General features: G+C 75.4%; 57 protein-coding genes (2 of these 57 running past the window's edge). 26 read left to right on the top strand and 31 right to left on the bottom strand.

Going from position 1 to position 54,073, the window contains the following annotated elements; genetic code table 11:
* Both ACIA8Q_RS12065 and ACIA8Q_RS12060 read left to right on the top strand, forming a co-directional pair.
* Positions 1-670: the end of a DUF58 domain-containing protein gene (locus ACIA8Q_RS12065; protein ID WP_396317095.1), read on the top strand. Its footprint begins 710 nt before the window's first position; only the last 670 of its 1,380 coding nucleotides appear in the window; its start codon lies beyond the left edge, outside the window; it ends in the stop codon at positions 668-670.
* Entirely contained in the window at positions 667-1,395 is a 729-nt protein-coding gene (locus tag ACIA8Q_RS12060; protein ID WP_396317094.1) for a hypothetical protein, read from the top strand. The genes ACIA8Q_RS12065 and ACIA8Q_RS12060 overlap by 4 nt, the downstream gene beginning before the upstream one ends.
* Positions 1,396-1,450: 55 nt before the next feature.
* On the opposite strand, the gene ACIA8Q_RS12055 is transcribed toward ACIA8Q_RS12060, so the two are convergent.
* Positions 1,451-1,858, bottom strand: a complete 408-nt coding sequence (locus ACIA8Q_RS12055; RefSeq protein ID WP_360210518.1) for a helix-turn-helix domain-containing protein — start codon at positions 1,856-1,858, stop codon at positions 1,451-1,453.
* Positions 1,859-1,951: 93 nt separating this feature from the next.
* On the opposite strand from ACIA8Q_RS12055, the gene ACIA8Q_RS12050 reads away from it, so the two are divergent.
* On the top strand, positions 1,952-2,701 hold the full coding sequence (locus ACIA8Q_RS12050; RefSeq protein WP_360210520.1) for an SDR family oxidoreductase: 750 nt from the start codon (positions 1,952-1,954) through the stop codon (positions 2,699-2,701).
* A 31-nt stretch (positions 2,702-2,732) separates the two neighbouring features.
* Here ACIA8Q_RS12050 and ACIA8Q_RS12045 read toward each other — a convergent pair whose 3' ends face one another.
* The 7 genes from ACIA8Q_RS12045 to ACIA8Q_RS12015 all read right to left on the bottom strand — a co-directional run bounded on the left by ACIA8Q_RS12045 (position 2,733) and on the right by ACIA8Q_RS12015 (position 8,569).
* The gene (locus ACIA8Q_RS12045; protein ID WP_360210522.1) at positions 2,733-2,912 is read right to left on the bottom strand and encodes a hypothetical protein; all 180 of its coding nucleotides are present in this window, start codon (positions 2,910-2,912) and stop codon (positions 2,733-2,735) included.
* 107 nt (positions 2,913-3,019) lie between these two features.
* Positions 3,020-4,066, bottom strand: a complete 1,047-nt coding sequence (locus ACIA8Q_RS12040; RefSeq protein ID WP_360210524.1) for a hypothetical protein — start codon at positions 4,064-4,066, stop codon at positions 3,020-3,022.
* Positions 4,063-4,863 (bottom strand): hypothetical protein, encoded by an 801-nt coding sequence (locus ACIA8Q_RS12035; protein ID WP_360210526.1) that lies wholly within the window; start codon positions 4,861-4,863, stop codon positions 4,063-4,065. The genes ACIA8Q_RS12040 and ACIA8Q_RS12035 overlap by 4 nt, the downstream gene beginning before the upstream one ends.
* The gene (locus tag ACIA8Q_RS12030) at positions 4,860-5,771 is read right to left on the bottom strand and encodes a hypothetical protein (RefSeq protein WP_396317093.1); all 912 of its coding nucleotides are present in this window, start codon (positions 5,769-5,771) and stop codon (positions 4,860-4,862) included. Before ACIA8Q_RS12030 ends, ACIA8Q_RS12035 begins: the two co-directional genes overlap by 4 nt.
* Positions 5,772-5,835: 64 nt before the next feature.
* Positions 5,836-6,753, bottom strand: coding sequence for a hypothetical protein (locus ACIA8Q_RS12025; protein ID WP_360210530.1), 918 nt, complete (start codon positions 6,751-6,753; stop codon positions 5,836-5,838).
* A 245-nt stretch (positions 6,754-6,998) separates the two neighbouring features.
* Positions 6,999-7,478 (bottom strand): SRPBCC family protein, encoded by a 480-nt coding sequence (locus ACIA8Q_RS12020; protein WP_396317092.1) that lies wholly within the window; start codon positions 7,476-7,478, stop codon positions 6,999-7,001.
* A 158-nt stretch (positions 7,479-7,636) separates the two neighbouring features.
* Positions 7,637-8,569 (bottom strand): NAD-dependent protein deacetylase, encoded by a 933-nt coding sequence (locus tag ACIA8Q_RS12015; protein ID WP_396317091.1) that lies wholly within the window; start codon positions 8,567-8,569, stop codon positions 7,637-7,639.
* Between the two features lie 123 nt (positions 8,570-8,692).
* Between ACIA8Q_RS12015 and ACIA8Q_RS12010 the strand changes: the two genes are divergently transcribed.
* The 3 genes from ACIA8Q_RS12010 to ACIA8Q_RS12000 all read left to right on the top strand — a co-directional run bounded on the left by ACIA8Q_RS12010 (position 8,693) and on the right by ACIA8Q_RS12000 (position 11,339).
* Entirely contained in the window at positions 8,693-9,676 is a 984-nt protein-coding gene (locus tag ACIA8Q_RS12010; protein WP_387902577.1) for an aldo/keto reductase, read from the top strand.
* A gap of 197 nt (positions 9,677-9,873) precedes the next feature.
* Positions 9,874-10,536: a hypothetical protein gene (locus tag ACIA8Q_RS12005; RefSeq protein WP_396317090.1), complete on the top strand. Its 663-nt coding sequence runs from the start codon at positions 9,874-9,876 to the stop codon at positions 10,534-10,536.
* A gap of 74 nt (positions 10,537-10,610) precedes the next feature.
* Positions 10,611-11,339, top strand: coding sequence for a helix-turn-helix domain-containing protein (locus ACIA8Q_RS12000; protein ID WP_396317089.1), 729 nt, complete (start codon positions 10,611-10,613; stop codon positions 11,337-11,339).
* Here the strand turns inward: ACIA8Q_RS12000 and ACIA8Q_RS11995 are convergent.
* Positions 11,318-11,980, bottom strand: coding sequence for a class I SAM-dependent methyltransferase (locus ACIA8Q_RS11995; RefSeq protein WP_396317088.1), 663 nt, complete (start codon positions 11,978-11,980; stop codon positions 11,318-11,320). The genes ACIA8Q_RS12000 and ACIA8Q_RS11995 overlap by 22 nt on opposite strands.
* Positions 11,981-12,211: 231 nt before the next feature.
* Between ACIA8Q_RS11995 and ACIA8Q_RS11990 the strand changes: the two genes are divergently transcribed.
* Positions 12,212-14,953 (top strand): M4 family metallopeptidase, encoded by a 2,742-nt coding sequence (locus tag ACIA8Q_RS11990; protein WP_396317087.1) that lies wholly within the window; start codon positions 12,212-12,214, stop codon positions 14,951-14,953.
* Positions 14,954-15,053: 100 nt separating this feature from the next.
* Here the strand turns inward: ACIA8Q_RS11990 and ACIA8Q_RS11985 are convergent, their stop codons facing one another.
* Positions 15,054-16,097, bottom strand: a complete 1,044-nt coding sequence (locus tag ACIA8Q_RS11985) for a LuxR C-terminal-related transcriptional regulator (protein WP_360210548.1) — start codon at positions 16,095-16,097, stop codon at positions 15,054-15,056.
* A 230-nt stretch (positions 16,098-16,327) separates the two neighbouring features.
* Here ACIA8Q_RS11985 and ACIA8Q_RS11980 point away from each other — a divergent pair, with 230 nt between their 5' ends.
* The 5 genes from ACIA8Q_RS11980 to ACIA8Q_RS11960 all read left to right on the top strand — a co-directional run bounded on the left by ACIA8Q_RS11980 (position 16,328) and on the right by ACIA8Q_RS11960 (position 21,137).
* The gene (locus ACIA8Q_RS11980; protein WP_360210550.1) at positions 16,328-17,485 is read left to right on the top strand and encodes an alpha/beta hydrolase family protein; all 1,158 of its coding nucleotides are present in this window, start codon (positions 16,328-16,330) and stop codon (positions 17,483-17,485) included.
* A 144-nt stretch (positions 17,486-17,629) separates the two neighbouring features.
* A complete protein-coding gene (locus ACIA8Q_RS11975; protein WP_360210552.1) occupies positions 17,630-18,724 on the top strand; it encodes an RICIN domain-containing protein in 1,095 nt (364 codons plus the stop codon).
* A 149-nt stretch (positions 18,725-18,873) separates the two neighbouring features.
* The gene (locus tag ACIA8Q_RS11970) at positions 18,874-19,287 is read left to right on the top strand and encodes a hypothetical protein (RefSeq protein ID WP_360210554.1); all 414 of its coding nucleotides are present in this window, start codon (positions 18,874-18,876) and stop codon (positions 19,285-19,287) included.
* Between the two features lie 21 nt (positions 19,288-19,308).
* On the top strand, positions 19,309-20,532 hold the full coding sequence (locus ACIA8Q_RS11965) for a histidine kinase (RefSeq protein WP_360210556.1): 1,224 nt from the start codon (positions 19,309-19,311) through the stop codon (positions 20,530-20,532).
* Positions 20,529-21,137 carry a response regulator transcription factor gene (locus ACIA8Q_RS11960; RefSeq protein ID WP_396317086.1) on the top strand — a complete coding sequence of 203 codons (609 nt, stop codon included), beginning with the start codon at positions 20,529-20,531 and terminating at the stop codon, positions 21,135-21,137. The genes ACIA8Q_RS11965 and ACIA8Q_RS11960 overlap by 4 nt, the downstream gene beginning before the upstream one ends.
* Before the next feature lie 46 nt (positions 21,138-21,183).
* Here the strand turns inward: ACIA8Q_RS11960 and ACIA8Q_RS11955 are convergent, their stop codons facing one another.
* Positions 21,184-21,705 (bottom strand): peptidylprolyl isomerase, encoded by a 522-nt coding sequence (locus tag ACIA8Q_RS11955; protein ID WP_360210560.1) that lies wholly within the window; start codon positions 21,703-21,705, stop codon positions 21,184-21,186.
* 131 nt (positions 21,706-21,836) lie between these two features.
* Positions 21,837-22,877: an ALF repeat-containing protein gene (locus tag ACIA8Q_RS11950; RefSeq protein ID WP_396317085.1), complete on the bottom strand. Its 1,041-nt coding sequence runs from the start codon at positions 22,875-22,877 to the stop codon at positions 21,837-21,839.
* Between the two features lie 177 nt (positions 22,878-23,054).
* Between ACIA8Q_RS11950 and ACIA8Q_RS11945 the strand changes: the two genes are divergently transcribed.
* A complete protein-coding gene (locus ACIA8Q_RS11945) occupies positions 23,055-23,453 on the top strand; it encodes a hypothetical protein (RefSeq protein WP_360210564.1) in 399 nt (132 codons plus the stop codon).
* 61 nt (positions 23,454-23,514) lie between these two features.
* Here the strand turns inward: ACIA8Q_RS11945 and ACIA8Q_RS11940 are convergent, their stop codons facing one another.
* Positions 23,515-24,438 carry an alpha/beta fold hydrolase gene (locus tag ACIA8Q_RS11940; RefSeq protein WP_396317084.1) on the bottom strand — a complete coding sequence of 308 codons (924 nt, stop codon included), beginning with the start codon at positions 24,436-24,438 and terminating at the stop codon, positions 23,515-23,517.
* 77 nt (positions 24,439-24,515) lie between these two features.
* Between ACIA8Q_RS11940 and ACIA8Q_RS11935 the strand changes: the two genes are divergently transcribed.
* Complete coding sequence (locus ACIA8Q_RS11935) at positions 24,516-25,529, top strand: DUF5937 family protein (RefSeq protein ID WP_396317083.1); 1,014 nt, start codon at positions 24,516-24,518, stop codon at positions 25,527-25,529.
* A 33-nt stretch (positions 25,530-25,562) separates the two neighbouring features.
* On the opposite strand, the gene ACIA8Q_RS11930 is transcribed toward ACIA8Q_RS11935, so the two are convergent.
* Positions 25,563-26,480 (bottom strand): NAD(P)-binding domain-containing protein, encoded by a 918-nt coding sequence (locus ACIA8Q_RS11930; protein WP_360210628.1) that lies wholly within the window; start codon positions 26,478-26,480, stop codon positions 25,563-25,565.
* A gap of 120 nt (positions 26,481-26,600) precedes the next feature.
* On the opposite strand from ACIA8Q_RS11930, the gene ACIA8Q_RS11925 reads away from it, so the two are divergent.
* Entirely contained in the window at positions 26,601-26,951 is a 351-nt protein-coding gene (locus ACIA8Q_RS11925; RefSeq protein ID WP_360210630.1) for a helix-turn-helix domain-containing protein, read from the top strand.
* Between the two features lie 89 nt (positions 26,952-27,040).
* On the opposite strand, the gene ACIA8Q_RS11920 is transcribed toward ACIA8Q_RS11925, so the two are convergent.
* Complete coding sequence (locus tag ACIA8Q_RS11920) at positions 27,041-28,318, bottom strand: NAD(P)/FAD-dependent oxidoreductase (protein WP_360210570.1); 1,278 nt, start codon at positions 28,316-28,318, stop codon at positions 27,041-27,043.
* 145 nt (positions 28,319-28,463) lie between these two features.
* Here ACIA8Q_RS11920 and ACIA8Q_RS11915 point away from each other — a divergent pair, with 145 nt between their 5' ends.
* Both ACIA8Q_RS11915 and ACIA8Q_RS11910 read left to right on the top strand, forming a co-directional pair.
* Positions 28,464-29,039, top strand: coding sequence for a helix-turn-helix domain-containing protein (locus ACIA8Q_RS11915; protein ID WP_360210632.1), 576 nt, complete (start codon positions 28,464-28,466; stop codon positions 29,037-29,039).
* A gap of 78 nt (positions 29,040-29,117) precedes the next feature.
* Complete coding sequence (locus ACIA8Q_RS11910) at positions 29,118-30,065, top strand: NAD-dependent epimerase/dehydratase family protein (RefSeq protein WP_360210572.1); 948 nt, start codon at positions 29,118-29,120, stop codon at positions 30,063-30,065.
* A 52-nt stretch (positions 30,066-30,117) separates the two neighbouring features.
* Here the strand turns inward: ACIA8Q_RS11910 and ACIA8Q_RS11905 are convergent, their stop codons facing one another.
* From ACIA8Q_RS11905 to ACIA8Q_RS11895, 3 genes are all read right to left on the bottom strand, one after another.
* Positions 30,118-30,441: a DUF1330 domain-containing protein gene (locus ACIA8Q_RS11905; RefSeq protein WP_360210574.1), complete on the bottom strand. Its 324-nt coding sequence runs from the start codon at positions 30,439-30,441 to the stop codon at positions 30,118-30,120.
* A gap of 198 nt (positions 30,442-30,639) precedes the next feature.
* A complete protein-coding gene (locus ACIA8Q_RS11900) occupies positions 30,640-31,884 on the bottom strand; it encodes a S53 family peptidase (RefSeq protein WP_360210576.1) in 1,245 nt (414 codons plus the stop codon).
* A gap of 31 nt (positions 31,885-31,915) precedes the next feature.
* Positions 31,916-32,692: a G1 family glutamic endopeptidase gene (locus ACIA8Q_RS11895; protein WP_360210578.1), complete on the bottom strand. Its 777-nt coding sequence runs from the start codon at positions 32,690-32,692 to the stop codon at positions 31,916-31,918.
* A gap of 550 nt (positions 32,693-33,242) precedes the next feature.
* On the opposite strand from ACIA8Q_RS11895, the gene ACIA8Q_RS11890 reads away from it, so the two are divergent.
* From ACIA8Q_RS11890 to ACIA8Q_RS11880, 3 genes are read left to right on the top strand one after another with little or no spacing between them, the layout of a single operon-like run.
* Positions 33,243-34,160 (top strand): alkaline phosphatase family protein, encoded by a 918-nt coding sequence (locus tag ACIA8Q_RS11890; protein WP_360210580.1) that lies wholly within the window; start codon positions 33,243-33,245, stop codon positions 34,158-34,160.
* 2 nt (positions 34,161-34,162) lie between these two features.
* Entirely contained in the window at positions 34,163-35,545 is a 1,383-nt protein-coding gene (locus tag ACIA8Q_RS11885) for an MFS transporter (protein ID WP_360210582.1), read from the top strand.
* Positions 35,542-36,561, top strand: coding sequence for a TolB-like translocation protein (locus ACIA8Q_RS11880; RefSeq protein ID WP_360210584.1), 1,020 nt, complete (start codon positions 35,542-35,544; stop codon positions 36,559-36,561). The genes ACIA8Q_RS11885 and ACIA8Q_RS11880 overlap by 4 nt, the downstream gene beginning before the upstream one ends.
* Positions 36,562-36,568: 7 nt before the next feature.
* On the opposite strand, the gene ACIA8Q_RS11875 is transcribed toward ACIA8Q_RS11880, so the two are convergent.
* The 4 genes from ACIA8Q_RS11875 to ACIA8Q_RS11860 form a co-directional block, all read right to left on the bottom strand.
* A complete protein-coding gene (locus ACIA8Q_RS11875) occupies positions 36,569-37,546 on the bottom strand; it encodes a hypothetical protein (protein ID WP_360210586.1) in 978 nt (325 codons plus the stop codon).
* 212 nt (positions 37,547-37,758) lie between these two features.
* Positions 37,759-39,105, bottom strand: coding sequence for a HAMP domain-containing sensor histidine kinase (locus ACIA8Q_RS11870; RefSeq protein ID WP_360210588.1), 1,347 nt, complete (start codon positions 39,103-39,105; stop codon positions 37,759-37,761).
* Positions 39,105-39,809 (bottom strand): response regulator transcription factor, encoded by a 705-nt coding sequence (locus tag ACIA8Q_RS11865; RefSeq protein WP_360210590.1) that lies wholly within the window; start codon positions 39,807-39,809, stop codon positions 39,105-39,107. The genes ACIA8Q_RS11870 and ACIA8Q_RS11865 overlap by 1 nt, the downstream gene beginning before the upstream one ends.
* A gap of 84 nt (positions 39,810-39,893) precedes the next feature.
* Positions 39,894-41,453, bottom strand: a complete 1,560-nt coding sequence (locus ACIA8Q_RS11860; protein WP_360210592.1) for an alpha/beta hydrolase — start codon at positions 41,451-41,453, stop codon at positions 39,894-39,896.
* 220 nt (positions 41,454-41,673) lie between these two features.
* Between ACIA8Q_RS11860 and ACIA8Q_RS11855 the strand changes: the two genes are divergently transcribed.
* The gene (locus ACIA8Q_RS11855; RefSeq protein ID WP_360210594.1) at positions 41,674-42,324 is read left to right on the top strand and encodes a hypothetical protein; all 651 of its coding nucleotides are present in this window, start codon (positions 41,674-41,676) and stop codon (positions 42,322-42,324) included.
* A gap of 39 nt (positions 42,325-42,363) precedes the next feature.
* Here ACIA8Q_RS11855 and ACIA8Q_RS11850 read toward each other — a convergent pair whose 3' ends face one another.
* From ACIA8Q_RS11850 to ACIA8Q_RS11840, 3 genes are all read right to left on the bottom strand, one after another.
* A complete protein-coding gene (locus ACIA8Q_RS11850) occupies positions 42,364-43,083 on the bottom strand; it encodes a hypothetical protein (protein WP_360210596.1) in 720 nt (239 codons plus the stop codon).
* A 223-nt stretch (positions 43,084-43,306) separates the two neighbouring features.
* Positions 43,307-43,573, bottom strand: a complete 267-nt coding sequence (locus ACIA8Q_RS11845; protein WP_360210598.1) for a hypothetical protein — start codon at positions 43,571-43,573, stop codon at positions 43,307-43,309.
* A complete protein-coding gene (locus tag ACIA8Q_RS11840; RefSeq protein WP_387902634.1) occupies positions 43,570-43,920 on the bottom strand; it encodes a hypothetical protein in 351 nt (116 codons plus the stop codon). The genes ACIA8Q_RS11845 and ACIA8Q_RS11840 overlap by 4 nt, the downstream gene beginning before the upstream one ends.
* Positions 43,921-44,600: 680 nt before the next feature.
* On the opposite strand from ACIA8Q_RS11840, the gene ACIA8Q_RS11835 reads away from it, so the two are divergent.
* Together ACIA8Q_RS11835 and ACIA8Q_RS11830 are read left to right on the top strand one after the other, a co-directional pair.
* On the top strand, positions 44,601-44,960 hold the full coding sequence (locus ACIA8Q_RS11835; RefSeq protein WP_360210602.1) for a hypothetical protein: 360 nt from the start codon (positions 44,601-44,603) through the stop codon (positions 44,958-44,960).
* A 100-nt stretch (positions 44,961-45,060) separates the two neighbouring features.
* A complete protein-coding gene (locus tag ACIA8Q_RS11830) occupies positions 45,061-45,993 on the top strand; it encodes a hypothetical protein (RefSeq protein WP_396317082.1) in 933 nt (310 codons plus the stop codon).
* A gap of 235 nt (positions 45,994-46,228) precedes the next feature.
* Here ACIA8Q_RS11830 and ACIA8Q_RS11825 read toward each other — a convergent pair whose 3' ends face one another.
* From ACIA8Q_RS11825 to ACIA8Q_RS11815, 3 genes are all read right to left on the bottom strand, one after another.
* On the bottom strand, positions 46,229-46,864 hold the full coding sequence (locus ACIA8Q_RS11825; RefSeq protein ID WP_396317081.1) for a DUF6000 family protein: 636 nt from the start codon (positions 46,862-46,864) through the stop codon (positions 46,229-46,231).
* Between the two features lie 97 nt (positions 46,865-46,961).
* Entirely contained in the window at positions 46,962-47,699 is a 738-nt protein-coding gene (locus ACIA8Q_RS11820; RefSeq protein ID WP_396317080.1) for an NUDIX domain-containing protein, read from the bottom strand.
* Positions 47,696-48,112: a DUF4406 domain-containing protein gene (locus ACIA8Q_RS11815; protein WP_396317171.1), complete on the bottom strand. Its 417-nt coding sequence runs from the start codon at positions 48,110-48,112 to the stop codon at positions 47,696-47,698. The genes ACIA8Q_RS11820 and ACIA8Q_RS11815 overlap by 4 nt, the downstream gene beginning before the upstream one ends.
* Positions 48,113-48,176: 64 nt before the next feature.
* Here ACIA8Q_RS11815 and ACIA8Q_RS11810 point away from each other — a divergent pair, with 64 nt between their 5' ends.
* The gene (locus tag ACIA8Q_RS11810; RefSeq protein WP_360210610.1) at positions 48,177-48,935 is read left to right on the top strand and encodes a DeoR/GlpR family DNA-binding transcription regulator; all 759 of its coding nucleotides are present in this window, start codon (positions 48,177-48,179) and stop codon (positions 48,933-48,935) included.
* A gap of 93 nt (positions 48,936-49,028) precedes the next feature.
* Here the strand turns inward: ACIA8Q_RS11810 and ACIA8Q_RS11805 are convergent, their stop codons facing one another.
* Positions 49,029-49,670 carry a TetR/AcrR family transcriptional regulator gene (locus ACIA8Q_RS11805; RefSeq protein ID WP_396317079.1) on the bottom strand — a complete coding sequence of 214 codons (642 nt, stop codon included), beginning with the start codon at positions 49,668-49,670 and terminating at the stop codon, positions 49,029-49,031.
* Positions 49,671-49,785: 115 nt separating this feature from the next.
* Between ACIA8Q_RS11805 and ACIA8Q_RS11800 the strand changes: the two genes are divergently transcribed.
* Positions 49,786-50,841: an alpha/beta hydrolase gene (locus tag ACIA8Q_RS11800; RefSeq protein WP_396317078.1), complete on the top strand. Its 1,056-nt coding sequence runs from the start codon at positions 49,786-49,788 to the stop codon at positions 50,839-50,841.
* Positions 50,842-51,019: 178 nt separating this feature from the next.
* Positions 51,020-51,970: a hypothetical protein gene (locus ACIA8Q_RS11795; protein WP_396317077.1), complete on the top strand. Its 951-nt coding sequence runs from the start codon at positions 51,020-51,022 to the stop codon at positions 51,968-51,970.
* A gap of 79 nt (positions 51,971-52,049) precedes the next feature.
* On the opposite strand, the gene ACIA8Q_RS11790 is transcribed toward ACIA8Q_RS11795, so the two are convergent.
* Together ACIA8Q_RS11790 and ACIA8Q_RS11785 are read right to left on the bottom strand one after the other, a co-directional pair.
* Complete coding sequence (locus tag ACIA8Q_RS11790) at positions 52,050-52,604, bottom strand: hypothetical protein (RefSeq protein WP_360210618.1); 555 nt, start codon at positions 52,602-52,604, stop codon at positions 52,050-52,052.
* 27 nt (positions 52,605-52,631) lie between these two features.
* Positions 52,632-54,073, bottom strand: partial view of a LamG-like jellyroll fold domain-containing protein gene (locus ACIA8Q_RS11785; protein WP_396317076.1) — the final stretch only. Its footprint extends 9,058 nt past the window's final position; only the last 1,442 of its 10,500 coding nucleotides appear in the window; its start codon lies beyond the right edge, outside the window; the stop codon is at positions 52,632-52,634.

Raw genomic sequence — 54,073 nt, 5'->3', positions numbered from 1 at the left:
CGGCGAGCGGCAGCGGCGCATCCACTGGCCGTCCACCACCCGCCGCGACGCCGTCCAGATCAACCAGTTCGCCGCCGAACGCGCCGCCGACGCCGTCGTCCTGCTGGACACCCTCGCCGACTTCCACGACGCCACCACCGGGCTGCGCAGCCTCGACGAGACCCTGCGCGCCGCCACCGGCCTGACCCGCGCCTACCTGCGCCGCCACGACCGCATCGGCCTGGTCGCCGTCGGCGGACAGCTGCGCCGGCTCACCGCCGCAGGCGGGGACCGGCAGTTCTACCGGATGGTCGAGAGCGTGCTGGAGGTCCGTCAGGACCGCCCCCGGCACGGCACCCTCCCGCCCCTGCCGCTCGCGGCCCTGCCCGCCCACGCCCTCGTCTACGCCTTCACCCCGCTCGCCGACCAGCGCATCCTCGACGTCCTCGGCCAGGTCCGCGAACGCGGCAACCCGCTCGTCGTGGTGGAGATCCCGGTCGGCGAACCGGCGACGCACCCCGACGACGAGACCGACGCCCTCGCGCTGCGCCTGTGGCACGCCGAACGCGAGGCGATGCGCGCCACCCTGCGCGGCCGCGGCATCCCGGTGGTGCGCCACACCCCGGGCCGGACGCTGGACCTCGCCCTCGCGCCGCTGCTGCGCCGCCGGATCACGGGAGCGGCCCGGTGAACGAGCCCACCAGCAGGCCCACCGGCAGGCCCACCGGCCGGCCCGTCGGCAGGCCGACGCACGGCCCGGCGGGCGGGCGGGCGCCGAAGCCGCCGGTGCGGCGCACGGTGGCCGCACCGGCCCCCCGCCCCCGCACCGGCCCGTCCACCGGGTGGAGCGGGTGGACCGACCGGGCCGCCTGGGCCCCGCGGCTCGAGTCCGCCGCGCTGCGCGGCACCGGCACCGCCCTCGCCCTCGCCGCCGCCGGCACCGGGGAGGGCACGCTGACCGCCCGGTTCGGGCCGATCGGCGTCGCGGCCGTCGCCGTCGGCGCGCTCTGGGCGGCCGTGCCGGCCCCGGAGGGAGCGGCCGCCCACCCGGTGACCTGGCCGGCGCGCCTGACCGCCACCCGCACCACTCTCCTGCCCACCGCGGCCGTCCTGTTCGCCGCCCTCGGCGAGCCGCCGCTGTGGCGGGCGCTCGCGGTGACCGTCCTGCTCATCGGCTACCTGCTGCTGCTCGACGCGCTCGGCCCCCGGCGCCGCACCGTCCGCCCCTTCGCCGCGGTGGCCGCCGCCGGCGCCGCCCTGCTGGTCCTGCCGGTGGCCTTCGCCCCCACCGCGGCGGGCGAGTGGTCCCGGCCCCTCGCCCTGCTGGGCCTGGCCGCGGCGGCCTGCGGCGTGGCCGCGGCCCTGCGCCCCGACCGCACACCGGACCAGGACCCGGACACCGCGACGGGACCATGACGCACCGGCGGACCGGGCCACGGCGGCCCGGCGGCCGGACGGCGGTGGCGCACCGTCACGCGGTCGGCGACGCCTGCTGCCGGTCGTAGTGCTCCTGGGCGGCGAGGAGCTCGTCCCCGTGCCGGCCGAACCACTGGATGAGTTCGGTCAGCGGCCCGGCCAGGCCGACGCCGAGTTCCGTCAGGGCGTAGGTGACCTGGGGCGGGACGGTGGGCGCGACCTCGCGGTCGACGAGCCCGGCCCGGACCAGGGCCTTGAGGTTCTGCGACAGCATCTTCTGGCTGATGCCGCCGACCCGTTGGTGCAGCTGCGCGAAGCGGTGCGGGCCGGCGACGAGGGCCGAGATGATCAGTGTCGCCCAGCGGCTCGTCGTCTGGTCCATGATCGGCCTGAGCGCGCACTTGTTGTCGAAGGTGTCGTGGGCCAGGAGTCGGGCGGCCGTCGCGACGTGCTGAGTTTCCATCACCTCATGAGCTTACAAAAAAGTAGGTACTTCCCTGCAGTAACCAGCTTTCCTACGGTGACTTCCGCAGGCACCAACGTTCGAGGAGTCACTGTGAGCAGCAACAACGCCCGTACGGCGATCGTCACGGGAGCGTCGAAGGGTCTCGGCGCGGGGATCGCCAAGACGCTGGCCCGGACCGGCGCCGCCGTCGTGGTGAACTACCGGGAGGACGCGGCGGGCGCCGAGCGGGTCGTCGCGGACATCACCGCCGGGGGCGGCCGGGCGATCGCGGTCCGGGCTGACGTGGCCCGCGGCGACGACGTGCGCGGCCTGTTCGACCGTGCGCGCGAGGAGTACGGGCCGGTCGACGTGCTCGTGAACAACGCGGCCGTGGCCGCCTTCGCCCCGCTGTCGGCCATCACCGAGGAGGAGTTCCAGCGCGAGCTGACCACGAACCTGCTGGGCACCATCCTCACCACGCAGGCCCTGGCCGCGCAGGACGACGTCGACGCCGCGTCGATCATCAACGTCTCGACGGCCGGCACCCTCACCCACCCGCCGTACGCCTCGCTCTACGTCGCGTCCAAGAGCGCCGTCAACGCGTTCACCGTCGTGGCGGCCAAGGAGCTGGGCCCGCGCGGCATCCGGGTCAACGCGATCATGCCCGGGCCGTCGGACACCGAGGGCACCAGGGCCATGGGGTTCCCCGGCTCCGCCCAGGAGGCGCAGGCGATCGCCGACACCCCGCTGGGCCGCACGGGCACCCCGGACGACTACGGCCCGCTGGTGGCCTTCCTGGCGTCCGACGACGCGCGCTGGATCACCGGGGACGTCATCCTCGCCTCCGGCGGCATGCGCTGACGCCCCGCCCGTCCGGCCACCGGCGCCGGTGCTACAGGCGGTCGAGGGCGGCGACGGCCCCGCTGGCGAGGGGGTGGTCCTCCGGGTCGTCGTCGGGGTCGTCGAGGACGGTGGCGTCGAAGGCGAGGTCGGCCGTGCGGACGGCGTCGGCGTAGGCCTCGGCGTCGTCGACCGGGTGCAGGGGGCGCGAGCGGCCCGGGCATCGTGGCACCCCGCACCGACAACGGGCCGGCCACCCGTCGTCCGGCCACCGCGGGGTGGTCGGCTCGGCGGGTGGCCGGCCCGGGGTGTCCGGCCCGGAGGTGGGCGGACGGCGGCTCAGGCGAGCAGGTCGGACTGCAGGGTGACGACCTGGCGGAAGGCCGCCGCGGGCACGCCGTCCGGGTTGGTCATGGTGATGACGGCCAGGACGTCGGAGGCGGAGAGGTAGGCGAGGCGGGCGGTCGGGGTGCCCTTGGCGCCGTTCACCGAGGTCTCCTTCGTCGACAGGTCGATGCCCGGGACGGCGTCCCAGCCCTCGCGGGCGGCGACCCGCACGCCGGGCAGGGCCTTGGGCAGGCTGTCCGAACGCAGCGAGGAGAAGACGTCCCAGGACTCGGCGGAGGAGCCGAAGCGCAGCAGCCGGATCTGGGTGCGGGTGCCGTCCGAGGCCGTCCACTCGCGGACGGTGGCCGCGCGGCAGGCGTCCTGCACGAGCAGGGCGCGCAGCGCGGCGGGGTTCTGCTGCTCGGCGAGGACGGCGTCGCAGGGCACCCAGTCGGCGGGCGCCGGGCCCGTCGCGGAGGGGGTGGGGGACGCCGTCGCGCTCGCCGCGGGGCTCGCCGGGGCGGAGGCACTGGCGGAGGCGCTCGCGGACGGGCCGGCGGAGGGCGGCGCGCTCGGGGCGGGGAAGGTCGGGGCGGTCAGCGGGCCGCCGGCCTCCTTGGGGGTGGGCAGCAGCAGGTGGCGCAGGTCCGCCTGGTGCAGGCCCTTGCCCTTCGGGTCCGGTGCGCTCTTGCCGGCGGGCAGGGGCGGCAGCGCCAGCGGCGGGAAGGTGTAGCGGCCGTCGCTCGCGGTGGCCAGGCCGGGGATGTCGGTGCGCTCCGGTGCGGTGACGGCCAGGGCGGCGCCGGTGCCGGCGAGGGCGAACACGAGGGTGGCGGTGCTCCAGCGCAGCGCGGCCCGGCGGCGGCGGGTGCGCCGGGCGAGGCGGGCCTCGCGCTCCTCGGGCGTCTCGGGGGCCGCGGGGGCCTGCGGGGCGGTGCCGATGACCTCGGAGGTGCCGAGGGGAGCGAGGGCCGGGGCCGCGGGCGGGGCCGGCGGGGGCGGCGGCAGCTCGGACGGCGGCTGGGGCGACGGCTGCGGCGGGGTGGCGTGGTCGGTCATGCGGACGCTCCCGGGCTGGCGAGACGGTCGAGCTGCATCGTGAAGAGGGCGACGATCTTGTCCTTGGGCAGCGGTGCCACGCCCTCGGCGTTCATCACCACCAGGAGGTCGCCCTCGGCGGCCGAGCACTCCAGGTAGTCGATCGGCGCGGACGGCGGGGCCGGCATCAGGTAGCAGTGCGCCTCGGGGTGTCCCGGGACCTCCGGGCCGATCCGGAACAGGCCGGTGTCGCCGGTGAAGACCGCGGTGTACTCGTTGAGCTTCTGCACCTCCTGCTGGTTGAACTGGCGCAGCTTCAGGCCGATGACCAGGTCGTCGCCGCTGGTGCGGTAGGTGCGCACGCCGGTGGCCTTGACGTGCAGGCCGTCCCAGTAGGAGCGGAGCTTGTCGCGCTTGTCCTTGGGGATCTGCTGGAGTTCGGCGTCCAGCTCGTCGGAGAGCTGCTCGGCGCCGAGCTCGGTGTCGTTGCCGTAGCCGCCCTGGTCGGGGCCCAGCTCGTAGCCGGCCGGGACGGGCAGCAGCAGGTCGCGCAGCGAACCGAAGTGGTTGCCGTTGGACTTGGCGCCGAACGGGGTCGCGGTGGGGCTGGGGGCGGCGGGCGCGGCGGACGGCCCGGCGGCGACGGCCGGGGCCGGGTCGTCGTACTGGGTCTTGATGATGCCGATGCCGATGGCCACGCCGGCCAGGGCCGCCGCGGCGGTCGCGGCGCCCGCGCGCAGCAGGCGGCGGGAGGCGGGGCGGGCGGCGGCCGGGGCCTGCTCGGGGTGCTCGGCCCCGGTCACGGTGTTCTCGGTCATGCCAGTCGCTCCCACTGCTGCTTGGCGAGGTCCTTCACGACGTCGGGGTTCACCGGCTTGGTGCCGAAGACCTCGACCGACATCAGCACCGTGCCGCGCTGGGCGACGGCGACGCCGTAGTAGTACTGGTCGGTGGTCTCGGCCCAGCGGCTGGGCTGGTCCTCCACCTTGTAACCGCCGTTGGCGCCGTCGGCGAACGACAGGAGGTGGGAGAGGGAGGCGCGGAGCTTCGCCTCGCTCGCGTTCTCCGGCGCGTACTGGATCAGCGAGACCCGGTACTTGACGTCGTCCTTCTTCCAGTCGACCTCGGCCGCGCGCCGGAAGCCGCGCGAGTTGAGGTCCTTGAACTCGCGCACGGAGTTGCCGGCGCGCTCGGCGAGCTCGCCGACCGACACCCAGGACGGCTTGTCCGGGTAGTCGCCCCAGGGGCCGCTGCCCTGCGGGGCGCTCATCAGCAGCTTCAGCAGGTCACCGTCGATGGCCAGCGGCCGGGGCTGCTCGGCGGCGAAGGCGGTCGGGTCGACCACGACGGCCGGGTAGGACGGGCGGGCGACCTGCAGCGGCGGCAGCGGCGTGGGCGGGCGCTGCGCCTGCACGGCGTAGCCGACGCCGCCGCCGGCCAGGGTGCCCAGCACCAGGCCGCACACCGTCAGCAGGACGGGGCGGGGGCGGCGCGGGGCGCGGGGCGCCTGCTCGGGGGCGGGCGCTGCGAAGTCGGGGGCGAGCGGCGGCCCGGCCCAGGGCGATGCGGGCGGCGCGGGGGGCCCGGCCGGCGGTGCGGCGGCGGGCGTCTCGGCGGACGGGGCGGCCCAGGGCGACGCTGCGGGCGCGGGCGGCGCGGCCGGTGCGGCGGGCGCGGCCGGTGCGGGCGCGGCGTCGGGCGACGGCTCCGCGGGTTCGGTGGTCACGAGGTGGCTCCAGAGGAGGGAAAGAAGGGGGTGGCGTCAGGGGTGGACGGGCGGCGGCGCGGGCTCAGCCGCCAGCGAGCCACTCGCGCTGGCGCTTCATCAGGGTGTTCAGCAGCCCCTTGTCGGGCGTTCCCTTGACCTCGACGTCGATCGTGTACTGGACGTCGCCCTGGCTGGAGATGCCGGTCATCGAGCCGGTGAACGCCTGCTGCCTGGGCTTCTTGACGTAGCCGTGGGCGTTCGGGTCGCCGTCGATGTCGATCGGGTCCTGCGACTTGACGGTGTATCCCTTGACGAACTCGGTGGCCATCGCGGTGGAGCTGAAGCGCAGCAGGGTGACCGTCACCTCGGCCTTGCCGTCGGCCGTGCGGTACATCCGGGAGGCGCCCTCCTTGTACCCGTACGAGCCGAGGATGTCCATGATGCCGTCCTGCTTGCCGAACAGGTCCGCGACGTCGTCGTTGGTCATGGTCATCCCGTCCGCGGGCCCGTAGGACTCGCCGCCGTCGGGGATGGGGAGCAGGAAGTAGCGCAGGTCGCCCTCGTGCTTGCCGCCGCTGACGGTGCCCTTGACGGTGCTGGCCGGCTTGGGCGTGGTCGGGACGGCGGTCGGCACCGGGACCGGCACCGCGGAGGGCGTCGGGCTCGCGCTCGCGGTCGGCGAGGCGCTCGCCGTGGCGGCGGCCGTGGCGGGCGGCGCGGCGGCGGCCGGGCGGGCGTCCGGCTTGCCGACGGCGACGGTCACCGCGGCGCTGGTCGCCGTGACGGCGAGCAGGCCGGCGGTGGCCAGCGCGACGCCGACGGCGCGCGGCAGGCGGCGGGCGGGCGCGGGCGCCGGCTCGACCGCGGGCAGCGGCTCGGCTGCGGCCGGCGGCTCGACGGGAACGACCGGTGCGGCCGACGGGGCCGGCTGAGCCGGTGCGGCCGACGGGGCCGGAACCGACGGCTCGGCGGCGGCGCTTTCGTTTTCGGGCGCGGACAAGGAACTCCCCCGGGGAAAAGTGGAATGGCGCGTGCGGGCCCTCGCGAGAACCACTCCCCCTGCCGAGGCTCTCCGGACCGCCCGTCACGCGGCTCAGCAGGAATTATGAGAGTTCGTTGACAACACTGCCAACAAAATGAATCGGCGCACTCCCCCCCAATGACCGATGAATCGGACACGCCGTGATCCAACCGCAATGGGCGCCCGCCGGGGCGGCTCCCCCGGCGGTTCCCAGCAGCGGTTCCTCAGCGGGGCGGGCGGGTCCGGCTGGTCTCCAGCTCCGCGGCCGCGGCGTCGAGGATGCCGCGGAAGACGTGGCCGATGACGGGCCCGGCGACCCGCCGCGCGAGCACCGGGCCGAGGACGGGGACGGGCAGCGCGAAGCCCGTCGTCCAGATCACCAGGGTGCCGCCGGGGACCCCCTGGAAGGTCATCCGGCCGGAGTCGTGCCGGGCCGGCGGGAAGCTGCGGTCGACGGTGTAGTCGAAGGCGTGCGGTGCGCGGTAGGCGGTGATCCGCTCCTCGAACCAGCCGATCAGCCAGGTGTGCCGCCGCACCGCGCCCACCCCGTAGGGCGCGCCCGCGCCGGGCCGGGCCAGCCGGGCCCGCAGCACGTACGGGGAGCGGGTGTAGTGGGTGGTGGTGGCGCACCAGTCGAACACCTCGGTGATCGGTGCCTCGATGACCCGTCGCACGGTCACGGTCTCCACGGTCACGGTCTCCACGGTGGCTTTCCCTTCCTCCGGTCCGTCGGCGCGGCAGGCGGCCGCGCCCCTCGTCACCGTGAGGACCGGACGGGGGGCGGGAACGTGACATCGGGGCCGGGCGGGCGGGTCGGCCGGTGACCGGTGCCGGGTCGGCGGGGCTGCGGGGCGGGTGCCCGTCAGGGTGCGGTGGCGTCCAGGAGGCGGGCGGCCGCGGTCAGGGTGGGGCCGAGCGGCCGGTCGAGGCGCACGGCGGCGAGCTCGTCGGCGCGGGTGGCGCCCTGGTTGACGATGGCGACGGGGATCCGCTCCCGGACGGCGTGGCGCACGAAGCGCAGCCCCGACAGGACGCTGAGCGAGGAGCCGAGGACGATCAACGAGCTTGCGGCGCCGACCAGTTCGTAGCACTGCTCGACCCGGGGCGCCGGGACGCTCTCGCCGAAGAAGACCACGTCGGGTTTGAGGACTCCCCCGCACACCCGGCACGGCGCCACCCGGAAGGCGTCCACCGCCTCCTGCGGCAGGTGGGCGTCGCCGTCCGGGCGCAGCACGGCCCCGGCGGTGCGGAAGCCCGCGTTCAGCTCCTCCAGGCGCTGGTCGAGCTCCGCCCTGGCGGTGGTGTGCCGGCAGTCGAGGCAGACGACCCGGTCGAGCCGGCCGTGCAGTTCGACGGCCGCGCCGGTGCCGGCGGCGCGGTGCAGGCCGTCGACGTTCTGGGTGATGACCGCCGTGACGCGGCCGGTGCGGCGCAGGTGCTCCACGGCGTGGTGGCCGGCGTTGGGCCGGGCCCGGGCGATGGCCGGCCAGCCGGTGTGGCTGCGGGCCCAGTAGCGGCGGCGGGCGGCCTCGCCTGCGGTGAACTCCTGGTACGTCATCGGGGTGGCGGTGCGGCGGCGGCCGGTGGCGCCCCGGTAGTCGGGGATGCCCGACTCGGTGGACAGGCCGGCCCCGCTCAGGACCACCGCGCCGCGGTCGGCCAGCAGCCGCACCAGGGCCTCCAGGCCGGGCCCGTCGGGCCCGTCGGCGCGGTCTTCCTGCTCTGCCCGGCCGGCGTGGCCGGCGTGGCCGGTCCGGTCGGCGTGGTCGGTGTCGGGGGTTCCGGGCGTGCCCATGCTGTCGAGCGTAGTGCGCCGCCACGGCGTTCGGGGGCCTGCTCGGGGGCCTGCTCGGAGCCCCGGCCGGGGTGCCGGTCCGCGCGGGGGCGGCGGGTCGCGGGGCGTGAGAGGCTCGGGCGCATGGAGCAGCGCGTACTGGGCCGGACGGGCCGGAGTGTGTCGGTGGTGGGTCTGGGCACCTGGCAGCTGGGGGCCGACTGGGGCGAGGTGCGGGAGGAGGACGCCCTCGCCGTGCTGGACGCCTCGGTGGCGGCCGGGGTCACCCTCTTCGACACCGCCGACGTCTACGGCGACGGGCGCAGCGAGCGGCTGATCGGCCGCTACCTGCGGGAGCGGCCGGACGCGGGGGTGTTCGTCGCCACCAAGTTCGGGCGCCGGGTGGAGCAGCGGCCGGAGCACTACCGGCTGGCGAACTTCCGGGACTGGGCGGACCGTTCGCGGGTCAATCTGGGGGTCGAGCGGCTGGACCTGGTGCAGCTGCACTGCCCGCCGACGCCGGTCTACTCCTCGGACGAGGTGTTCGACGCCCTGGACACGCTGGTCGCCGAGGAGCGGATCGCCGCGTACGGGGTCAGCGTGGAGACCTGTGCGGAGGCGCTGACCGCGATCGCCCGTCCGGGGGTGGCGAGCGTGCAGATCATCCTGAACGCGTTCCGGCTCAAGCCGCTGGAGGAGGTGCTGCCGGCGGCCGCGGCGGCGGGGGTGGGGATCCTGGCGCGGGTGCCGCTGGCGTCGGGGCTGCTGTCGGGCCGCTACACCGAGCGGACGGTGTTCGCCCCGGACGACCACCGCACCTACAACCGTCACGGCGAGTCCTTCGACCAGGGCGAGACCTTCTCCGGGGTGGACTTCGCGACGGGTGTGGCGGCGGCGGCCGACTTCGCGGCGCTGGCGCCCGAGGGGGCGAGCCCGGCGCAGACGGCGCTGCGCTGGGTCGTTCAGCAGCCGGGCGTCACGTCGGTGATCCCCGGGGCCCGCAACGTGGCGCAGGCGGGGGCGAACGCGGCGGCGGCCGAGCTGGCGCCGCTGCCGCAGGACGTGCTGGAGGCCGTGCGGGGGCTGTACGACCGGCGGATCCGGGCGCAGGTGCACGACCGCTGGTGATCGGGCCGCCCCGCGCCCGCCGGGCCGCCCGGCGGGCGCGGGGTGGACGCGGGGCGGGTGGGTCGTCGGGTGGTCCGTGGGTGTGACGATGTCGCGGATCGGTCACCGGTCGGGAGCGGAAGCCGGTCGCGGGGTGGGTCGGCGCCGGTGGGCGGGAAGAGGACGGGAGAGGGGTCCGTAGGGGGGAGGGGTCGGGGGTGGGGCGGGAGGCTTCCGGCCGCTGGAGCGCGTTCCAGCGGCTGTGCGCGGCGGGGGTGGTGGCGGCCGTGGCGGTGCTGGGGGTGGCGGCCGCGCCGGTGGTGTGGGCGGAGTCGCAGGACGCGCCGGGCGACCGGCGGGGGTGGCTGGTGGTCTGCGGCGTGGCCCTGCTGGCAGGCGTCGCCGCCTCGGTGCCGCTGGGCCGCCGGGTCACGGCGGCCGACTACGCGGCCTCCGTCGTGGGGGTGGTGCTGCTGCTGGCGGTGGCCCTGGGCACCGTGTTCGCGGCCGCCCAGGCCACCCACGCGGTCGGGCTGCGGCTGCACGAGCCGCGCGCGGTGGCGGCCACCGTGACCGACTGCCGCACCACCGGCCGGGAGCTGGACGACCAGGGGCAGGGCCACGACGTGTACGGCTGCACGTACCACTGGAGCGTCGACGACCGGGAGTCCAGCGAACGGCGGCCGACCCACGAGCTCCTCCCGGACGGCCACCGCACCCGGGTCTGGGTCGACGGCGACCGGATGATCACCGAGAAGCCGGGCCTGCTGGCGATCCCGTTCTGGGTCGTCCTGACCCTGGCCGGCCTCCTCGGCACCCTCGCCTTCGCCGCCAACCTGGCCGCCCGCGTCCGCGACCTGGGCCTGCTGTCGCCGCCGTAGGGGTGGGGTCTGGCAGCATCCTGGGGGTGGAGATCGGGGTGGGGCCGGAGTTGGTGGTGGGGGACGGGTACGCGGTGTACCGGGGGCCGTTGGCGGACAGTGTGTTCCACCGGCATGCCGCGTTCCAGGTGGCCGTGGCGGTGGGCGGGGGCCCGGTGAGCGTGACGGACGGGGCCGGGGTGCGGCACCGGGGGGACGCGGTGGTGGTGGCGCCGATGGTGCGGCACCGGATGGCGCCGTCCCGGTCGGTGCTGGTGTTCTTCGTGGATCCGCACTGTGCGTTCGCGGACCGGCTGCGAGCGGGGTGCGGGGCGGGTGTGACGGTGGCGCCGCGGTGGCGGGGGCTGACGGAGGCGGATCTGCGGGCGGCCGGGGCGCTGCCGTCGGCCGAGGTGGATCCGCGGCTGTGGGCGGCGATGCAGGCGCTGGCGGACGACCGGGTGCCGCTGTCGGGGCTGGCCGCCCTGGTCGGGTTGTCGCCGCAGCGTCTGCGGGCCCTGGCGCAGCGGCAGTTGGGGCTGCCGCTGGCGCGGTGGCGGATCTGGCGGCGGCTGGCGCGGGCGGTCGGGGTGCTGGGTGGGGGCGGGACGCTGGCGGAGGCGGCGCTGGCGGGCGGTTTCGCGGATCAGGCGCATTTCGGGCGCCGGATGCGGGAGATGACGGGGTTGACGCCGTCGGAGGTGCTGCCGGCGCTGCGCGGGCCGGGTGCGGGCGCCGGAACGGGGGCGCGGGGCGCGGCCGTTCCGGCGCCGCGTCGGGTGCGGCGGGCGCGCCCGGCAGGTCAGGCGCGGCGGGCGACGTAGACGGAGAGCGAGCCGGTGACGGTCGGGACGGTCTCGGCCTCGCGCACGCCCCGGAAGCCCGCGTCGGCGATCAGGCGGGGCAGGATGCCGTCGGCGTTGGGCTGGGTGTCCTCCTTGCCGTCGGCGAGTTGGACGATGCGGAAGGCCAGGCGCATGGCCGTGGTGCGCTGGCGGCCGTAGTCGGCGATGACCAGCTTGCCGCCGGGGCGCAGCACGGTGTGCATGGCGGCGAGGACGGCCCGTTTCATCGGGACGGGGCACTGGTGGAGGACGAGGCTGGAGACGGCGGTGTCGGCCGTTGCGGGGCCGACGATGTCGGCGAGGTCGTCGCCCATGCCGGTGTGCCAGGTCGGTGCGGCGCCTACGGCGGCGGCCTTGCGGCGGGCGAGGTCGAGGGCTGCGGGGTCGGGGTCGACGCCGATGACGCGGGCCTGCGGTTCGACGCGGGCGAGGAGGGCGGCCAGGGAGCCGGTGCCGCAGCCGACGTCGACGATGACGTCGTCGGGGCGCGGGGCGATGTGCATGGCGAGGAGGCTGCGCCAGAGCCGTTCGCGGGTGAGGGAGACGATCGGGTCGTAGAGGCGCAGGGGGGCGAGGCGGCCGGCGGCGGGGGTGTAGGCGGGCTGGGCGGGCTGGGTCATGCGGGCAGTGTCGGGTGGGCGCGGGGGTGGCGTCTTGTACGAATCGCTCGTGCTGCGGGGCGGGTTGGGGGATTCCGGGGTTGCGTCGTCCGCCGTCCGCCGTCCGCCACCCCCCCCAACCATAAGCAGTCAATCGACATATGACGGAGAGTGTCTTATCGTGGGCGTCGGTGGGGCCGCCGCAGCGGTGTGCCGCCGCCTTCCGCTTCCGACCCCGCGAGAGGACCGCCCGTGCTCCGTCGTACCCGCACGCCGCACGCGTTCGGCGTCGCCACCGCCGCCGCCGTGGTGCTGGCGCTGGCCGCGCCGCCCGCCCTGGCGCTGCCCGCCGACGCCGCCCCCGATCCGGTGCCCGCCCTGGTGGCCGGCCAGGACACCGCCGCCCCGCAGCTGGTCACCGGCCTGTCCGAGCCGGCCGCCGGCGCCCCGGCCGACGCCGCCCGCGCCCACCTGGCGGCCCACCCCGACCGCTACCGGGTCGACCCCGGGGAGCTGGTGGAGGCCGGCTCCGAGCGCGACGCGGACGGCCGGCGCACCGTCAGGTTCGAGCAGCGCCACGGCGGGATACCGGTGTTCGGCGCGCAGTACCTGGTGCACCTGACCGGCGAGGGCGCCGCGCAGCGGGTCGAGTCGGTCGGCGGGAAGTACTTCACCGGCCTGAGCGCCCCGACCACCGCCACCGTCCCGGACGCCGCCCTGCGGGAGCTGGCGCTCGGCGCGGTGCAGGACGCGCGGGCCCGGGCGGGCGCCACCGCCGAGGACCGGGGGGCGGTCGTGCTGCCCGGCGGCGCCGGCCGGCTGGCCCGGCACTTCACCGTGCGCACCACCGACCCGGCCGGCGGCGACCGGGCGGCCCGTGAGGTGTACGTGGACGCCGTCGCCGGGGTGGTCGCCCTCGCCTACGACGCCCGCACCCCCTCCCCCGCCGGGGACGCCGCCCCCTCCCCCGGCGGCGACCCGCAGCCCGCCACCGGGACCGCCCCGGACGTCCACGGCAACTCCGTCAAGGTGAACGCGGTCCGCCTGCCGGACGGCGGCTACCGGCTCACCGACCTCACCCGGCACTCCGTCATCACCACCTACGACGCGGCCGGGCGGGACGCGGACGACTTCGTGGGCGCCCTGCCCGCCGACGCCGTCCCGGCGGCCTCCCCCGGGCCGGACTTCCCCGCCGCCACCGGCACCAGCGGCGCCACCGACGCCCACCTGGGCGCCGGCGCCGTGTACGACTTCTACCGCGACCGGCTGGGCCGCGACGGCCTGGACGGCAAGGGCGGCCCGATCGTCTCCGTGGTCAACGTGACCAGCGGCGGCAAGCCGTACGCCAACGCCTACTGGGACGGGACCAAGATGGTCTACGGCTCGGGCGGCGGGGCGTACTTCCCGTTCTCGGCGGCGCTCGACATCACCGGGCACGAGATGACCCACGGCGTCGTCGCGCACACCGCCAACCTGACCTACCTCGGCCAGTCCGGCGCGATGGACGAGGCCCTCGCCGACTACTTCGGCAACGCCATCCAGGTGACCGCCCGCGGCCTGTCCATGAACGACCCGAAGGCGGCGCTGCTCGGCGAGGACAAGTGCCGCACCGGCACCCCGCAGGCCTGCGCGGACCGCCACCTGGACGACCACCGCACCACCGTCGCCGACTACCTCGGCGCCACGGGCGCGCTCGACAACGGCGGGGTGCACCTCAACTCCCCCGTCTTCGCCGGCGCCCTGTGGGACATCCGGCGCACCCTCGACCCGCTCACCGCCGACCGGGTCGTCTACCGGGCGCTCGCCGACTACCTCACCCCGCTCGACGACTTCGTCGACGGACGTGACGCGGTGCTCGCCGCCGGCCGCTCGCTCGGCCTCAGCCGCGCCCAACTGCGCACGGTGGCCGCCGCGTTCGACGCGCACGGGATCAAGGCCGGCTGGCAGCACCGGATCGGCACGGACAGCCGCACGCTGCTGCCCGACGTCTCCGGCTCGATGAGCCTGCCCGCCGCCGCCGACGGACACTGGGTGGCGATGGGCCCCATCTCCGGCCGGACCGACCGGAACGCCCTGTACACCGGCCCGACCACCGGCCGCACCGCCCCCGTCCGGCTCAGCCCGGACGACGGCCGCTACCACAGCTACGCCGCCACCGACGGCGCCGGCGCCGTCTGGATCGCGGTCGGCACCGACGCCCGGGGCTGGGGCCAGGAGGTGCTGACCGCACCGCTGACCGGCGCCGGCCCGGTGCGCAGCCTGTTCCACTCGGCCACCCAGCAGCCCAGCGGGGTGCAGGTCTCCGGCCGCGACGTCGCCTTCCTGGTGCGCGACGCCGGGCGCACCGGCGTCCGGCTGTCCCACGACGGGGCCCCGGCCGTCGAACTCCCGCTGCCCGAGGGCCACGGCGCGTCGGACCTGACCCTGCGGGACGGCCTCCTCGGCTGGACGGAGTCCTGGCACGAGGGTGAGCAGCAGGTCACCGCGCCGACCGTCTACTCGATCGCCGCCGGCCGGGTCACCGCGCAGTACACCGCGCACGCCGGCGCCGGCGCCCGGCCGAGCGAGGCCTACGGCACCCGGCTGGCCGGCGGGCGGCTGCTGTGGGTGGACATCCCGCGCGAGGACGCCGGTGCGCACGGCTCGATCCGCTCCGGCGCCCTGGACGGCTCGGGCACCAGCGAGGTGCTGTCCGGCGACGCGCCGAACGCCCCCACGCGCGGCTCCCTCATCACCGCCTCCGACCAGGCCGTCACCTACCGGGCCGTCCCGCACTCGCTGCTGGGCCCCGCCCCGGCCGGCGGCTGGACCAACGCCGCGCTGCCCAAGCTGTGGCAGGTCCCGCTCGCCGGCGGCGCCCCGCAGCGCGTCTCCTGCGACCGCGGCGACCAGGACCAGCCCGCGGCCGACCAGGGCACCCGGGTGGTCTGGCTGGACGCCACCGGCGGCGGCCCCGACCTGGTGGTCCGCGACCGCCCGGCGGTCACCTGCTGACCACCTGCTGACCACCGCTCATCTGCTGACCACCTGAAACCCTGCCCCGCCCCGCCCCCGTCCCCCCGGGGCGGGGCAGGACGGCCCGGTGCGGACCGGCTCACAGCCAGCCGCGCCGGGCCGCCTGCACGCCCGCCTGGAAGCGGGTGGTGGCGCCCAGCTGGGCCAGCAGCGCGGAGACCCGGCGCACCACCGTGCGCCGGCCCAGGCCCAGCCGGCGGGCGATGGCGTCGTCGGTGGCGCCGCTGGCCATCAGGGTGAGGATGCGGCGGTCCCGGTCGTCGATCTGCAGGCCGACGCCGTCCACCGTGGCCGGGACGGCCAGGCGCCACAGCGTCTCGAACACCGCGGCCAGCGCCCGCAGCAGGGCGGAGGGGCGGATCAGCAGGGACACCACGCCCGGGCGCCCGTCGGCGGGCAGCGTGACGATCGCGAGGTCGTCGTCGCCCAGGGCCAGTTTGAGCGGCGGATCGTCCAGCGTGCGGGCCTGCTCCCCCGCCTCGATCATGCGCGCCATGTTGGGGCCGGCGACCGGGTCGTCGAAGGCGCAGCCGTGGTAGATCGAGCGGTAGGCCACGCCTGCGGCCATCCGCTGGCGCTGCAGCACCTCCTGGTCGAGGTAGAAGGCCGTACTGCCGGAGTACGGCGGCACGTCGATCACCCGTATCTGGTGGCGGGCGGCCAGTTGCAGCCGCCGGCTGGCCGCCAGCACCTGGGCGCGGTCCTCGACCACCTCCAGGGCGCCGTAGGTGCCGGCGTCGCGCCGGGCGAAGCGGTAGAGGCGTTCCAGTTCGGCGCCGGCCCGGCGGGCGGTGGCCTGGCGCAGGGCGTCGCTCTGCAGCACCGCCTCGACGATCCGGCCGGGCGGCAGCGCCTCCCAGCCGTGGTCGTGGTCCCTGCCGACGTCACGCCCCCGGCCGGAGTCGTGGCCATCGGCGGTGGCGGAGTGGCCACCGGCGGCGGAGTGGTCGGCGGCGGAGCGGTCGAAGGCCACCACGACGCCCTCCTCGGCGAGCCCCCTGAGCACGGCCAGGACGGCGCCCTCCTCCAGGCCCGCCCTGGCCGCCAGTTCCGCGGCCCGCGCCTGCGGATGGCCGACCAGGCAGCGGTAGACCCGGCCGCGTTCGGATTCGGGATCGAGCACGTCGTGCACGAGACCCCCCGTGTTTCGTCGTGTGCGGAGCGTACGGACCGCCGGAGGCTACCCGCGCCGGTGGCGCACATGCGCCAGTGGCCCAACTGGGCCGCCGGGCGCTCTGGCGTCCGGCGAGACGATCTCGCCAGAGTTGTCGGTGTCCAGACATGTGCGGGAGCGGCAGCGGCGACGGCAGCGGCGGCACTCGCGGCGCAGCACCCCCCAGCCAAGGACGGCCCATGACCCCTGCCCGGCCCCCGTTCCCCCTGCCCGGACGCACCCGGCCGAAGTCCACCGCCTCCAGCACCTCGGCCGGAGGCGGCCCGCACCGGCGCGCCCGTGCGGCGCTCACCGCCCTGGCCGCCTGCCTGCTCCTGCTGCTGCCGGCCGCACCCGCCGCCCTCGCCGCGCCCGACGCCCCGCCGCCGCTGCACGACGGCTTCGGGCTCACCCAGGTCGGCACCGCCACCGGCAGCGCCACCAACTTCGTGATCACCGTGACCACCCCCCAGGTCGCCGGGCAGCACACCGTCCGGATCCTGCTGCCCGCCGGCTACGCGGCCGAGCCGACCAGGCGCTACCCCGTCCTGTACTTCCTGCACGGCGCCTCGGACAACCCGAGCGACCCGGCCCTGGCCTACCCGGCCCTCACCGCGGCCAGGTCGATGATCACCGTCATCCCGGACGGCGGGCTGCGCGGCTGGTACACCGACTGGCTCGACCAGAACACCGCCGCCGGGGCGCAGAACTGGGAGACCTTCCACCTGAACCAGGTCGTCCCGTTCGTCGACGCCAACCTGCGCACCCTCACCGGGCGCGGCAGCCGGGCCGTCGGCGGCCTGTCGATGGGCGGCTTCGGCGCCCTGCACTACGCCCAGGACCGCCCCGACCTGTTCGGCCAGGTCCTCACCATGTCCGGCGCCAACGACCTGTCCGTCGACGAGATGATCATCCGCGGCGCCGTGGTCGCCACCCTCACCAACGCCGGCACCGTGCTGTGCGGCCCCAGCGACGGCCGGCCCTGCGGCCTCGACTTCGGCCCCACCGTGTCCAGCGACGCCGTCTTCGGCTCCCCCTACCCGGTGTTCAACGCCGACTGGCGCTGGAACGCCGCCGACCCGGTCTCCCGGCTGGGCCTGCTCGCCGACACCGGCATCGCCGTCTACACCGGCAACGGCAACGGCAACGCCGGCGACATGGAGTTCTGGGCCGAGGGCACCGCCAAGCGCCTCAAGGACCGCCTGGACGCCCTGCGGCTGCCCCACCACTACGTCGACTACGGCAACGGCGCCGCCTGGGGCCCCGCCTGCAACGGCGGCCACAGCCCCGGCTGCTGGGCGCAGGACCTCGTGGACTACGTCCCGCGCCTGGAGGCGGCCTTCGCCGCAGCCGCCTGACCTGCAGGCCTCCCGGCCCGCAGGCCCGACCTGCCGCCCCTCTCCCCGGCCTCCGGCGACACCCCGGTCACACCCCGGGCCGCACCCCGTGCGGATCCCGCAGGCCCCCGACACGACCCACCCCGACGAAAGGACCCCGCCCCCGTGCCCTCCACCGCGACCCCGAGCCGCCCGGCCGCCCGGCTGCGCCTGCTCGCCGCCCTCCTGGTGGCCTGCTGCGCCGCCCTGGGCCTGACGGCCGCCCCGTTCGCGACCGCCCGGGCCGCCGCCGCCCCGGCCGCGGCCTGCAGCTCACCCCAGCAGTGCCTGACCATCAAGTCCCTGAGCAACGGGCGCCAGCTCGACGTCCAGAACGGCAACACCGGCGACGGCGCCTACGTCGTCACCAACTCCGCGCCCGGCTACCACCAGTCCTGGCGGCTGAGCGTCGACCCGTCCGACTACTCCTTCACCATCGTCAACAACGACACCGGCAAGTGCATCGACCTGGCCTTCTTCACCCCCGCCCTGCGCCAGCAGACCTGCGCCGGACAGGCCAGCCAGCGCTGGTTCCTGCAGCCCGTCGCCGGCTCCGCCGACGCGTTCATGATCCGCCACCAGGGCGACAACACCTGCCTGGACCTGCTGCTCGGCGCCCAGTACGACGACGCCTGGACCGACCAGTACACCTGCAACGGCACCGTCAACCAGCAGTGGTCCACCGGCTTCCCCGCGGCCGCCCGCAGCCTCGCCCTGGACCACGCCGCCAAGCAGTGCCAGAAGGACCCGGGCTCCTGCTCCTGGGCCCTGAAGAGCGAGGCCCCCGCCGCGCCGCTGCCCAGGATCTGCGTCTCCTCCGTCTGGTTCAACAACACCAGCAGCGCCGCCCAGCAGAACTTCGCCGTCACCAGCATGAGCGGCTGGTCCAGCAGCATCGGCGGCCAGATCGGGTCGGAGATCGGCGGCACGGCCGGGGAGGTGTTCAAGGCGGCGGTCACCACCAGCGTCAACTACACCAACGTGTGGCAGGGCTCGACCACCGTCAACAACAGCGTCACCGTCAACGTCCCGCCGCAGCAGTACGGTTGGGTCACCCTGGCCGAACTCGCCCGCAAGGTCACCGGCACCTGGACCTTCGACGCCCGCGGCATCCCGTGGACCGCCGAGGACACCATCACCATCCCGCTCACCTCCGACCCCAGCGGCGGCGCCACCCTCTACATCGCCAACACCAGCCCCACCTTCACCACCTGCGCCTGACGCCCCCCGCTCCACCCGCTCCACCCTGTTCCGCCCCGCCCCACCCCAGCCGCCGCCCGGCCCCGCCGGGCGGCGGCTGACAATTGTCACCGTCCGGCGGTGCACCTGCACACTGCCGGGCGGAGCCCGGGCCCGGCCACGATGGGGGCATGACCTCCACCGACCCGAGCCACCCCGACACCGTCCGGGCCCTGCGCGACGTCAGGCGACTCGTACTCGCCTACCTGGGCCTCAGCGTGGCCACCCTGGTGGCCGCCCTCGCCCTCCGTGACCACCACGACGCGGTGAACTCCGCGGTGTGGATCCGCGGCACCGCGGCCGCCGCCAGCGCCGCGTTCGCCCTCGCGCTCACCGGGCGGGCCGCCCGCGGATCGCACCGTGCCTACCGCCGGCTGCGGATCGTCTCGGCCGTCCTGGTCGCCGCGGTCGTCGCCATCATCGCCGCACCCGGGACCTTCCCCGTCTGGATGAAGGTCGAGCAGGGGCTCTGCGGACTGGCGCTGCTGGGTGTCGCCGTCCTCGTCAACGGGCGCCGGCTGCGTACCCTGTTCCGCACGGTCTGACGCGACGTGAGGCGGGTTCGGGTGGACGGGTCCGGACGGACGACCCGGCGGGGGCGGCAGGACGGGCAGCAGCCGCCGCCGTCCCCGCAGCGCTGGGCGCAGGGCTGGCGGCGCACACTGCTGGGCACCGGGATGCTGGTCTACCCCGCCCTGACCGCCATGGCCGTCGGCTCCACCGTGTCCGGCGCCGCCGCGGCCGCCGGGTACGCCGTGGTCACCGCGTTCGGCCTGTGCTACCTGGCCACCGCCCGGGCGATGGTGCGCGGCCACCGGCGCCGGGCGGCCCGGCTGCTGGCCGTGCAGGGCGCACTGTTCCTGGCCGCGCTGCCGTTCGCCCACGAGGACGCGTTCTTCCTCGCCACCGTCGGGGTCTCCTTCGCCGTGGTGCTGTGGCCCCGCCGCGCCGCCCCGGTGGTGACCGCCGGCACGCTGGCCGCCCTGCTGGTGCCGTGGGCGGTGACCCCCTGGCACACCGGCCCCGGCGGGTTCCAGGCCCTGGCACTGCTGTTCAACGCGCTGACGGTGGGGGCCTTCGCCGAGATCGCCAGCACCAACCGGGCCCTGGTCGCGGCCCGGGCCGAGGTCGCCCGCCTCGCCTCGGAGGCCGAACGCGACCGGATCGCCCGCGACCTGCACGACCTGCTCGGGCACTCGCTCACCGCGATCACCGTCAAGTCCCGCCTGGCGCAGCGCCTGGCCGACCGGGACGCCGACCGGGCGCAGGCGGAGATGGCCGCCGTGGAGGAGCTGTCCCGGCAGGCGCTGACGGACGTGCGGGCGGCCGTCTCCGGCTTCCGCGAGGTGACACTGGCCGGCGAACTGGCGCGCGGACGCGAGCTGTTGCGGGCCGCCGGGGTGGTGGCCGACCTGCCGTCGGCGGCCGAGGCGGTGGCCCCCGCGGAGCGGGAGCTGTTCGGCTGGGTGGTGCGGGAGGGGCTGACCAACGTGGTCCGGCACGCCCGGGCCGGGCGCTGCACGGTGCTGCTCACCGCCTCCTCGGTGGAGATCCGCGACGACGGCAGCGGCTACCGCGGCCACGGCGGGTCCGGTGGCCACGGCGGGTCCGGTGGTTCCGGTGTCGACAGCGGCGGCGGGCGGGGGCTGGCCGGGCTGCGCGAACGGGTCGCGGCGGCCGGCGGTACCGTCGAGGCCGGGCCGCTGGGCCCGCGCGGGTGGCGGCTGCTGGTCACCGTCCCGCCGGGTGCCCACCGGGGGCGCCCGCCGGCCGGGGAAGGGACGACATGACGATCCGTCTGCTGCTCGCCGAGGACCAGGAGCTGGTGCGCACCGCGCTGTGCGCGCTGCTCGACCTGGAGGACGGCTTCGAGGTGGTCGCCGCCGTCGGCCGCGGCGACCAGGTGGTGGGCGCGGCCCGCGAGCACCGCCCCGACGTGGCGCTGCTGGACATCGAGATGCCCGGGCTGGACGGCCTGGCGGCGGCCGCGGTGCTGGCCGAGCAGGTGCCCGGCTGCCGGGTGGTCGTCCTCACCACCTTCGGGCGCGCCGGCTACCTGCGCCGGGCCATGGAGGCCGGGGCGCTGGGCTTCGTGGTCAAGGACGCCCCGGCCGAGGTGCTGGCCGACGCGATCCGCCGGGTCGCGGCGGGCGAGCGGGTGGTGGACCCGGAGCTGGCCGCCGCGACCCTCGCGGCCGGCGCCTCCCCGCTCACCGCCCGCGAGCGCGACGTGCTCAACGCCTCCCGCGCCGGCGCCGGGGTCGCCGAGATCGCCGCCCGCCTCCACCTGTCGGAGGGGACGGTGCGCAACTACTTCTCCTCGGCCATCGCCAAGACCGCCTCCCGCAACCGCACCGAGGCCCTGCGGATCGCCGACGAACGCGGCTGGCTCTGACCCCACCCCGGTCCCGGGGGCTGCCGTGGCGGGCCCGGGGCGGGGGTCAGAGGCGCTCGATGGTGACCTTGGTGATGACGACGTCCTCGACGGGGCGCTCGTCGGCGGTGGGGGTGGCGGCGATGGCGTCGACGACGGCCTTGGAGGCGGCGTCGGCGACCTGGCCGAAGATGGTGTGGCGGCGGTTGAGGTGGGCGGGGGTGCCCACGGTGATGAAGAACTGGGAGCCGTTGGTGCCCGGGCCGGCGTTGGCCATCGCGAGCAGGTAGGGCTTGGTGAAGTGCAGTTCGGGGTGGAACTCGTCGGCGAAGGCGTAGCCGGGGCCCCCGGTGCCGGTGCCGGTGGGGTCGCCGCCCTGGATCATGAACCCGGCGATCACGCGGTGGAAGGACGTGCCGTCGTAGTAGGGGCCGCTGCCCGGCTCGCCGGTGCGCGGGTCGGTGTACTCGCGGGTGCCCTCGGCGAGTTCGACGAAGTTGCGGACCGTCTTGGGCGCGTGGAACTGCAGCAGCTCCAGCCGGATCGGGCCCAGCGTGGTGTCCAGGGTCGCGAACAGGCCCTTGGCCATGGCGGACTCCTTCGGTTCGGGTGATCGGTGTCGTCGGCATCCTGGCACACGCCGCGCCCCCGGCCGCACGGGCGGCCGGGGGCGTCGGGCGACGTCAGCCGACGTCAGGGCGTCGCAGGAGCGCCGGGGTGTCAGTCCTCGGCGGGGCGGCGGCGGGAGACGGCGACGAGCGCCGCGCCCACGGCGCCGAGCGCGGCGGCGCCGCCGGCCTCCCAGCCGAGGCCCTCGGTGCCGGTGGCGGCCAGCTGGCCGGGGCGGACCTCGGCCGCGGCGGCCGTCGTGCCGGCCGTGGTCGTGCCGGTGGCGCCGGTGGCGCCTGCCGCGGTGTCCGCCGTGGTGCCGGTCGTGGTGGTGAGCGCGGCGGGCCGGGCGGCGGGGGCCGCGGGCTGCTGCTCGGCGGACCGGGTCGGCTGCGGGGCGGGGGTGTTCGCGGCGGCCTCGTCGGCGGCGCGGGCGGTGGCCCAGCCGGCCTTGAGGAACGCGGTGACGGCCGCGTCGTCGCCGTCCAGGGCCGCGAGGGCGGCCTTGCGCACGGCCGGTCCGCCGGTCTCGGCGAGCTGGGAGACCTTGATCCGGTGGTCGGTGGCGCGCAGCGCGGGAAGCTCGGTGGTCAGGAAGCGGGTGACGTCGGCGGGGGTGCCCTGGAGGGCCTTCACCGCGGCCTCGCGCACGTGCGGGCCGTTGTCCGGGTCGGACAGGGTGAGGACGGCCAGGACGCGCTCGTCCGAGGCGCGGGCGGTGAACTGGCCCACCGTGAGGAACTGCAGGACGTCGGCGTCGGTGCCGTCCAGCGCGTGGCCGGCCGCCTCGCGCACGGCGGGGCCGCCGGCGACCATGATCTTCGAGAGCTTGACCCGGTTGTCGTCGCCCCGCTGGCGCGCCAGCTCGACGGTCAGGAACTGTCGCAGGTCCGCGGCGGTGCCGGCGAGGGCCTTCTGCGCGGCCTCGCGCACACCCGGGCCGCTCTCCGGGTCGGCGAGCAGGCGCTGCACCTCGGCCCGGTCGTGCTCCTCCTGACCGCCCGTCTGGTCCGCGGCGCCCTCGGAGCCGGTGTCGGGGCCGGAGACGCCGGCCGGCTGCGGGTTGTCGGCGGCCGAGGCCATCGACGGGAACAGGACGGTCGGGGCCAGGACGGCGGCCGCGACGACGGCGGACACCCGGGGCAGCTTCATTCAGCAGACCTGCTTCGTACGGAGAACTCGTGAACATCGACAGCATAGATCGTCTTTTATGTTCTCCATACCAGGTTTTTCCTGGTCAGGACGCCTGCCCCCGCAGCCCGTCGGCGGCCACCCCGCGCACCGCCGATCCCGATCGACCGTCGGGGGTGGTCCTGCCATCCTGAGCGGGTGCCGAAGAAGCGAGAACGTGCCGGAGCCTTTGCCGACGTCGTGGCCGCCATGGGCCCGGCGCCCGAGGCGGAGTCCGTCGGCTCCTACGTCCCTTCGCCGTTGATGGCCCGCGGCTTCACCGACGCCGACGGCCGCCACTGGCGGCTCGCCCGCGGGCCGCTGGATCCCCGGCGGGCCAAGCGGCTGGCCGTGAGCGCCGACATGATGTCCATGGGCGACCACTACGACGACCGGGTCGGGTGGTGGCTGCCCCGCTTCCTGACGGAGGCCGAGCGCCCCGGCGCCTGGCTCGAAGCGCGGGCCCGGTTCGACGCGACGGATCCGCCCGTCCACGCGGCGTACGAGTTCACCACCGACGACGGTCTCGTCCTCCTCTACATCGCCACGGACTGCTGACCACGCCACCGCCGCCGGTGCGGGAAACGCCACCGCCCGCCGGCACCCGCGCCGCCGGCCGTCAGCGGCCGTCCGCCCGGCCCGCGGCCGAGGACAGGAAGCCGGCCACGGCCGCCGTGAACGCCTGCGGGTCGTCCAGCCACGGGTAGTGGCCCGCGCCCGGCTGGACGGTGAGGACGGCGTCGGGGAAGAGCGCGGCCGCCCCGGCGGCGGAGACGGCGGTGGGCCACAGGTCCAGCTCGCCGGCGAGCAGCAGCACCGGGCAGGGCAGGGCGGCCAGGCGTCGGCGCAGGTCCGCCGTGTCGGGGGTGTAGTCGGCGTAGTAGTGCTCGCTGACGGTCAGCGAGCGCTGGCGGGGGTCGGCGGCGGCGTGAGCGCGGGCGGTGCCGTCCCAGCGGCCGTACATGAGGGGTTCGAAGGCGGGGCGGTGCGGGGCGGCCTCGGCGAAGCTGCGGGCGGCCTTGACCCGGCGGTAGGCGGCGACGGCCCCGGCGTGCCAGGGCTCGCCGGCGCGGGCGGCGATCACCTCCTCGGCGCCGGTGTCGGAGGGCAGGCCGACGGCGGCGAACGAGGGCGTGACCAGGGTCAGGCTGCTCAGCCGGTCGGGGTGCGCGGCGGCGTGCAGCAGGGCCAGGCTGCCGCCGGCGGAGTGGCCGAGCAGGTCGACTCGGTCCAGGCCGAGGTGGCGGCGCAGCGCCTCGACGTCGGCGACCAGGCGGTCGACCCGGTAGCCGGCCGGGTCGGCGGAGGCGGCGGAGGCGCCGGTGCCGCGGGTGTCGGGCAGCACCAGGGTGCGGTGGGCGGCGAGGCCTCCGAGGTCGCCGAGGTACTCGGCGGCGCGGCCGGGGCCGCCGGGCAGGCAGAGCAGCGGCGGGCCGTCGCCCACGGTGCGGTAGGCGAGCTCGGTCCCGTCGTGGGAGGTGAAGGTCTGCGTGGTCTGCGTGGTCTGCGTGGTCTGCGTGCGCCGGGGGCGGGTGGTGGTCATGGCGGACAGCCTGCGGGGTGGTGGCGGGGCGCGGCTATCGTTCAGCCAGGGCTAAACGATCGAGGGGTGGTGCCGGCGTGGCGGTGGAGATCCGGCTGTCGGCGGCGGAGGTGGCCCGGGTGCGGTTCGCGGTGTCGCCGCTGGCTGAGACGGTGCTCGGGGTGCGGGCGGCACTCGGGGCCGGCGGGCACGACGTGCACCGGCCGTGGGTGCGCGAGGCGCGGGAGGTGCTGGCCGGGGAGCCGGAACTGGGGCTGCTGCGGGCCCTGTTGGAGGGGTGCCTGCCGTCCTTCCTGTTCCCGGCGCCGGGCGAGCGGCTGCCCGCGTTCGAGGCCGAGCTGGCCGCCGTGCGCACGGCGGAGGCGGCGTACGTGGCGGCGGAGTGCACCGCCGCGCTGGGCCCCCGGGCCCGCGGGCTGCCCGCGCCCGCGGCCCTGACGGAGCGGGTCGCCGACGCGCTGGCGCGCTGTCACGAGCGGTTGGTGGCCCCGCACTGGGGGCGGATGCGGGCGGTGCTGGAGGCGGACCTCGGCCGGCGGGCGGTGGCGCTGGTGGACGGCGGGGTGGAGGGGCTGTTCGCCCAGCTGCACGGTGACGTGGTGTGGCGGGAGGGCGAGTTGCTGGTGCACGGGCGCCGGCGCACCGGCGCGGCGTGGACGGTCGAGGCGGGCGGGCACGGCCTGGTGCTGATGCCGACCGTCTTCGGCTGGCCGGACGTGATCGTCGACCACGCCCCGCGCGCCGCCGCCTCGATCCGCTACCCCGCGGCCGGGGTGGGGCTGCTCTGGGAGCAGCCGCGGGCGTCGTCCGCCGGTCTGGCCGCCGTCCTGGGCCGCACCCGGGCGGCGCTGCTCGCCGCGCTGGGCGAGCCGCTGAGCACGCCCGCACTGGCCGACCGCCTGGGCGTCACCCCGGGAGCCGTCTCACAGCATCTGGGGGCCCTGCGCGGCGCCGGCCTGGTGGCCACCCGCCGCTGCGGCCGCACCGCCCTGCACCTGCGCACCCGCACGGGCACCCTGCTCACCGCCGGCGCGGACGGGGTGGACGGGGTGGACGGCGGCGCGGACGGGGTGGACGGCAGCGTGGATTAGGGCCCCTGTCCCCGGGGAGGGGGGCGTCGGCGGTCAGGCGCGCAGCAGGTCGACCACGCCGGTGAGGTCCTCGGCGCCGTTGCGGTCGTCGGCGGCCAGGCGGCGCTTCATCAGGTCGAAGTAGGGCGTCAGCAGTTCCGTGCTCACGCCCTGTTCCTGCGCGGTGTGCAGGAAGGTGGGCACGCCCGCGACCTGCATCGCCAGGTTGGAGACGACGCCCTTGGTGTAGTCGCCGGCCGTCAGTTGCCGCGCCGTGGCCGTGACCGAGCCGGTCATCGCGGTGAGCCAGGAGGAGAGCAGCGGCGCGAGCTCCAGCGGGTCCACGGACTCGCCCCGCACCAGCGCGAAGGCGTGCGCGACACCGGCGAACATGCCGTACATCGCGCTGAGCAGTGCCACGTCGTGCAGTGCGGCGAAGCCGGCGTCCTCGCCGACGTACCGGGTGCCGGCCGGGGCGGCGAGGGCCGCCCGGTGCTCCTCGAAGAGTGCGCGCGAACCGCTGTAGAAGACGTACGGGCCGGCCGCCGGGACGCCGATCATCGGCGGGACGGCCATGATGCCGCCGTCGAGGTAGCGGGCGCCGCGCGCGGTCACCGCGGCGGCGCGGGCCCGGGCCGTGCCCGGGGTGCCGGTGACCAGGTTGACGACGTCCCCGCCGGTCAGGTCGGCCCCGGCCAGGGCCTCCTCGACCGAGGCGTCGTCCAGGAGGCAGACCACCACCAGCCGGTTGGCGGCGACCGCGGCGGCCGCGGTCGCGGCGACGGTGGCGCCCTTCGCGGCGAGCGGTTCGGTGCGGGCGGCGGTCCGGTTCCAGACGGTGAGCGGGTGCCCGGCGGCCAGCCAGGCCTCGGCCAGCGCGGTGCCCATCGCACCGAGGCCGAGCAGTGTGAGGGGGGTGGGGGAGGCGGGGCGGTCGCGGTCGCCGGCGTGGTCCGACGGGGTGTCAGTCATGGTGTGCGTCATGCCGTTCAGGCTCGCCGCGGCTCCCCCGGATGATCAAGTACGCACTTCGGAGTGGGTGGTTACCCTGAGGTGAGCGAGCAGGTCGGGCGATGGACGGGGTGGGCGGGGATGACGGCGGGGACGACGACCGGGGCGAGGCCCGGCGCGCACGTGTGCGGGATCGATGCCGCGATGGAGGTGATCGGCGGCAAGTGGAAGGTGCTGATCCTCTGGGCGCTCGCCGAACGGCCGTGCCTGCGCTTCGGCGAGCTGCGCCGCAACGTCCCGGGCATCACCGAGAAGGTGCTCGCCGCCCACCTGCGCGAGCTGGAGGCGGACGGCATCGTGCACCGCGAGTCGTACGACGAGGTGCCGCCGCGGGTCGAGTACGCGCTCACGCCGGCCGGGCTGCGGCTCAACGAGGCGCTGGCCCCGCTGGGCGCCTGGGGCCGGCGGCACGTGCTGGGCGACGGCGGCTAGCCGCCGTCCGGCGGGCTCTGCCGGGTGCACGCCCGGACGGGCGCGGCGCCGGGGTGCCCGGCACCGCGCGTCGGTCCGCCGGGCGGGGGTCAGGCCCCGGTGGGCTCCGTGGCCGTCCGCCGGGCGCGGTCCTGCCGGTAGGCCTGGGCCCGGGCGAGGTAGTCGCGGTGCTCCTGCTCGTGGTCCGGCGGCAGGTGCGGGGTGTCGGTGGTGGCGAAGAAGTCCCGCAGGGCCTGGTTCGAGCTCACGGCCAGGTCCGCAGTGCGGGCGAACATGTCCGCCTCGTAGCGGGCGAGTTCCGCGTCGAGGCCGGTCGCCGCGTCGAGGCCGGCGGCCGGGTCGGGGCCGGCGGCCGGGTCGGGGCCGGTCAGTGCGCGGCTGACGGCGTGGGCGAGTTCGGCGCCGTCCAGCATCGCCAGGTTGGCCCCGTGGCCGCCGAACGGCGCCATCAGGTGGGCGGCGTCGCCGATCAGGGTGACGCCGGGGACGTGTTCCCAGGTGAGCGGGGCGGGCAGGGCCTGGAAGGAGCGCGGCACGTAGTCGCCGTCGTTGCGGACGATCAGCGTGCGCAGGGCCTCCGACCAGTGGCCGAACTCCCGCGTCAGGTGGGAGCGGATGCTCTCCCGGTCGGCGAGGTCGACGCCGGCGCCGACGTGCCAGTCCGGTGCGGCGCGGAAGGCGAGGTAGCCGCGGACCACGCCGTCGCCGTTGCGCTGCAGGATCACCGCGCGGCCGTCGCCGTCGTTGGCGAACAGGTGGCCGTCGCCGACGAGTGCGGCGATCCCGGGGTGGCGGGAGTCGACCTCGTCGTAGCGGGCGTCCAGGAAGCAGACGCCCAGGTGCTGCGGCACGGCGTCGCTGACCAGGGGGCGCACCTTCGACCAGGCCCCGTCGGCGCCGATCAGCAGGTCGGCCTGCGCGCTGGTGCCGTCGGCGAAGTCCAGGCGGTGCCGGCCGTGGCCGAGCGGGGTCACCCGCTGCAGGCGGTGGCCCCAGTGGACGGTGCCGGGTCGCAGGTGGTCGGCGAGCAGGCGGCGCAGCCGGCCGCGGTCGATCTCGGGTGCGGCCTCGTCGCCGGGGGCCGGGGTGAACTCGGCGAGGACGGTGCCGTGGTGGTCGCGGCGGGTCTTGGCCTGGCCCTCGGGGCGGGCCTGCGCGGTGAAGGCGTCGAGCAGGCCGGCGTCCTCGAGGGCGATCTGTCCGGAGTCGGCGTGCAGGTCGAGCGTGCCGCCGGCGTCGCGGGAGTCCACGGCGTCGTCGGCGTCGTGGACGGTGACGTCGATGCCGTGGCCCTGCAGGACGCGGGCGCAGGTCAGGCCGGCGGGCCCGCCGCCGACGATGTGGATCCGGGGTGTGCTGTTCGTCATCGGGGCCTTCCCTCGGGTGGCGCGGAGCGCGAACGGGTCGCGAACGGGTGCGGCGGCACCCTTGTGGGTGCAACCGCTAAAAAAGCGTAACAGCTAAACTTTCTTACCCGATCCATGAACGCGGTAGGGTGAGCGGGTGACCGAGATGGGGCGCCGAGAGCGCAAGAAGGCAGCCACCCGCCAGGCCCTCGCCGACGCGGCGCTGCGGCTGTTCACCGAGCGGGGCTACGAGGAGGTCGGGGTGCGCGAGATCGCCGACGCCGCCGACGTCTCGGTGACGACGCTCTTCAAGCACTTCCCCGACGGCAAGGAGGCGTTGGTCTTCGACCAGGACGAGGACCGCGAGGCGGCCCTGGTCGCGGCGGTCCGCGAGCGCCCCGCCGGGCAGTCCGTGCCGCGGGCCCTGCACCGGCTGCTGCTGGGCGCGCACTCCCGCCGGGTCCACACCGACCCGCGGTTCGACGACTTCCTGCGCCTGATCGACACCACCCCGGCGCTGCGCGAGTACGCCCGCCGGATGTGGCTGCGGCACGAGCAGGCCCTGGCCGCCGCGATCGCCGAGGACGCCGGACTGGCCGCCGACGACCCGGGCTGCCGGGCCCTGGCCCACTTCGCCCTGGAGGCGCCCGCCCTCGTCCGCGGGTCCCACGACCCCGACACCGCCCTCGACCGGGTCTTCGACCTGCTCGACCACGGCTGGACGGGCACCGGCGCCTGCTGACCCGGTCCGCCCTGCGTCGACCCCACCTGCCCGGGGCACCTGACGGGGCGCCACGGGCCAGACCCTAGGGTGGGGCGGGTGAGCGTTCATGTGGTTGTCGGATACGGGCCCGCCGGGGCCGCCACCGCCCGTCTGCTGGCCGAGCAGGGGAACACCGTGCGGGTGGTGACCCGCAGCGGGGGCCGGGGCACGGCGTCGGTGCCCGGGGTGGAGCACGTCGCGCTGGACGCCGCCGAGCCCGCGGCGCTGGCCCGGGCCGCGGGCGGGGCGGTGGCGATCCACGGGTGCGCGGCGCCGCCGCTGGCGCAGTGGGCCGAGCGGTGGCCGGCGCTGGTGGACTCGCTGTGCGCGGCCGCCGAGTCCTCCGGGGCGGTGCTCGTCCTGCTCGGCAACCTGTACGGCTACGGGCCGGCGGCGGGCCCGATGACCGAGGACCTGCCCCTGGCGGCGACCGGCCCCAAGGGGCGGGCGCGGGCGGCGGGATGGGAACGGGCGCGGGCACTGCACGAGGCCGGGCGGATCCGGGCGGTGGAGGTGCGGGCCTCGGACTTCTTCGGCCCCGGCGTCACCGACGGCGGCCACCTGGCCTCCCGGGTGGTGCCCGGCCTGCTCAAGGGCCGCTCGATCGCCGTCCTCGGCGACCCGGACGCCCCGCACAGCTGGACCTACCTGCCGGACGTGGCACGGGCGATGGCCGAGATCGCCGGCGAGGAACGGGCCTGGGGGCGGGCCTGGCACGTGCCGACGGCCCCCGCCCTGCCGGTGCGCACGATGGTGGAGCGCCTCGCCGCGCAGGCCGGCACCGGCCCGGTCGCGGTGCGCCGCTTCTCCCCCGCGCTGCTGGGCGTGGCGGGCCTGTTCTCCCCGCTGCTGCGTGAACTGCGCGAGGTCCGCTACCAGTTCGACCGCCCGTTCGTCCTGGACACCTCCGCCTACGAGGCAGCCTTCACCGTGCGCGCCACTCCGCTGGAGGAGCAGGTCGCGGCCACGGTGCACTGGTGGCGCGAGCGGACCGCGGGGCGCTGAGCAAGCGGCGGGGCGGCGGCGCGCCCGGGGCCGGGCGGCGGGGACCGGCGGCTCAGTGCTTGAGCGCGTCGGCACCGCGGTAGCCGTCGGGCACGCCGTGGGCGAGGACGACGTCGGCGACCATGTGCCGGGTGCGCAGCGGCAGGATCTCCCGGTAGGCGGGCGAGTCGTACCAGGCGCGCAGGCGGTCGTGGTCGGGGAACTCGATGAGGATGAGGTGGCGCCCCCAGCTGCCCTCGACGGCCTCGAAGCGGTCGCCGTGGATGAGGAAGCGGCCGCCGAAGGGGTCCAGGGTGGCGTCGATGCGCTGCAGGTACTCGACGATGTCGGGGCCGAACTCGACCGAGTGGACCTGGGCGATCGCGTAGGCGGTCATCGTTGTTCTCCCTGGTGGGGTGCGGTGGTTGACGTCCCCGACGGTAGTGGTCACCGCGGCGGGGGCGAATCCGTCGCGTATCGGCAGGGGGGTGCGTGGCCGCGGTTCCGGTCCGCGCACCCCCGGTCCGGGCGCGTGGCGGCACCCCCGGTCCGCGGGTGTGCGGACCGGGGGCGCCGCGGGCGCCGTCGGGCGGGTTCAGCCGCGGAAGGCGTCGGTGCCGGCGGGGGTGCCGAGGCCGGTGGGCCCGTCGTAGCCCTTGCCGGCGGTGCAGAAGTAGGCGGGGCTGCAGGTGCCGTTGTTGCCGGTGGTGACGTCGTTGAGGGCGCCGGGGTGGGCGTAGGGGAAGGAGGCGGGGTTGGAGCCGGTGCTGGGGGTGCCGGCGTCGGCGTAGACGCCGGCGATGATCGGGGTGGCGGCGCTGGTGCCGCCGTAGGTGTTCCAGCCGCTCTTCTGGTAGCTGTCGTAGACGGCCGCGCCGTGGCCGGGGTCGGCGGAGGCGGAGACGTCGGTGGCCATCCGCCGGGTGCAGCCGGTGTCCTTCTGCCAGGCCGGTTTGGGCTCGTAGCCGGAGCAGCCGGAGCCGGTGCCCTCGCCGGCCTTGGTGTTCCAGACGCTCTCGTTCCAGCCGCGGGCGTTGTCCGCCCTCACCAGGGAGGTACCGCCGACGGAGGTGGCGTAGGGGGAGCTGGAGGGGTAGCCGACGCCCCAGGAGTAGTCCCAGTCGCCGCTGCCGGCGACCATGGCGACGCCGGGGTGGTCGTAGTAGTTCTTGTCGTACGTGGAGTCGTCGGCGGACTCCTTGAAGATGTAGCTGTTGGAGACGAACCTCGCGCCGAGCCTGACGGCCTGGTTGACGGCCGCACCGATGTCGGAGATCTTCGCGCTGGCGGCCTCGACGAAGACGATCTTCGCGTTGGGGGCGACGGCGGACACCAGGTCGAGGTCCAGGGAGTCCTCGGCGCCCTGGTTGGCACTGGCCGGGGAGGGCAGCGGGCTCGCCTGGCCGTTCTGGGCGACCTTGCGGAAGCAGCCGTTGTCGGTGGTGCAGGCGGGCAGGCCGTACTGCTTGCGGTAGACGGCGAGGTCGCTCTCGGCCTTGGGGTCGTCGTAGGCGTCGATGACGGCGATGGTCTGGCCGGTGCCGCCGTCGGCGGGCAGGTGGTAGGCGGACCGGAGGTCGGCGGGGCCGTAGCCGGCGGGGGCGGCGGCCTGGGTGCCGAGGCGGGGGGCGGCCCCGGCGGGGGTGTCGACCTCCAGGACGTCGCAGCCGGCCGTGGTCTCGGTGGGGGCCGCGCACAGCTGGTGCCAGGGCCGCTGGTGGGCGGTGGCCGCGGCCCCGGCGTGGGCGGCCGGGGCGAGGGTGGCGGCGGCCAGGGCGGCGGCCAGCGTGAGGGTGACGGCGGACGGAACGGGTCGAGTAAGGATCTGACGTATCGTCATGAACGGCTCCTCGCAGGGGTGTCGGCGGTCGTCAGGAGTGCTTCCAGGTGTCGGTGAAGGAGTCGCCGCCGCTGGCGAGCGGGCCGGCGGTGGCCTCCGTGACGCCGTTGCGGGCCATCGTCACGGTGGTGGCGGAGGCGGCGGCGAGGGTGCGTCCGTCGATGGCGGCGCGGGTGAAGGTGACGCTGCCGAAGTCGGCGAGCGGGGTGCGGGAGCCGTTGCGGTTGGGGGCCTCGGCGATCACCTCGGCGCTGCCGTTGGTGGCTCCGCCGTAGCGGGCGAAGGACTTGGTCTCCGTCCAGCCGAGGGTCTCGTCGGTGAGTTTCGCGGTGTAGGTGTCGTGGCCGTGGTCGTAGACGACGGAGGCGGTCATGGTGTCGCCGGGGCGCACGGCGTCGCGGTAGGGGGACTCCGGGTCCGGGTAGTTCTCCCACCAGGCGAAGTAGCGGGGCGTGCCGTTGACGGTGGCGCACTCGGCCTGGGTGCCGGTCTGCTCGACGGTCCTGGTGCCCTGCCCGTCGAGGCCGACCCAGATCGAGACCGCGCCGGCCACGGAGCAGGTGATCCTCGGCTGGATCCAGGTGGCGGAGACGGACTGGTACGTCGAACCGGTGGCCGCGTAGCCGGACCAGTTCCCGGAGGTGAGGCCGGCGGCAGCGCGCGGGGCCGCCGTGGAGACCCCGGAGGAGGAGGCGAGGGCGGGGGTGGTGGCGGTCGGCAGCGCGCACAGCAGCAGGGCGGCACCACCGCCGGCGAAGGAGCGCAGGCGGGAGCGGGCGGCGGAGGGCGTGAACGGGTGTGGAGGCACGAAGGGCTCCTGACGGGGGGAGTGGGATGGTCCCGCCGGCCCGGCGCCCGGCCGGGCCGGACCGGCGGGGGTCCGGGGAAGGCAGCCGCCCGACGGGCCCCGAGGGGCGGGGGCGGTGCGGGACGAGAGTGTTCTCCGGTGCCGGTGAGGTGGTCAACTGCCCTCCCGCTCAGGCTTCTTGACAGTTGACGCCGGAGCGGGTCCGGACCCGCGAAGCTGCGGCGACGCACCGCCCCCGGCCGGGCCGGCGGGCAATTCTGTGGATTCGCCAGTCGACGCCCGCCGCGGCACGCCACCCGGCCGGACCCAGCTGAGGAATCCACAGTTTTGGCCGCCGGCCACCGCCCGCGAACCGGCCCCGCCCCGGGGTCACGGGCCCGGGACGTCCACACAGTTGGGCCGCCGTTGACAGCTCTCCACCCCGGCCCCCCGGCGATCTTGACGCACCGTCGGGGCCGCGGGACCGTCGACCACCATCAGCGGCTCACCACCCCCGCCCCGTCCGGCCGCCCACCCCCACCCCGCTCTCGACCCCATCCTGGAGACAGGCATGCCCTTCGCCACCGCCCGCTCCCGCACCGTCAGTTCCCGCACCGCCGGTTCACCCGGCGCCCGTTCCCGCACCGCGCTGGTCCTGGCCGCCGCCCTGGCCGGCGCGACCGGCGCCACCGCCCTGACCGCCGGCACCGCCGCCTCGGCCACCGCCCTCCCCTCCCCCGACCACGTCGTGGTGGTGATGCTGGAGAACCACGCCTACGGGCAGATCATCGGCAGCTCCAGCGCGCCCTTCCTGAACTCCCTGGCCACCGGCGGCGCCCTGCTCAAGGCCTCCTACGGCATCACCCACCCCAGCCAGCCGAACTACTTCGCGGTGTTCTCCGGCAGCACCCAGGGCATCACCGACGACTCCTGCTACTCCCCCGGCTTCAGCAAGGCCGCGAACCTGGCCGGCGAGCTGAGCGCGGCCGGCAAGAGCTGGGGCAGCTACAGCGAGTCGCTGCCCAGCCAGGGCTCCACCACCTGCAGCAGCGGCGACTACGCCCGCAAGCACGCCCCCTGGGTGGGCTTCGGCAACGTCCCCACCTCCACCGCGCACACCTTCGCGCAGTTCCCCACCGACTACGGCAAGCTGCCCACGGTCTCCTTCGTCATCCCGAACCTCTGCAGCGACATGCACAACTGCTCGGTGGGCACCGGCGACACCTGGTTGAAGGACAAGCTCGGCGGCTACGCCTCCTGGGCGAAGACCCACAACAGCCTGCTGGTCGTCACCTACGACGAGGACGACCGCAACAGCGGCAACCACATCCCCACCCTGATCTACGGACAGCCCGCCAAGGCGGGCGCCACCAGCAGCACCTCCTACAACCACTACGACCTGCTGCACACCCTGGAGGACCTGGCCGGCACCGGCGCGCACGCCGGCAAGTCCTCCTCCGCCCACGACATCACCGGCATCTGGAACTGACCGTGTACCTCGCGGACAGCCGCCACGCCCCGGCGTCCGACGACGCCGCCCCGGCCCCGCGGCCGGGGCGGCCCGCCCGGATCGCCGCCACCGTGCTGGCCCTCGGCACGGTCAGCCTCGTCACGGACGTCTCCTCCGAGATGGTCACCGCCGTCCTGCCGCTCTACCTGGTCACCGCCCTGCACGTGTCCCCGCTCGGGTTCGGCGTGCTGGACGGCGTCTACAACGGCGCGACCGTCGTCGTCCGCCTGCTCGGCGGGCTGCTCGCCGACCGCCCGCCGCACGGAGCGGGGCCGCACGGAGCAGGACCGGACGGAACGGGGGCCCAGGGATGGGGGCGGCACAAGGCCGTCGCGGCCGCCGGGTACGGCCTGTCGGCACTGTGCAAACCGGCGCTGCTGCTGGCCCGCACCACCCCCGTGCTCGGCCTGGTCCTGGCCGTCGACCGGGTCGGCAAGGGGCTGCGCACCGCACCGCGCGACGCGCTGATCTCGCTGGCCACCCCGCCCGAGCGACGCGCCCGCGCCTTCGGCGTGCACCGGGCGATGGACACCGCCGGCGCCCTGGCCGGGCCGCTGCTCGCCTTCCTCGTCCTGCGGGCCGCGCCCGGGGGCTACCACGCCGTGTTCACCGTCAGCGCCTGCGTGGCGGCCCTGGGCGTGCTCGTCCTCGTCCTGTTCGTGCCCCGCCACCCGGCCGGCACGGCGCCCCTCACCGCCGTGCTGCCCGCCGGCCGGCCCGTCGCCGGACTGCTGCGCCTGCCCGGCCTGCGCCGGGTCACCCTGTGCGCCGCGCTGCTCGGGCTCGCCACCCTCAGCGACTCCTTCGTCTACCTGCTGGCGCAGCGCCGCCTGGACCTGCCCACCGGCTGGTTCCCGCTGCTGCCGCTCGGCACGGCCGCGGTCTACCTGCTGCTGGCGGTGCCGCTGGGCGCGGCCGGCGACCGGTTCGGCCGGCGACGGGTCTTCGTGCTCGGGCACCTGGCACTGCTCGGCGGGTACGCCGTCCTGCTGCTGCGCCCGGCCGGCGGGGCGGCACCCGCCTGCGCGGTGCTCGCCCTGCACGGCCTGTTCTACGCGGCCACCGACGGGATGCTCGCGGCCGCGACGGCCTCGGCGGTGCCCGCGGCGCAGCGGGGGGCCGGTCTGGCGCTGGTCGGCACGGGCCAGGCGGCGGGGCGGTTCGGCTGCTCGCTGGCGGTGGGTGTGCTGTGGGCGCGCTGGGGCGACGGTGCGGCACTGGCGGTGGTGGCGGGTGCGCTGGTCGGGGCGGTGGTGCTCGCGGCGCGGGTGCTGGGTCCGGGCGGTGGCGCGGAGCCGGCGGGCGACGGTGCCCCGGCCGACGGGTGTGCCGGTGCTCCGGCCGACGGGCGGGGGCGGGTGTGAGCGCCGGGCGCAGGCTGCTGGTCCTGCTGGTCGCGGTGGCGTTGCTGGCGGGGGCCGGCACCCTGGCCGTGCTGCACGCCGCGGAGCGGGCCCGGGGCGGGCGGACGTCCGGGGTGCCGGCGGTGTCCGGGCCGGTGTCGCTCGGCGCCGGGGCGGGCGGTCCGCGTCTGGTGTTCCGCACCATGACCTGGGGTGCGCAGCGCGACCGGCTGGCCGCCGTCCCGCTGGCGCGCCCGGACGCCGTGCGCACCGTGGCCGACGGGCCGTCCTGTCTGCGCTTCCACGCGGCGGCCGGTACCGGGATCTGCCTGCAGGCGGTGCCGGGGCTGGTCCAGGACGGGTACCGCGCCGTCGTGCTGGACGCGGCGCTGCACGAGGTGCGGCACTACGACCTGGCCGGGATCCCGACCCGGGCCCGGGTCTCGCCCTCGGGGCGCCTGGTGGCCTGGACGGTGTTCCTGAGCGGCGACTCCTATGCGGGCACCTCCTTCTCCACCCGCACCTCGGTGCTGGACACCCGGACGTGGACGCTGCAGGAGAACCTGGAGGACGACGCGCTCACCGTCGACGGCGCGCCGTACCGTGCCCCCGACGTCAACGTGTGGGGCGTGACCTTCGCCGACGACGACCGGTTCTACGCCACCGTGGCCACCGGGGGCCGCACCTACCTCGCCGCGGGCGGGGTGGCCGGGCGCACCCTGACCACGCTGCACGGCGACGTGGAGTGCCCGTCGCTGTCCCCCGACGGGACGCGGGTCGCGTACAAGAAGCGGGTGCCGGGGCTGCCGGAGGACGCGCCCTGGCGGCTGTACGTGCTGGACCTGCGGACCATGGCGGAGAGCGCGACCGCGGAACAGCGCGACGTCGACGACCAGGCGCTGTGGCTGGACGACGGCACGCTGGCGTACGCGCTGCCCGGGGACGACGGCACCGACCTGTGGAGCGTGCCGGCCGACGGCTCCGGTGCGCCCGCGCTGCTGGTGCGGGCCGCGCTGGCGGCCGCCGTGGTGCGCTGACGCTTCGTCAGATCGCTTCCCCGGGTTGGTCGTTCCACTCCCAGGTCAGTCCGTAGATCCCGGGGCTGACGTCCGGGAAGGCGGCGCAGGCGTGACCGGCCGGCGAGACCGGGACCTCCTCGACGGCCTGCGGCGGCGCGTCGTGGTGCGGGCGCCAGGCCGCGGTGCAGCCCGCCGGGAGCGCGGCGGGGTCGAAGCAGGCCCGCAGCACCAGTCCGCGGCCGGGGAAGCGCACCATCCGCTGGTAGTGGGTGGCGACCTCGGTCGACGGATAGGCGTAGCTGTACTCGACGACCGTCGTCTGCCCTGGCTGCAATGGCAGGTCGAACAGCAATTCTGCTGCGGCGACGCCGAGTTCGCGGTCGATGCGGCGCCGGCCGAGCCGGCAGGCGACCAGTCCGGACAGGCCGAGATCGGCGCCGGCGGACATCTCGGGCTTGGCCTGGGTCAGCAGGATCAGCCGGTCCGCTCCGGTGGCCAGGGCGCGCACGACCTGGAGCACGTCGACGCGCCGCTCCTCGCGGTGGGCGCCGATGTGCACGTCGACCCGGGTGTGCAGGCTCTCCACCCGGGCGTTGGTGCGCGGGTCGAGTCCGGCCAGGACGCCTTCGACGGCCTGGTCGCCGAAGGTCCTGGCGTAGTCGAGCGAGCCGGGGATGTGGTCGACCCAGCGCCCGCGCGGGCGGCGCGGGCCGAGCAGCACGACGAGTTCGTCGCGGTGCAGCCCCAGCACGTCCTCCAGGACGCGCACCGCCGCCAGCGAGTCGGGCCGCTCGGGTCTGCTGCGGCCGCGCTGCCAGTAGCTGAGGCTGGAGACGCTGACCTGCAGGCCGCGGCGGGTGAGCCGGCGCTGGATGCCCTCCAGGCTCAGCCCGCTGTCGCGGATGGCCGTGCGCAGGGCGAGGTCGAACGGGCCCGAGCGCAGCGCCTGGGCGAGGTCGGCGCTGCGGGCGGCGGAGGCCTGGTGGGGTGGTGAACTCGTCACGCTGCACTCGCTCTCACAGGGACCGCACCGGGGCGGCGGTCGTCCCGACGGCGTGGAATCTACCCGCCGCGCGGGCGGTCGCCCAGCCCCCGCGTAGGTCGGCCGGGCCGTCAGGCCGCGCCGTCCCCACCGAACCGCAGGCCGTTCCCGGGGTCGGGAGCGGCCTGCGGATGTCATCAACAGGACTACTGAACAAAGAATATGACGATGCGTCAGATCTGTCCCGGAGCGGGCGGCAGCCGGAAGCCGACCTCGGCGCCGCCGCCCGGGGCCTGCGCGGCGAAGACCTCGCCGCCGTCGGCGGTGACGAGGTCGTGGACGATGGCCAGGCCGAGCCCGGAGCCGGGCGTCGACTGGGTGCCGGCCGCGCGGTGGAAGCGTTCGAAGACGGCCTGCCGGTCGGCGGGGGCGATGCCGGGCCCGCCGTCGCGCACCGCGAGCCGGCCGCCGGTGACGAGGATCTCCACCGGTGTCCCGGCCGGGCTGAACTTGACCGCGTTGCCGACCAGGTTGTCCACGCAGCGCAGCACCGCGCGCGGCCGGGCCAGCACCGGCACCGGGCCCTCGGCGGTCACCGTGATCTCCCGTCCGGTGCGGCGGCGGAAGCGGGCCGCGCTGTCCTGCGCCGCGGCCGGCAGGTCGACCGCCTCCGGGTCCTCCCCGGTCTGCTGGTCGGTGGCCAGTTCGACGAGTTCGCGGACGAGTTCGTCCAGGGCGACGGTCTCGGTGACCAGCGTCGCCAGGATCTGCTCCTCGTCCTTCGGGTCGAGCCGTCCGCGGGCGCGCTGCAGCAGTTCGGCGCAGCCGCGCACCGAGGTCAGCGGGGTGCGCAGCTCGTGGCTGGCGTCCTGGACGAGGCGCTGCTGCTGTTCGCGGGAGCGGCGCAGCGCACCGACCATCGCCTCGAAGGCGCGGGTGAGGCGGCCGACCTCGTCGCGTCCGGCGGCGGGCAGCGGGACGGCCAGGTCGCGGGTGGTGGTGATGTGCTCGGCGGCGTGGGCCAGGCGCCGCACCGGGCGCAGGATCCGGCCGAGGACCAGCCAGCTGAGCAGCGCCGACACCATGGCGGCGGCGGTGCTGGTCCAGGCGATCCGCGACAGGAACGCGTCGTCGACCTGTTCGGCCCCGGCGTAGGTCTGGCCGACCATCACCGCTCCCCCGCCGCCCGGGCGGGCCTTGGTGAGCACGCCGTAGGGGGTGCCGGCGACGGTGGCGTCCTCCTGGTGGGCGCCCTGCCCGGTGCGGGCCACCTCCAGCGCCCGGGGCGAGACCGGCAGGGCCGGGCGCGGGGGCGCGGGCGGTTCGGTCGCCCCGGCGGGCGCGGCGAGCGGCTGGACGGTGCCGTCGGGCAGGAGCAGCTGCTCGACGGTGTCGGGCCGGGCGGCCGGGCGGCGGTCGGTGTCCAGGGCCGCGATCACGGTGTCGGCCCGGTCGTCGAGGCCGCGGTCGAGCTGTTCGGCGACGAGGTCGCTGACGCCGCGGTAGGCGGAGGTGACGGGCACGGCGATCGCCAGCAGCACCGCGGCGATCACGAGGAGGCCGATCCTGGTGCGCAGCATCAGGCGGACCGCGCGGTGTAGCCGACGTTGCGGACGGTGTGGAGCAGCCGGGGCCGGCCGCCCTCCTCGGTCTTGCGGCGCAGGTAGCCGATGTAGACGTCCAGGGAGCGCGAGTCGGTGTCGAAGTCGAAGCCCCAGATGCGCTCGTATATCTGGTGGCGGGTCAGCACGGTGCCCTGGTTGCGCAGGAGCAGTTCGAGCAGGTCGAACTCGGTCTTGGTGAGGTCGAGCGGACGCGTTGCGCGGTGGGCCCGGCGGGCGGCGGCGTCCAGGGTGAGGTCGTCGAGGGCCAGCAGGGTCTGGTCCTCCCCGCCGGGCGGGGTGGTGCGGCGCAGCAGGGCGCGGATGCGGGCGAGGAGTTCCTCGGTGGCGAAGGGCTTGGCGAGGTAGTCGTCCGCGCCGGCGTCGAGTCCGGCGACGCGGTCGCCGAGCTGGTGGCGGGCGGTGAGGACCAGGACGGGCAGGCGGTCGCCGCGCCGGCGCAGCATCCGGCACAGGGCGAGGCCGTCGAGGCGGGGCATGACCACGTCCACCACCGCGAGGTCGGGGCGCCGGTGCTCCAGGAGTTCGAGGGCCTCCTGCCCGTCGGCGGTGGTGAGCACCCGGTAGCCCTCGAAGCGCAGGAGGTGGTCGAGGGTGTTGCGGACGCCGGGGTCGTCCTCGACGACCAGGACGGTGCGTCCGACCGCGGTGTGATCTGTCATGGTGTCATCTTCGCTGGTGGTGGGCGTGGTCGTGCCGGGCGGGGGGAGGGAGGGGCGGCTGGGTGTCCGGTGGCCGGCCGGGGCTCAGCGGGTGGTCGCGGTGACCGCGATCGGGGGCACCGCGGCCAGGCAGGAGGTGTCGCCGGGCTCGCCGGTGCGGATGAAGTGCGTGGAGACGCCCAGCGCGCAGCCGGTGGAGTCCATCTCCGGGACGTGGCCGGTGTTGGGCACCGAGACGAAGGTGCTGCGGTGGAACTGGGCCGCGGCCAGGCGGGAGTTGGCCTCGGGGGTGTTGGTGTCGAGGTCGCCGGACAGGACCAGCACGGGGACGTCCGGCAGGTCGAGGTCGACGTCCTGGGGCTGCGCGGTGCCCCGGCGCGGCCAGGTCAGGCAGGAGTCGGCGCCGTCGGTCTGGCCCTCGGTGTAGCCCTTGGCGCTGAACGCGCCGAAGTCGGCCGGGTCCGCGGCGGCCAGGGCGCGCTGGTACTGGCGGCGGCGCTGCGGCAGCGGGGCGTCGTGGTCCCAGGCGCGGACGTAGTCGTTGCAGGTGACGGCCAGGTAGGAGGCCTGGTCCTCGGCGGTGGCGTGCTCGGCCTCCGCCCGTACCAGCGCGGTGAGCGGCCCGTCGTCGCCGGCGGCGGCCCGGTGCAGGGCCGCGGGCATCTCGCCGAGCAGGGTCGGGGCGCCCGGGTCGATGCCGATGCCGCGACTGGCCGGCTCGTAGAGCAGGTCGGCGAGCTTGTCCTCGCTGAACGTGTGACTGCGGCGGGCACCGGCCGCGGTGACGTCCACGGTGATCGGGCGGGTGCGCAGCCGTGCGGCGACGGTGGCGAGGTCGCGCACGGCGGTGTCCGGGTCGCAGGAGCCGCTGCGCTCGCAGATCCGGCGCAGTGTGACCGAGATCTGCTGGGCGCCGGGGCGGGCCAGCGGGTCGAAGGCGAGCGGGTAGGCGCCGGAGAGCACCATCGACTCCACGCGCTGCGGGTGGCGGTCGGCGTAGACCGGCATCAGGTAGGTGCCGTACGACAGGCCGTACAGGACCAGCTTGGGGGCGCCCAGGCGGGCGCGGGCGGCGTCGAGGTCATCGGCGGTGGCGGCGCTGGTGTAGCCGCGGGCCCGCGGGCCCAGCTGCTCGGCGCAGCGGGCGACGGCCTCGTGCTGGCCGGCGCGCGGGGCGAACTTGAAGTCGGCGTCGGTGACGCCGCAGGGCACCCGCCCGGAGAAACCGGTGCCGCGCGGGTCCAGCAGGAGCAGGTCGTGGTCGTCGAGGACGCCCTCCAGGGCCTGGGCGAGCTGCTCGGTGCGGCTGATGGCGGTCTCGCCGGGGCCGCCCGGATTGAGGGCGATGGTGCCCTTGGCCGGGCCGGGGCGGGTGTGGCGGACCACCGCGTAGGCGACGTCGACGGTGCCCAGGCGCGGCTCGCCGTCCACCCAGGGGCGGCGCATGGTGGTGCAGTCGACGCGGTGGCCGGGGGCGGTGGGGCACCAGGCGGGCTCGGCGGAGCCGCCCGTCGGGGCCGCGGCCGCGGTGGGCGCGCCGGCCGGCGGGAGCACCGCGGCCAGGACGGCGAGCGCGCCGGCGGCCAGGGCGGTGCGGGTCGTGGTCTTCGGGGCCTTCGCGGTCTTCGTGGTGTACGTCGTCATCGGTGTGCCTTCCGGATGTCCTGCGGTCGGTGCCGCCGGTGCGGTCGGTGTCGTGCTGTTCGGTGCGGGGACGACACTGCACGGCGCGGGTCAGCCGTTCGGCAGAGCGACGGCAAAGGCGTGTAAGAAGATCGGCGCCACCCGGAGCGGGACTCGACGGGCGGCTCTCTGCTAGCATCCGCGCAGCTCAGACGGATGATCGGCAGGGGCGGGACGGAACATGCAGGGCACGACGGAATCCCCCGGTCGCAGACGGACCTTCGCCGTCGTCGCGGGGGCGTGTGCGGTGGGCGCGGCCGGCGTCGGCGCGCTGCTGCTGGCCGGTGCGGGCGGAGGCGCGGCGGCCGGTCCGGCGGGCGGCCCGAGCCCGGCGGCCTCGGCGAGCGTCACCTCGGGCGCATCGCCCAGCGCCTCGATATCCGCGTCCGGCGAGGCGACCGCGTCCGGTGCGCCTGCGTCGCCGGCCGATCAGGCCTCCTCCCCCACCGCCGCCCCGGAAGCCGGCACGGACGCCACCGCCGACGCCAGCGCCGACGCCGGGGCGCAGCCCGCCGCGCAGCCGTCCGCCGCCCGGCCCAAGGCCCCCGCCGCCAAGCCGGCCCAGGCCACGACGCCGCCGGCCCCGGCCAGGCCCAAGGCCCCGGCCGCCACGCAGCCCGCCGCCGAAGCACCGGCCCCGCCCGCGCCGCCGGCCGCGAAGCCGTCCCCCGACTGGACCGTGCCGCCGCGCCCGCCGATGCCCACCCTCCCGGTGCTGCCCGTCCCCGCGACCGCCGCACACTGCCCGCCGCTGCAGGCCATGACCTGGGACGGGCAGTGCCATCCGATCGGCCCGGTGATCACGCTCCCGCCGGTGCAGCCGACCGGCTGAGCCGGGCCACCGGGCCCGGCCCGAACGCGTCGGCCCGGCTCAGAACGTGAGGTCGGCCGGCCAGTCCAGGCACTCCTCGGACAGCTCCCCGTCGAGGTAGTGCCGCGCGTGCTCGCGCATCCGCCCGCCGTACACCGGGTCGGCGGCCAGTGCGGAGTAGCCCTCGCCGTCGGCCCCGCGCGCCAACAGACCCGCGGTGTCGGCGAGGTAGACGTCCAGGCCCGGGTACATCAGCTCGATGCAGGGCAGGTCGTCCACGTCGAGCACGAACACCGGGTACTCGCCGTGCGCGTCGGGCGTGCCGGTGGCCAGCACCCGGCGCGAGTCGGAGCCGCCGGGCAGCAGGAAGCACTCGTCGAAGCGCTCCGAGAGCGCCGCGAAGAACGCGCCCCAGCCCTCGCCGAACTCCTCGACGGCCAACTCGCCGAGCGGACGCGGCGCGAAGACCGGCGCACCGTCCCCGTCCTCGTCCTGCTCCTCGAACCACCCGAAGCGCCGCAGCAGCCCGGTGTCGAACGCCAGCCACCGGCGCAGGCTCGGCGGCAGCGGCCGCCCGCTCGGGAACACCGCCGCCTCCAGCACCCCGGCGGCCAACGGCTGCGCCTCCCCCTCCACCCAGGCACCGGCGAACCGGTCGTAGTCCAGGACGGCGCGCTGCGGATCGGCCCGGACGGCGGCGACGACGCGTTCGGTCAGCGCGGCACCGTGCTCGGCGGCAGGGGTCGGCAGCGGGTTCGAGGGCGGGGTCGGCGGGTTCATCGGACTCTCCGGAGCTGCGGTGGCGGGCACGTTGGAGCCCAACGTAGGCCCCGCCTCCGACACTTGCCCCACCCACCCGGCTTGGCACACGACGTGACGGCCGGCGGAAGTGATCAGCACCTCTGTTCGCGAATGATGATGGCGAGCGCCCGGCGGACGGTCCGTCCGCCGGGCGCTCGCCATCCACCCCACACGGGCGGACCGGCCCACGCGCGAGCCCAGGCTACGAACAGGGGGTCGGTGGCGGCGTGACCTGGCAGATCACGACGAGTTCGAGGCGGGGGACGACGTAGTGGGCGACGAGACCGCCTGCGACGTCGAGGTAGCGCATCGGCTCGCCGCTGCCTTGGTAGGTGGTGCCGTCCAGGTAGAACGCTGCAGCGGCGCGGACGAGTTCGGCAGCCCGTTGCTCGACGGCGGCAAGGAATTCAGCGGGAGCGCCGGCGGTGACGTGCTGCTCGCTGGGGAGGTACTCCCAGCTCCAGGTCATGCGGTCACCGCCGCGTAGGCCGCGCGGTAGACCTCGGCGACGGTGGTGGCATGCTCGCGACACTCGTGGACGGTGCCGGCGTGGTTGGCCAGGTAGTTCGCCCGGTGGTAGGCCTGAGCGGTGGCCGGGTACCGCTCGATCTCCACCACGGCGGCCCAGTGTGTGACGAACGAGCGGATCGGCTGGACGCTCCCGGCCTCGATGGCCTCGGCCATCGCTCTCGTCTGCCCGTCGATCATTTCCGGGAGCCGGTCCGGAGCGACGACGGCCAGCGCGGCCTTGAGCGCGGCCGGACTCTGCTCGGGTCGGGGGATCAGCTCGACTCCATCGTGCACCGGCTGACTCATTGCGGCACTCCTCTCCTCCGGAGCGAGACTACCCGGCAACAACCCCGGGGTGGGCGCCCGCACCACGGCCGGTCTGCCAGCGGGCTCGCTCCGCCTACACGGAGGTGGTCCGTCGTGGCAGGGGATCATCACGTCCACGTCCTCCCAGGTGTCCGCGCCGTCCATACCGGGTGGTCCGCCCGCCACAGCCTTGGTGCGCTTCAGGTGCGAGTCCGGTTCGTTTGCGCCAAGGCGTCGACCGCTGACGGCAAGCTGTTGCCCGCGGCCGCTCCGCCGCCGTCCGTGCCTTCACCGCCTCGCCGCAGCCGCGTGGTCGCTCACAGGGCACCGAGCCGGCGCAGGACCGCGGACGCGGAGGTGCCGGGGGCGGTGCCGGCCTGGACGGCCGCATGAATCCGGTCGACCTCCCCAGGCACGGAGCGCGGCACCGGTACTGGCGGTGCCCGGGCGGGGCCGGGGCCTACACGGTGAAGCGCAAGGCGATCGTCGCTCTCCCCGGCGGGTCGATGGCCGGCGGTGGGCGAACATGTCGTGTTCCGTGCAACTTCGGGGTGGTTTCGTGGCTGCTCGATCCCCGGTCGAGGGGCTCGCGTCGCCGTTGCGCCCTGACGGCGACGCTCTTCATGGGCCGCGATCACCCCGGCGGCTCGACACCGGACACCTCGACCGAAGGATTCCCCATGCAGATCGGCAGGAAGCTCCTCACCCTCACCGCCACCGCCGGCCTCGCCCTGGCCGGCGTGGCCGTGGCGGCACCGGCGAACGCCATCGGTGGGGTGGGCTGCCCGACGAACGGGCTCACGGTCACCACCAGCGGCAACGGCAACTACTGTGCCGCGGGCTCCATCGGCTACAAGAACACCAGCAGCCTGTTCGGGATAGGCCAGATCGACCACGTCATCTACGAGTCGACCCAGTGGAACTGGGCCGCCTTCTACAACTCCAGCGGCGTCATCAAGCTGAAGCCCGGTCAGTCCACCGGCTACCTCGGCGGCGTGATCACCTACGCGCTGGAGATCGACAACCCGAACTGGACGTGATCCCCGGCCCCACCGGTCCGTGAATCCGGCACCCGCCACCGACCCGCGGTCGCCCGTGGCGGGTGCCGCTCCGCCGCGCCCGCTCCCGGAGGACGGAAAGATGAAGCGCTCCACGACCTCGGCCCTGACGCTCCTCCTGCTGACGGCCCTCGCGGGCTGCGGAACGGGCGGCGGCACGGGCGCCACGGGCGGCACCCGCCCGGCGCCCCCGCAGCTGGGCGACATCCCCACCATCACCGGCGTCGCCCAGGTGGTGCGCCCGATCGACGCCTACCTCCCCACCGCGGCGCAGAGCCGCACGGTGGAACGGGCCGCCTACCTGACGAGTGCCCGCTGCCTGCGGCGGCTGGGCATCACGGAGCCCCCCGGCCCGGACCCGGCCCGGGCCGAACCCTCCGACGGGGACGTCCGCTCCCGGCTCTACGGCTACTTCGCGCCCGACCGCGTCGCCACCACCGGCTACGACGCCGTCGTGGCCACGGGCACCGGGCAGCCCGCCTCCCCCGCCACCGTGCAGGTGCTCACCGGGCGGGACGCGACCGGCACCCCGGTCGCGGACTTCCAGGGCCGGGCCGTCCCCAGGGGCGGCTGCCTCCAGGAGGGCCTGGACGCCGTCGGCGGAGCGGTGTTCCTGACCTCCGACCCCTCCGCCCTGCCCGGCGGCGGCCCGCAGGAGCCCCTGACGGACCCTCGCGTCGTGGCCGCCGACCGGCAGTGGAGCAGCTGCATGAAGGACCGCGGCTTCGCCTACGCCACCCCGGCGGACGCCTACATGGACCCGCGCTGGCGCAGCGGCCGCACGCAGGGCGCCGCAGCGCCCGCCGACCACACCCCGGCCGAGCTCGCCACCGCGGCCGCCGACGACGCCTGCAAGCGGTCCACCAACTTCATGGGGATCGCGGTCGCCGTCCAGGCCGCCTACGACCGGCAGTACATCGCGGCGCACCCGCAGGAGCTGGCGGCGTTCGCGCAGGGCGTCAGCCGGCACGTCGCCGACGCGCAGAAGCTCGTCGCGCAGGGCGCGGCCGGGTAGCGACGGCCCGGGCGGCGAAGGGCCCGAGGCGACTCGCTCCGGCGCGGGGTCCGCCGGTGGGTCCAGGCCTACGGACGCGTCAGCCAGGCCGCCGACCGTCCGGTACCGGCCGGCTCGCGGACCGGAACGACGGCCCTCGTCCGTCCGGTCCGAGGCCGCCGACGACAGGCTCGAGGAAGCTGCCGGCGGGCTCGACGAAGTCGCCGGCCGGCTGCCCTCGGGTCTCCGATTCCGGTCACCGGTGCGACGGTTCGTCCATCAGCCGCGCGGTGCTGCGGGCGAAGGCGCACAGCTGCTCCACCGCGGGCAGGCAGGCCTGCGGGTCGGGTGTCCCGGTCCCGCGTTCGGCGGCCCGGGCGGCACACCACTGGTGCCACAGGCCGCCCGACGCGAGGAACCTGAGCGCGTCGTCGCGCCCCGACTCCCCGTCCAGGTGGAGCAGCGCCACCATGGCGAACAGCTGGTCGTAGTACAGGTCGGGCCTGCGCAGGTACCGCTCCAGGTAGGCGACCAGCAGGGCTGCGTCGGCCTCGGTCGCGAAGACCGCGAGGGCCGTGCAGTAGGAGGCACCGACGTAGGGCCCCTCGCTGGCGAGAAGGAGTTCGCCGATCCGCTCGCGGTACTCCGTCCGGCCGGAGACGACGATCAGCCAGGTCGCGACCTTGCGGTCGCGCCAGCCGCCCTCCAGCAGGACGTCGAGGACGCGGGGGGTGACCTCACCCGCCGCCCGGGCGAGTTGCTGCGCCGTCCGGTCCCGCTCGGCGTCGTCCCGGCGGAACAGGGAAGGGCCGAGCCGCAACTGCCACCGCCCGGGCACGGCGTAGCGCTTGAGGAAGTCTCGCGTCTCGGGGTCGTCGAAGGTGTCGCGCATGCCCGTATCCTCCCGGGCCGGCCGGCCCTCCACCAGGGGTTTTACCGGCGGAGCGCGGGATCTGACGCCTGCGGACGTGTCCGTCCGCCGCCGTGGGTCACCGGGCGGCGGACGAGGCAGCGGGCGAGGCGGCGGGGGAAGCCGCGGACGAGGCAGCGGACGAGGCAGCGGCCGTTGCGGCGAACGGCCCGTCCAGGGCGGCCCACTGCAGGAGCAGGACGGTCTTGCCGTCGGTGATGCGTCCGTCGCGGACCATGGCGAGGGCCTCGGTGAAGGGCAGTTCGAGGACCTCGATGTCCTCGCCGTCCGCCTCGAGTCCGCCGCCGTCCCCGGTGCGGTCGGCCGGGGTGTAGGGAGCGGCGTAGAAGTGCAGGCGCTCGGTGACGGAGCCGGGGCTCATGTAGGCGTCGAGGACGTGGGTGAGCGGTCCGAGCGTGACACCGAGTTCCTCGGCGGCCTCGCGCCGGATGGCGGCGAGCGGGTCGTCTCCGTCGAGGAGCCCGGCCGCGGCCTCGACGAGCATGCCGTCCGGGTGGTCGTTGACGTAGGCGGGGTAGCGGAACTGGCGGGTGAGCAGGACGCGGCCGCGTTCGACGTCGTGGGGCAGGACGACCGCGCCGTTGCCCCGGTCGTAGGTCTCGCGCTGCTGGGTGACCCAACGTCCGTCACGGCGGCGGTAGTCGAAGGTGGTGCGGCGCAGGACGTGCCAGCCCCGGGAGGTGAGCTCCACGTCGCGGACCAGGACGCCGGGGTTGCGGTGCAGGTCGCGGCCGGCCTCGTCGAGACCGGTGCGGCCGCGGTGGTCGGGGGTGTCGATACCGGGGCGGGGGTTCACGCGTTCTCCTGCGGGGTGCGGCGCGGGAGTTCGGCTACGTCGTGGAAGACGGGCAGGCCGCGGCGACGGGCGGTGGCGACGTCCTGGTCGGCTCCGGCGGAGTCGCCGGGGAGCCGGAGCACGGCGTCGCAGTGGGCGAGCAGGCGCTCGGCGGTCGGATAGAGGACCTGGTCGGCGAGGGGGTCGGTGGGGCCCGCGCCGGCCGAGCGCAGCACGGGCAGGGCGATCCACTCCCCGATCACGGGGACGTGTCCGGCGGCGAACACCGGCCAGGCGGCGGCTTCGAGGCGGGCGAGGTTGGCGGCCATGGCCTGCGGATCGCCGTCGGTACCGGAGCGGTAGGGGCCGGCGATGAGGACGAGCAGGGGCTGGTCGGTCGTGGGCTGGTCGGTCGTGGGCTGGTCGGTCGCCATCGGCTGGTCGGTCATGGCGCGCTACGATACACGCAGAAACGTGCAAGAACAGGAGAGAACGCGGATGCTGGCTGCCGAGAGGCGTGACCACCTGCTGGGACTGCTCGCCCGGGAGGGCAAGATCGTCGCCAAGGAGGTGGCCGCCGACCTGGGGATCTCCGAGGACAGCGTGCGCCGCGACCTGCGCGACCTCGCCGCCGAAGGGCTGTGCCAGCGGGTCTACGGCGGCGCGCTGCCCGCCTCCCCCGCCGTCGCCGACTACGCCGCCCGCCAGAGCGTCACCCCGGACGGCAAGCGGCGGGTCGCCGCGGTCGCCGCCGCACTGGTGCGGCCGGGCGGCGCCGTGATCCTGGACGGCGGCACCACCGCCCTCGCCGTCGTCCACGCCCTCCCGCCGGACCTGGACTGCACCGTGATCACCCACAGCCCCACGATCGCGGCCGCCCTGCTCGACCACCCCCGCGCCGAGGTCTTCCTCCTCGGCGGCCGCCTCTTCAAGCACTCCGCGGTCACCTGCGGCGCCGCCGCGGCCGAGGCCGCCCTGAACGTGTCCGCCGACCTGTTCCTGCTCGGCGTCACCGGCGTCCACCCCGAGGCCGGACTGACCACCGGCGACGCCGAGGAGGCCGCGATGAAGCGCGCCCTGGCCGCCCGCGCCGCGGACACCTACGTCCTCGCCTCGTCCGAGAAGATCGGCGCCGCCTCCCGCTTCCGCGTCCTGCCCTGGGAGGACGTCAGCGGCCTGATCACCGACGCCGACCCCCACCACCCGGTCCTCGACCGGCTCGCCGCGCAGGGCGTGGAGATCCTGGCCGCGGACTGACGGCTGGCGGGCCGGCGGGCTGCACAGGGGTCGGCGCCGCCAGAACGAGGACGCCCGGGCCCGGAACCGGGTAGCCGCGTTCCGATCCCGGGGTCAGCCCCCGACACCTCCCCGCAGGCCGTCCAGTACCAGATCCGCCAGGCGCTCCGGCAGGTCCGGTTCGATCGGGCGGTGGCCGAGCAGGGCGCGGGTCTGGACCGGGGCGCAGAGCAGTTCCAGTGCCAGGGCCGTGTCGGTGCCGGCCGGGAGTTCCCCGCGCTCGACGGCCCGGCTGACGATGACTCCGGCCTGGTCGAGGCGGGAGCGCCAGAAGGCCTGCCAGGCCTCGGCGAGCTCGGGGTCGCGGGCGGAGTCGGGGCCGGCCCCGGCACCGGGCCCGTCGGAGCTGAGCACGGCCGCCTGGGCGACGGCGCGGCCGGCCGGGGTGGCGAGGTACTCGGCGAGCGCGCGGGCGAAGGCGGCCAGGTCGGTGCGGACGGCTCCGGTGTCGGGGACGGGGATGCCCTCGTCGCTGCCGGCGAGCATGGCGTCCAGGACGAGCTTCTCCCGGCTGCCCCAACGCCGGTACACCGTGGTCTCGTTGACTCCCGCGCGGGCTGCCACCCCGGCGACGGTGAGCCGGGTGATGCCCTCCTCCACCAGCACGTCCAGGGCGGCCGCCAGGACGGCCTGGCGGACGCGTGCGGCGCGGCCGCCCGGGCGGCGGCGGATCGGTTCCGGTGCGTGCTCGGTCATGTGTCGATCACCTCGGCCACCACCTTAACGCAGGAGTTCTTGCCTTAAGCGTCGCCCCGGGCGCATAGTCGCTAAGGCAAGAGTTCCGGCTTTAAGCGCAGCAGGAGGCACCACCATGCCCTTCACCTGGCCCCTGGACCCGCAGGACCTGTTCGTCGAGCGCTACCCGCAGATGACCCTCGGCCTGCCCGCCGACGAGGTGGACGCGGTCCGCGCCGCCGTCACCGAGATGTGGCCCGACCGGCCCGGCGGCTGGGTGCACGAGTGGTCCGCCCTGGCCGCCCGGCACGCCGCGGCCGGGCGCCACCGCCTGGCCGCGCAGGCGTACGGCTGGGCCAAGTTCCCCTCGCTCGCCGACGATCCGAAGCGCACCGCGCTCGCCCGCCAGGTCGAGCAGTACGTCCTCGCCGCCCCCGGCTTCCCGGTGGAGTTCGAGCGCCGCACGCTCACCGTCCCCTACCGCGGCGGCGAAACCACCCTGCCGGTCCACCTGATGGCCGCCCCCGGTCTGCCCGCCGACGCGCCGGTCGTGCTGGCCAGCGGCGGCGTGGACTCCTGGAAGACCGATCTGCACGGCATGTGGGAGCAGCTCGCGCTCGCCCTGCCGGCACGGCTCCTGCTGTTCGACCTCGCCGGCACCGGCGAGAGCGCCCACCTGCCGATGACCCCGGACGGCGGGGCCGAGGTGGTCGCCGGGCTGGTCTCCCACGCCCGCGCGGCCGGCAACGGGAGGGTCGGCCACTTCGGCATCTCGATGGGCGGCCACTACTCCGCCCGGACGGGCCTGACCGGCGCGGTGGACGCCTCCGTGGTGCTCGGCGGCCCGGTGGAGCGCTCCTTCGCCCCGGGCCGCGGCTTCGCCTTCGGCATGGACGGCATCGTCGGCAACGCCCTGGGCTTCGACGCCCTGCCGGGCACGGCCGAGCGCGAGGCGGCCTTCGCCGCCTTCGACCTGCGTCCGCTGCTGGACCGGGACGCCAACGGGCCGATGCTGGTGGTCAACGGCACCGAGGACGTGCACGTCCCGCTGGAGGACACCCTGGTGTTCGAGGGCCGCCGGGACACCCGGGTCGTCCTGATCCCCGACACCGGGCACTGCGCGATCTCGCGCTTCGGCGAGGCGATGGCCGTGATCACCCCCTGGCTGGCGGACACCCTGACGGCGGCCTGACGCCCCCGGTCGGGCAGGGCCGGTAGCAGGGACGGGCGACGCGCCACCACCCCAGGAATCTGGGATACCAGCCATTGAACGCACACTGACAAGCTGACGGCGGCGGACGGCCCGGCGGGCACCCCCGTGCCTTCCGGTCCGACCGCCGCACCCCGTCGTCTCGCTCCCTGGAGAGCCCGTGCGTTCGCTAGTCCGGCGTGTCGTCCTCAGCCTCACCCTCGCCCTCGGCGGCCTGGCCCTGCTGCCCGGCGCCGCCTCGGCCGACACCCCCTCGACCGTCCTGTTCAACCAGTACTCCGAGCGCTGTCCGGACGGGTCCCTGGCCGGGATCCAGGACATGCACCCCTGCGCCCCGTCCGACAACCCCGGCATGTGGGTCATCAAGACCGTCCCGGGATACCCCGAGCGGTACACCGTCAACAGCGCCGTCAACGCGGACTACTGCCTGACCTCCGGAGACCTCCCGACCCTCGTCGGCTGCGTCAACGGCGCCACCTCGCAGCAGTGGGAGATCACCCCCTTCCAGGCCGAGGCACCCCTGTACGACCTGGTCGGACTGCGACTGAAGAACGTCTCCAGCTCCAACTGCCTGGACAACTCCCGCAAGAACTTCGGCGGCTGGAAGATCGTCATGCGCGGCTGCGACGGCGGCTCCTACCAGCAGTGGAACGTCTACCGCAGCACCTACGACGCCCTGTTCGGCAGCCGGCCCGCCCAGCACAAGGGCATGACCTGGGCCACCCTCGAACAGCGCGCCGACAACGTCGTCCACGTCGGCTTCGACGACCTCGCCACCAGCAACCCCTACACCGGCGACACCCCGGCCACCGCCGTCCTGCCCCTGCTGTGCATCCGCCAGGACGGCCGCCCCGCCCCCGCCGGCGTCCCCACCAGCGGCTACCACAGCTGGGCCCGCGGCGAGGTCCGGGCCACCCAGCCCCTGCCCGGCAGCCGGCTCACCAGCCGCGCCGCCGCCGACCAGACCTGCGCCACCGCCTTCGGCACCGGCTTCCGCATGGCCGAGTTCCACGACGCCTCCGGCTGGGGCCTGTGGGCCAACGGCACCCTCCCCACCGGCACCCGCTTCTGGACCGCCATCAACGACCAACCCGCCAACCCCTGGAGCTGACCCCCCACCACCGCAACGGAGGCGGGCGCCGACCGGCGCCCGCCCCCGTTCCGTCATTCAAGACACGCCCCCACCACGGTTACGCCAGGCCACCCCAGTCGCCTTGGCTCCGCCACAGCGGCTCGTCGGGGTCGCCAGGTGCCACCTCGTCCGCATATGCGTACGTGCCGTCAACAACGCCGAGCAGAAACGCCGCGAAGCCTCCGTCGAACCGGTCCCACTCCTCCAGGCTCCGGTAGAAAGCAACCACCGGCCAGGTATCCGGTTCTTCGCTCTCGGCCAGCCAGAAGAACTGGTCCGCATTGGGGTTGGACCCCCAGGAGAGCAGACCACCCGACTCGGGGTGAATTGGATAGGGACAGTCTCCGTCGGCGCCCAGCTCGGCGGCGATCCCCTCCGTCGTCAGACACACGAAACCGGGGAAGCCCACCACCGGCCCGCCATCGTAGGACGTGCACGTCGGCACCCACACGGACAGCTCACCGTTGATCCGCACCGACCCATACCGGTCCACGAACTCCCGATAATCCGAAGGGAAGGCGAACCCGACCTCCGCGACGGACCTGTGCCACGGCGTCGCCGCAGGTCGCGAGGCGGGATCGCCGAGGAGCCGGGTCAACTGTTGAAGTTCCACATTCATCCTCTGTCCAGTTCGAAGAAGCTAGTTTCCTAGGGAGATCGCCTGGTTCCTACCGTTGAGGCGAGCGTTGTCCACGTAGGTGTATTCCATCATGTCAGGCACCCCGCTGGGGTATTGACTATAGGCGAGCAAGGAGAATCCAAACGGGACGGTACTGGCGGAGGTGCGGTAAAGTGGAATGACCGTGTAATTAACGATCTGCCCTTCTCTCATCGCGTCTCTGACATGTTCCTCGAACTCTCGGAAGCTATCCATCACGCCCGTGTTTGCCGCCTTTTGAAAGCAAGGCGCAAGATTCCTGTTGTCCGTTCCAGTTCCACCAAACTCCCGGGCGATGAAGTGGCAACGAGCCAACGGATCACTTGAAAGAGGAAATCCGTTAGCGGCTGCGATGTTCTGCGCGTCCTGCCACCCAGCAATATTGCCTCTCGCGCGGGTACCGCGGCTTCCGCTCGGAGCGCCAGCCAGGCAGGCGTGGGCTCCCGTAGGACGTTGGGTAGCTGAGGCCCCCGAGGCCACCACATCCTCCATAGCCCAGTAGTCGATCCACCCCCCCTTCTGGCCATTGTCATCCACTGCCCCCGCCGGGCGCTGGTCCAGGCAACTCCGCGGCTGGCGGGCCGGCTGACCTGAACCCGACCCCGGCTGAGCACCGGGGGCGGTCTGAGTATCGGGGGTCGGCGCCACGTTTGGAGTGAGCGTCAGCATGCTCAGCATGTCAGCCGCGGTGTAGGAGGCGGCAATGATGCCGAAGAGCTCACGGATGTCCCTGCCAATCCAGTCGATCCGGGGAACCGGACGCTCCACTGCAGCCTTGGACGGATCCCAGAGCGGCCCCTTGGTCTGCCCATTGTCCTTTTTCTTATCTGCCTCCTTCTTCTTTTCATAGACTCGCGGCGAGCACATAACCATGCACCTTCCGCCGCCAGTGCCACGACCGCCGTCCTTGCCCGGGCCACGACCTGGGCCAGGACCCGGACCGTCACCACCGGGACCGGGCCCCTCACTGGGAGGGTCAGCAGGGACGTCCACGGGTCGGGGGCGGGCCGCAGCTCGGGCCCGGGCTTCCGCCTTTTCCAAGGCGATGTCGTCGACGTAGGCGGTGGAGGCGGCATAGGAGCCGGCCGCGGCACTGGCGCCGCTCTGGGATTGCAGGTGTCGCTGGTAGAGCTCCCAGGCCGTGCCTGTGGCCGCGATCCCGGTGACGAGGGCGCCTGTCGCTGATACAGCGCTCCCCCAACTGAATGCGCCGCCGCCACCAGTAGAAGTGCCGGGTGCTGTCGCGGCACCCACACCGAACCCTCCTCCGAGGACCCTCTCGTGCCCCGAGGGGTCGGTGCCGTTGAGGGGGCTGGCGTTGCCGTAGGTGTAGCGGTTTGCCTGGGCGGAGGAGGACGGGTCGAGGAGCCAGGAGTCGCGGGAGGTGAAGGAGCCGGTGCCCGGGCGGTACCAGCGAGCAGCCA

Source organism: Kitasatospora sp. NPDC051705, assembly GCF_044453265.1.
Taxonomy (GTDB): Bacteria; Actinomycetota; Actinomycetes; order Streptomycetales; family Streptomycetaceae; genus Kitasatospora.
The sequence above is the reverse complement of the archived record's forward strand: the minus strand, read 5'-3'. Positions and strand labels throughout refer to the sequence as shown.

Excerpts from the sequence above, each read along its gene's own strand:
- ACIA8Q_RS11865 (WP_360210590.1), bottom strand. The coding sequence starts at position 39,809 with ATGACAGATCACACCGCGGTCGGACGCACCGTCCTGGTCGTCGAGGAC.
- ACIA8Q_RS12035 (WP_360210526.1), bottom strand. The coding sequence starts at position 4,863 with ATGACCGAGAACACCGTGACCGGGGCCGAGCACCCCGAGCAGGCCCCG.
- ACIA8Q_RS12055 (WP_360210518.1), bottom strand. The coding sequence starts at position 1,858 with ATGGAAACTCAGCACGTCGCGACGGCCGCCCGACTCCTGGCCCACGAC.
- ACIA8Q_RS11980 (WP_360210550.1), top strand. The coding sequence starts at position 16,328 with ATGACCCCTGCCCGGCCCCCGTTCCCCCTGCCCGGACGCACCCGGCCG.
- ACIA8Q_RS11950 (WP_396317085.1), bottom strand. The coding sequence starts at position 22,877 with ATGAAGCTGCCCCGGGTGTCCGCCGTCGTCGCGGCCGCCGTCCTGGCC.
- ACIA8Q_RS11940 (WP_396317084.1), bottom strand. The coding sequence starts at position 24,438 with ATGACCACCACCCGCCCCCGGCGCACGCAGACCACGCAGACCACGCAG.
- ACIA8Q_RS11870 (WP_360210588.1), bottom strand. The coding sequence starts at position 39,105 with ATGCTGCGCACCAGGATCGGCCTCCTCGTGATCGCCGCGGTGCTGCTG.
- ACIA8Q_RS11825 (WP_396317081.1), bottom strand. The coding sequence starts at position 46,864 with ATGCGCGACACCTTCGACGACCCCGAGACGCGAGACTTCCTCAAGCGC.
- ACIA8Q_RS12040 (WP_360210524.1), bottom strand. The coding sequence starts at position 4,066 with ATGACCGACCACGCCACCCCGCCGCAGCCGTCGCCCCAGCCGCCGTCC.
- ACIA8Q_RS11830 (WP_396317082.1), top strand. The coding sequence starts at position 45,061 with ATGAAGCGCTCCACGACCTCGGCCCTGACGCTCCTCCTGCTGACGGCC.
- ACIA8Q_RS11860 (WP_360210592.1), bottom strand. The coding sequence starts at position 41,453 with ATGACGACGTACACCACGAAGACCGCGAAGGCCCCGAAGACCACGACC.
- ACIA8Q_RS11815 (WP_396317171.1), bottom strand. The coding sequence starts at position 48,112 with ATGGCGACCGACCAGCCCACGACCGACCAGCCCACGACCGACCAGCCC.
- ACIA8Q_RS12010 (WP_387902577.1), top strand. The coding sequence starts at position 8,693 with ATGGAGCAGCGCGTACTGGGCCGGACGGGCCGGAGTGTGTCGGTGGTG.
- ACIA8Q_RS12015 (WP_396317091.1), bottom strand. The coding sequence starts at position 8,569 with ATGGGCACGCCCGGAACCCCCGACACCGACCACGCCGACCGGACCGGC.
- ACIA8Q_RS11960 (WP_396317086.1), top strand. The coding sequence starts at position 20,529 with ATGACGATCCGTCTGCTGCTCGCCGAGGACCAGGAGCTGGTGCGCACC.
- ACIA8Q_RS11800 (WP_396317078.1), top strand. The coding sequence starts at position 49,786 with ATGCCCTTCACCTGGCCCCTGGACCCGCAGGACCTGTTCGTCGAGCGC.
- ACIA8Q_RS11890 (WP_360210580.1), top strand. The coding sequence starts at position 33,243 with ATGCCCTTCGCCACCGCCCGCTCCCGCACCGTCAGTTCCCGCACCGCC.
- ACIA8Q_RS11900 (WP_360210576.1), bottom strand. The coding sequence starts at position 31,884 with ATGACGATACGTCAGATCCTTACTCGACCCGTTCCGTCCGCCGTCACC.
- ACIA8Q_RS11835 (WP_360210602.1), top strand. The coding sequence starts at position 44,601 with ATGCAGATCGGCAGGAAGCTCCTCACCCTCACCGCCACCGCCGGCCTC.
- ACIA8Q_RS11995 (WP_396317088.1), bottom strand. The coding sequence starts at position 11,980 with ATGACCCAGCCCGCCCAGCCCGCCTACACCCCCGCCGCCGGCCGCCTC.
- ACIA8Q_RS11930 (WP_360210628.1), bottom strand. The coding sequence starts at position 26,480 with ATGACTGACACCCCGTCGGACCACGCCGGCGACCGCGACCGCCCCGCC.
- ACIA8Q_RS11840 (WP_387902634.1), bottom strand. The coding sequence starts at position 43,920 with ATGAGTCAGCCGGTGCACGATGGAGTCGAGCTGATCCCCCGACCCGAG.
- ACIA8Q_RS11845 (WP_360210598.1), bottom strand. The coding sequence starts at position 43,573 with ATGACCTGGAGCTGGGAGTACCTCCCCAGCGAGCAGCACGTCACCGCC.
- ACIA8Q_RS11855 (WP_360210594.1), top strand. The coding sequence starts at position 41,674 with ATGCAGGGCACGACGGAATCCCCCGGTCGCAGACGGACCTTCGCCGTC.
- ACIA8Q_RS11915 (WP_360210632.1), top strand. The coding sequence starts at position 28,464 with ATGGGGCGCCGAGAGCGCAAGAAGGCAGCCACCCGCCAGGCCCTCGCC.
- ACIA8Q_RS11905 (WP_360210574.1), bottom strand. The coding sequence starts at position 30,441 with ATGACCGCCTACGCGATCGCCCAGGTCCACTCGGTCGAGTTCGGCCCC.
- ACIA8Q_RS11810 (WP_360210610.1), top strand. The coding sequence starts at position 48,177 with ATGCTGGCTGCCGAGAGGCGTGACCACCTGCTGGGACTGCTCGCCCGG.
- ACIA8Q_RS11970 (WP_360210554.1), top strand. The coding sequence starts at position 18,874 with ATGACCTCCACCGACCCGAGCCACCCCGACACCGTCCGGGCCCTGCGC.
- ACIA8Q_RS11805 (WP_396317079.1), bottom strand. The coding sequence starts at position 49,670 with ATGACCGAGCACGCACCGGAACCGATCCGCCGCCGCCCGGGCGGCCGC.
- ACIA8Q_RS11850 (WP_360210596.1), bottom strand. The coding sequence starts at position 43,083 with ATGAACCCGCCGACCCCGCCCTCGAACCCGCTGCCGACCCCTGCCGCC.
- ACIA8Q_RS11920 (WP_360210570.1), bottom strand. The coding sequence starts at position 28,318 with ATGACGAACAGCACACCCCGGATCCACATCGTCGGCGGCGGGCCCGCC.
- ACIA8Q_RS11925 (WP_360210630.1), top strand. The coding sequence starts at position 26,601 with ATGACGGCGGGGACGACGACCGGGGCGAGGCCCGGCGCGCACGTGTGC.
- ACIA8Q_RS11955 (WP_360210560.1), bottom strand. The coding sequence starts at position 21,705 with ATGGCCAAGGGCCTGTTCGCGACCCTGGACACCACGCTGGGCCCGATC.